Origin of the sequence: Psychroserpens mesophilus (assembly GCF_000826645.1) — a bacterium.
GTDB classification, from domain to species: Bacteria; Bacteroidota; Bacteroidia; order Flavobacteriales; family Flavobacteriaceae; genus Psychroserpens; species Psychroserpens mesophilus.
The window spans coordinates 57672-115342 of sequence record NZ_JXJP01000003.1 but is presented as its reverse complement, the minus strand read 5'-3'; the positions used below and the strand labels follow the sequence as shown (position 1 = coordinate 115342).

Here is a 57671-nt window from a genome sequence, read left to right as displayed (position 1 = left end):
ACTTTATTTGGCGGACAATTACTAGCATGGATTGATGAAGAAGTTGCGCTTTATACCGTTATTCAATTAGAAAACTCTAAAGTGGTCACAAAGTATATGTCTGAAATAAACTTTATGGCATCAGCAAAACAAGGCGATATAGTCGAGATTGGTATTGAAGTTCTAAAGTTTGGAAAATCATCATTAACCTTAAAATGTGAAGTCCGTAATAAAATGACAAGAGAGACCATTTTAACAGTTGACAGTATCATCATGGTTAACCTTGGAGACGACGGAAAGCCAAAACCTCATGGCAAAACAGAGATTGAGTTTGTTAAAGACCGATTAGAAGACAAGTAATTATTTAATTAACATCCATAAACTTGGTTGGATATTCAAAGACTTCTAAATCAAAATAAGTAACAGCTGCGAGCGCATGATCAAAAATATCGGCCATGATATATTCGTAGTTCTCCCAGCGTTTATCACTACTAAAACAGTAAATCTCTAAGGGCAAACCATGTGGTGTTGGTTCTAATTGCCTCACCATTATAGTCATGTCTTTGTTTACAGCAGAGTGGTTTTCAATATAAGTTTGCATATACTTTCTAAACACACCAACGTTAGTCATGTTACGACCGTTAATTAAAACAGATTTATCAATACTTTTTTCGGTATTGAAATTAGAAATATCTTTCTGACGCGACTCCAGATAACTTGATATTAGCTCAATGCCTTTTAGTTTTTTTATGTCATCATCAGTTAAATACTTAATACTTTTTGCTTTCAATATAATAGAGCGTTTGATACGACGACCTCCGGAAGATTGCATACCTCTCCAGTTTTTATAAGAATCAGAAATTAAGGCATACGTCGGAATATTGGTAATGGTCATATCAAAATTTTGAACCTGAACCGTAGATAAATTTATTTCAATCACGCTTCCATCTGCACCATACTTCTCCATAGTAATCCAATCTCCAATACGCACGCTATCATTGATTGCAACTTGAATACTGGCTACAAATCCCAGAATAGTATCTTTAAATATTAATAGCAATATGGCTGAAGCTGCACCAAGTGTGGTGAAAAATTTGAGAAATGATAAATTGATTAAAATGGCTAATATGGAAGCGATTGCAATAATCCAGATAAATAGCATAACTACCTGAATATAACTATCGATAGGTTTATCTTTTAATCTTGGCAAAGTTTTGAAATAGGATTCAAACGTGTTTAGAATACTTCTTATAATCCAAATCGTTAAAATGATTCCATAAATCTTTATCAGAATCAAAATATAGCCTTCAAATTGCGGAAAATCATGAAATACTAAAGGAAATAGTTTGATCGTAAGTACTAATGGCACTAAATGCGCAATACGTCTTGGCGCACGATGATTGACTAATAAATCGTCAAAATTTGTTTTTGTACGTTCTGAAATACGATTAAAAAAACCTATGATAATTCGCCTCGCTAATCTGTCGGCAATAAATAGAAAGATCGCTAATATGATAAATAAGGATATCATATTGAGATACTTTGCTACAATTTCAGAAAGTCCTAATAAAATAAAATAATCGTAAAAAAAATGACGTATGGCTTCCATTTATTTCGCTTTTTTCAAATACGTTCTATCCACATAAAAGGTTCCAAAAGGAATTACTGAAGCGGCTAGTACAATCAATAAGGTTTTACCATGCCATTTCAGTTGTGATGCCAGCAAAACTGCCAAAACAATGTAGGCCACAAATAGTAATCCGTGTGGCATTCCAAGAAGTTTCACATATTGCGGATCATTGGCAAGATATTTAATTGGAACTGCTACAAATAGCAATAAAATATAAGATATACCCTCTAATAAGGCTATAACTTTAAAGCTGTTAAATAACGAAAACATAAGCGTCAAATTTGAATACAAAAGTACCTTATGTTCTTTGTTTTATCTAGTTTTTAACAACTTTTTTAACGAATGCTGTATTGTTATTCGTATCGATGAATTTAGCAAAATATAAGCCTGTTCCTAGCGAAGATAACTCCAATTGTGTTTTATTTTGAAGCAAGTTCGATTTAAAAACGCGTTTACCGTCCAAGCTATACAATTCTACGTACAATGCATCATTTCCAGGATTTGAAATAGTCAGTTCATTTTGAAATGGAATAGGATAGAGGCGAATCGTTTCCTCAAGTGCTATTGATGGAGTACTCAAAGTACCTTCAAAATACTGTTGCGCTAAGTTAAAAGCTTCATTTCCAATTTTATCACCAATGATTCGTCCTCTGATATCATCAATAGGAGGATGAATTCCTCCCCAAATTCTCGATAAGCTGGTTTGATCTGACGCATCACGATAGGTTGCCCATTGTAAGGTCATATTTTCTGTTGGACCCACTTCAAAAACTAAAAAGTCATTTTGTGTTAAGTCGAAGGTTCCCATTCCTCCTGGAAAAAACGGATCTCCAGTTAAACGCGTCAACACTTCAGCAGCTGCTCTAGAAAAGGTAGAATGACCAGACAAATAACCAGCAAAAGGCGGTGTTACAAATGTACCTCTTTGATAAGGCCACCAATGTTCACCTAAAATCCAGTCAACACCCGCAACATCTGTTTCGGGATCATTAATAAAATCTGGACCTCTCCAAGCATATATTTTAATTTTACCCACATTTTCATCACCTGAACCAGCCAGTTCTTCACCAGATTGCACCAGTTCTATCAAACCTGGAATTAATGGCATTCCATGTGGATCATAATTAGGTAAAGAGGCATCACTACTTTGACCTTTTCCAGCCATATAACGAATAGCAGAAATCGGACGAATATAATCGTAGTAACCTTTAATTCCCCATGTATTTATGGCAACGTCATGCATAGCACCACCAAGTGCCATATAACATTTCACATCCCATTCTAAATTACTTACAGTAGGACCTTGACCACCTATTTTTTTAACCACATCAGGATGATCACTTACATAATTCATAAGCGTAAACCAGTGACCAGGAGGTGTTTCAGAATCTGGACCATCAGCCCAGAATTCGGCAAGAACTCTGGCATAGTCAGATCGTTTTACGATATTGGGAGCATAAGGCATTCCTGTAGCCGGATTAAGGGCATGACCTGTACTTGCATCACCACCATTGGTGAAGTCGTAAAAGGCTTTATATTCCTCAAAAGTTTGTGGTAAGTTATTCAAATCAAAATTCCCAATGGCTCCAGGTGAAATATCAATCATAGTAGGATCATTAGGATCTAAATGTGATGACCAAGAAGCCACAAGCGAGAAGTGCCATTTATACGGATCGTCAATGCCATCTTCATTAGAATTCTGAATATAAACTGGTGGTCCTGGATCGTTATATACATAACAATCAAATCCGTCGTTTAAAATCTCCAAATCTTCAGGAACCAGACAGAAAGGTTTGACGTTTCCCCATTCCGGACTTAAAAACGCTGGTGTATCATCAGGAAAAATATTTCCACTTTGATCTACAAAGGTTGAAAAAGCTAAGGGTTGCCATTTATTGGGATCGATTGCAGTGTTATCCTGATACATTTCTAAAATTAAAGGTGGATTATCAGGTATGTAAAACACGTTAGGATAATTGAACTGTTCATATGAAAAATCATCAAGACCAAAAGCAATCATTTGAGCAGCCAGATAATTTCCTAAAGCGGCATACGATCCAGTGCTATAATCTTCAGAAGTAAATGTATCATCGTAACCATAACTAGCAAATAAATTGTCTATCTCAGCAGTAATCTCATTGACGCCTGGAGAATTAGAGAATCTGTGCTTTAATAATCTCATGATGGCAAAACTCATCACTTCGTGCGTTGCTGCATCTGCATCTGTAGGAGTTGTTATGCCATTGAACACGCAGTTGTAACCACTAAAGTTTTTTCCGAGGAAAACAGTTTCCGCTTGCGCATCAAAAACTGCCCAGGCATCATACATTAAAACAGAACTATGAAATAAATTCCTGGCATGAACGGTAGGACGTGCAAAATCGGAACGCACAGCATCTAACAATACTTCATTCCATTCACGAGCAACAGATTGCTGCGCAGGTGATGTGTAGATAATAGAAAAACATACGACAAGTAATAGTGTAATTTTCTTCATGATAATCAGCAGGTTAAAATTTATCCTATAAAAGTATAAAAGTTTTCCAATTGACAAAATAATGACCAATTATCTTCGATGAAGTAACCTTAAGGATAGATAATGAGAGATACCATATAAAAAAAAGACTACTGTAATTTACAGTAGTCTTTCATGGATTAATTAACATTAAAGAGGTTAAGCTTTATTCATTTGACGACATCAGCGCAAAGAATTTATCAATATTTGGTAAAATGACAATTCGCGTTCTTCTGTTGGTCGCTCTGTTTTCTTTTGTATCATTTGGTACTAAAGGCTGGTAGAAGCTACGTCCTGCAGCAATGAGTTTTTCAGGTGCTACGTTATGATCTTTCTGAAGTTTTTTAACTACAGATGTTGCACGCAATACACTTAAATCCCAGTTATCTTTAACAGATGCTGTACTTTTTAAAGCTTTGTCATCTGTATGACCTTCAACCATAATGTCTAAACTTTCTTCAGAATTCACGACGTTTGCAATTTTTTGAAGGATTTCATTCGCTTTATCGCTAATTCTATAACTTCCAGAATCGAATAACATCTTATCTGATATAGAAATCATAACTACAGTTTCTTGAATATTGATAGAAATATCTTCATCTTCTTCAATGGTATCCATCGACTGTTTTAAATTAAATTGCACTGCAAGATTCATCGAGTCTTTAAGTGTTTTAGCTGTTGCCAAGTAAGCAGGAGGTACCTTTTTTAAAGATTCTCTCAAGGCTACTTTTTGATTTTCAGAAATCACAACACCATCAACATTTACAAGTTTAGCATTGTTATCTTTAGTTAAGGAATTTATTTTAGAATTGTAACTATCTACACGAGCTTCAATGGCTTGAAATTTAGCTTCAAGTTCTTCCTTTTCAACTTTAGTCTTTGTCAGCTCACTTTTTAATTCGCCATTATCTTGCTCTAGAGCAACATATTTTTTCTTTGACACACAGGCTGTTAAAAATAAAGCTGATAATACAATTAATGATAATCGTTTCATAATTTTGGTTTAAGAGTTAATAGTTATGTCTTATTTACGGTTCTAACACAGATATAGATGTTTTAAAACCAATTTTAAGATTTTTTTAGGATGAATTTGTTGAAAAACGTCTTTTAATACGTCTTCATTTTTTCTTTACGTTTTTGCAATTGTCGGGTCAATTCATTAATGGTTTCAACAACGGAAGCATGAAACTCATCATGCGAAGCTTCAGCAAATAGGCGAGGACCAGGAGCACTTAATCTGATGCCACAAATCATTCCTGTTTTATCACTTGATGTGTTTTCTGTCTTAAAGAAGACATCTGCACGAATGACAAATTCGAAACGGTTAAATACGGGTTCTAATTTTTCCTTAGTAAAAGCTTCTAAACTTTCACTTGGTGATACATCATGATATTCAAATATAACTTTCATAAATTGTGTTTTTAATTATAACACACTAACTCGTTTAGTGTTTGTTCATTAATGATAACAGAATTTACTGGTTATAGATGACGCATTTCTTAAGATTATTATCTCATATGAATTTCGCAGGTCATCATCCTACGTATTTGTATTGTCTGCCTTTTTATTTCTGAATAGTTCTGTTATATTTGAGAATAACTAGACAAACCTATGAAGTTATTTAATGCACAACGATTTCAACTTTTAAAAGGAAAGCGTTTTCAAAAGTATATTGCCTATGCTTTAGGTGAAATTATTTTAGTCGTTATAGGTATTTTGATTGCCTTGGCAGTTAATGATTGGAACAATCATAAGGCAGATGAAAAAGAATTACATCGCATAATAAACGTTATACACGCTGATTTAGAAGCCGATTTAAAACTGGCAACAGCCTTGATTGAACGATCTGAACAACCTCAAATACTGATAGAAAAGATTTTATACGATAGCACATTTAAAGATTCTATTAGAACATGTTTAGATTGTAGGTATTTAATGACTGCAGGTGACATCTCTGAGTTTAAATCAAAAGGATATGAACTCTTAGTTAACTTTAATAAGGAAGTAAAACAATCCAATATTTTTGTGGATTCATTAGTTAATTTTTATGGCGTTTATAATAAGGATCATATGACGTTTCAAAATAAAATAATTATTGAAGAAATTGTTAGCAACATGCAATATTTACGAGATAATTTTAGCTGGTTTGCTGCCTATTTTAAAGACACAGAATGTAATACTGAATGCCTTGATTATTTTGAAAGTAGTGACTATATAAACCGTTTGACCTATTATGAAGCGCTCTTTTTTGATAACTATCTGTATTACATTAATCAATATAGAGACGATTTAAAACATATGATTGCATTCTTAAATCAAAAACAGACATAAAGCTATTTAATAAACAACGTTATGCATTTATGAATGGAAAACAATTTCGAAAGTACATGGTCTATGCCATTGGAGAGATCATCCTGGTAATTATAGGAATTTTAATTGCTTTAGCTATTAATAATTGGAACCAGGAAAATCAACTAAAAAGTGCAAATAGGGCACTTCAAAAAAAGGTTTTGGCGCAACTGACGAAGGACATCGATTTTTTAAAAGAGTTTCAGGAAGATATCGAAAGTTTAAATCAGACTTACCTTAAAGTGTTAGGTCGAGACTACGATAAAGCGAAAGTTAATGAGCAAGGTATGATTAGCACAGTGTTGTTTTCAGTAAATACCTTGTCATTAGATAAACATTTAAATAATTTGATAGACAATGCTACATTAGATAATAGTCATGCTTCGGAAAAAATGATTGATATCAACAGTATGTATAAAATATATTTAAAAGATATTGATGATATTGAAGCGATTATATATGATAAAATGACCCATAATTTAGCTGTGATTGAAGAAACCCAATCCTGGTATTCCGAATTGATTACAGATTTTATATGCAGAAATGATTGCATCAATTACTTACTGAAAAATGAAGATCACAAATCAAGAATTGCGACGCTGCGCTTTTTGTATGTCAATGGCTATGGCAGTATTGTAGAAGGTTTTCATGAGGATTTGATTTCAGCAAAAGCAGAACTCGAAGGTCTTGTAGTAAATTAATTTTGAGGTTTTGGGTAGGCTTAAACTATTTACAATACCTATGATGAAACTACTGGTTTACGGTTTCTTTTTTACGACCAGTACCATGTACAGTCAGATTAATGAAAGTGCCACAGATTCGTTAAAGATTAAGGCCAATTTGTCGTTAACCGGATTTTGGCAATCTGGAAATGTGGAGACGTTTATTTTTAGAGCTAAATCTGATTTAAGTTTTAAACCTTGGAGTGATTGGGTATTTAAAACACAAAATTCTTATGTGTATCAAGAGTTTGGAAAAGAAAAAGCAGACGAGGATATTTTAAGTTTAAACTTTTTATATATCAATCCGAAACGCACTGTTTATCCGTTAATGCTGGGATTTTTCAGTACCAATTACAGAAGAGAAATTAATGCACGTTATTTATGTGGCGCAGGCGTTAGTTTTGAAATCATCAAGCATAAAACCAACTGGCTTAAGTTATCTGTGACCAGCGAATTTGAACGCACGCTATTTAAGCAAGCACATTTTAATCTTTCCAACTATAATGGAAACACGTCTATTAATACAATTCGTGGAACTTTATGGGTTAATGGAAAGTATTATGCTTTTAAAGATAAAATTATTTTAAGCCATGAAAGTTATGTACAGCCATCATTAGAGGCTTCAGACAATTATAGATGGCAGGCCGATTTAGGTGTAGAATTTCCATTAGTGAAGCATTTAAATTTTAAGATTAATTATCGTCACACATTTGAAAGCTTGGTGATTGCCAATCAAGAGCGTCAAGATCAATTTTTGACTTTTGGGTTTACCTTGAAGAATTACAAATAATATGTTGGTGTCGCTATAATTCTGTAGAGACTATTGAGATTGATTATCCTGTGGAGGTTTGATTCTGAATACACTATTTAAGATTGATCATCCAGTGGATGATTAATTTTAAATACAACTAAAGAGGAGATTGCTTCTGTATATGCAATTAAGGAAATGTATCTTTGATAACCTAAATATTTCTATTTTACATAATATAAATTATAATACAAATGTATTCATGTGAGTAAAATAGCGAATAGAACTTTTGGGTTCTATTTTACATAGTTGCAGATATGACGCCTTTAGGTTCATATCGTTAGACAAATCGACTTTAGGAGATTCACGAACTCCTATCAATTAAATTAAAATACGTGAGTAATTATGTAACAGCTAATTGTGACATTCTTCTCATGAGTATAATTATAATACAATTCACAACACCCAAGTGTTTTATATCTAATGTGATTATGTACAAGCTAATTGTGGCTAAACAATAAAATTATTAATAAAAAGCGTTTTTATAATTTGAGTATTCGGTACAATGATTAAGAAGTTATGTTTTAAACGATTTAACGAGGTTCATATAATTTAAATATTCTGGACAATCGTCCAGAAATTTTGAAATACACGATTCTCAGCGAATAAAAAATTCTAATAATTTTAATTTATGTAAATCGTCGGGCTCATAACCCGAAGGTCAATATGTAATTGTCTATTGAAAAAAAACCAATCGCTAAGAATCCCGTATTTCATACTTTTATGAGTCATGATCCATTTAAGAGATTTTTGTTTGCTTTTTATAATTAGTACAATTTACAATGTGAAATATTATGTAAAATAGAATTATAAATAAATCATCCAGTATAATTGCATTTGCAAAGCCTAAAATATGTACGCTCCACTCACCTATTGTTTTACCAAAATTTTATGAGGTCGAAAACTAATTCATTTTAATTAAGAAATGATAAACTTCACAAATGGTATTATCCCTTTGATGCATAGATTTAATAACCTTTAAACTGTCATTTTTACTTAATTCAATATTCTTACTATATGAAATAAGTTTAGCTCTTTCATCATATTCTTCTTTTAAAGGTAATTCTTTTATGTAATCAATATATTTATCTTGAAACTCCGAAAATTTCTCGGTCTCAGAATAGATAAGCATAAAATTTCTTGATAACCCATTTGTATCATAATCAATTAATAATTTATTCAAATGATTAATAATCGTTTTATTTCCAGAATTAAAAGAGCTTAATCTCATTGCTTCAACAATAGCTACTGGCATATTTCTTGAATTTCTAACCATTATATCTAACTCTCCACTAAATTTTTTAGCCTTACCGCTTCTTGTTTGGTCAGTAACAAAATACCCTTTTGACCGAAGATTATCAGTGAAGTTATCTGTAATTAAATCCTCAATTTTAACTATGCTTTTTCGTTCTAAAATCCTAGAAGATATTTCCCATATATCATAAGTCAAATCTTCTTTTGTAAAACCAAATTCAGTTTTATATTCACCTGACGACATATCATAAGGTCCAATTAATTTAGATAAATCTACATTTTTTAAATGCAATTGGCATTGAACTGTTTGAATTTTAGCAATTCTTGCTCTTTCAAGATATTCATAATCAAACATGAATGGAGAATCTTCAACAAGACACTTATCACAATTGCATTGAATATTAGTTTCGTGGTGTGGAAAATTTAATGTTTGGTTAATAATATCTAATTCTCTTTTAATAATACTTAATAATGTAGCCTTGCTATCGCCAGATACTTTGATTTTTATGGTTCTAGAAAATTGGTTACTTTCAATTATTCCAATAGAGTCATTGTGTTGAACATAAAGCCCATTTTTCCAGTAAAAGTTATCATAAATAGAATCTTTTAACCTCACTGTCAAACGAGATAAAATACCAGCTGGCATAAAGTCATATTTATAAACTAAACTAATTGGGTTAATAATCTGTATATCTAAATCAGGGGAACTTGGTTTTAATAATTCTGGTATAATAAATGTGCCTTTGTTTATTTCAAAACAAAGCTCAAATTTCTTCATTAGTTCAATAATGTAACTCATCTGTTGAGAATCATAATCAGATATATGTTTTTCAAGTAATTCATTATCAAACTCACCAAAATTTTTTATTACGTCATTTAAATCTAGTATTCTGTATACGCAATTCGTTGCCCATTCTGGTTTTAAGAAAACCACAGGTTTTAAGATTGGATTATCAATAAAATGCAAGAAAACACCCAAATCATGAAAATAATTACTCAAATGTTTTGATTCAGTTTTATTTAGCCCATAGCTATGACAAATATCAATATAGGCTTCATACGATATATAATTATCCGTTAGAGCCTCTAATTCTTCTCTAATATTACTCCAAACTTCAGGTAGTTTATCTCCAATATGCGGAAGAGTAATAATATTAGTTTTAATACAATTAATTAAATCTTCAATATTTGTACCTTCCTTTGCACTTACAGATTTAAAAGCTTTAATATTAGGAAATTTCTCTTTCAGAGATTTTTCATCTATTTCTTTTAGCCTTTCATCAATTTTATTTAGAACAATTATTACTGGTGAGGAATTACTAAGCATTTTTATTATATTCAACCAATAATCAAAATTGATTAGTGATTCATCTTTTCTAGCTTCCCATAAAAACAAATAAATGGATCTTTTGGTTAGAAAAAATTGATGGGTTGAATGATAAATTTCTTGCCCTCCAAAATCCCAAGCATTTAAGCGAATTCTCTGATTTCCTTCATTTTCCGTTTCGCAGCTAAGGTGCCATTTGAAAATATCAATTCCTTCTGTTGTATATGTTTCAGGACTACTGCCATTAATCATTTTATTAATTAGATAAGTTTTACCTACAGCTCCTTGACCAACAACCAATAATTTAGCTTCATTCAAACGTACTGAAGCTCCTAAATGCATATAATAGTTTAAAACACCCTTTAACCCTTGCTTAGAGATTTCAACTGGAACATCACCTATTGGGTTTCCACTTAAGTTCAAATCTTGTAACTTATTAAGCTTGGAAAACGATTTTGGCAATGTAATTATGTTATTACCAGTTAAATTTAAATAGCGAAGTTCTGTAAGCTCACATATTTCTTCAGGCAATTCAGTAATATTATTATAGCTTAAATCTAAATGTCTAATAGATTTTAGTTTGTTTATATCTTCCGGCAAATTATCTATAGAATTTGAAGATAAATTTAGATGCTTAAGTCTTTCTAGAAGTAAAGATTTTGGGAATTTACTTATTCCATTATTGCTTAAATCAGCTTCTTTTAATTTGTAGAAAGATGAAAAATCGACTCTTAATGTTTGTAAGTTATTAGATGATAAATCAATTTTTTCTAATGAATTAGATAGTTTTTGTAAGCCTATTAAATCAGTTACTCTATTATCTCTAAAGTTTAAAACCTTAAGGTTTTTACATAAAGTAATTACTTCTGGAAAAAGAATGAATTTATTATTACTTAAATTTAAGTTCTCTAGCAACACAAAATTTTCAAAAAATTCAGGTAATTCAGTCAAACTATTATTAAATAAATTCAAAAATTTTAATCTCTTAAAATCTATTAACTCGTTAGGAACTTCTTTTAATCTGCCATTTTCTAATCTTAAATCTTTAACTTTATTTGGATTTTTTGCATTAATTTTATTCTTAATATCTGGCTTCATAAAAAAATTTTGAAATTAAACTGTAAGCTATTCCAAATATAAGATAATTTGAAGTATTAATACCATTCCACACACATTCCACTACGCTCCTATCGTCGCTTCAACAAAAGCATATCCCAAAAAAAATCCTTAATCCACCTCATTTCCACTAACGCTACTTCGGGTCTCCTTCGGGTTTACTTCGGGTTTACTTCGGGTTTACTTCGGGTCTATTCGGGTACAAACACTTTTTTTTACTAGGATGCATTTTTATGATATTCTCATAAGGTAGTCGGCTACTAATGAAAATACTACAAACTAATAGACTATTTTCTATAATAATTTACCGTTTGTCTATTAATTTATGCATTTAACTGATTATCATTCAATTAAAATACGGTTTCATTTAAAATTGTTTTTATACATTTGAGTAAATAATCTATACGTATAGTATTCGCGGTGCTAATAGTCTAGAGTATTTAAAACCTAATTGCCTTATATAATCCCTGGGCATAAATAACCCAATAACAGGATCAGACCCAAGTCTATTTCCTTAATATGAACCTAAGTGACTGTAAAACATATTTGCCTTTTGCAGCAACTTGTAAAACCTTTTATTATGGCAAGAAACAATTCATTTGTAAAATTAGATGGTACCCTAGACGGACTAACATTTTACAGAAAAAACGGACAAAATTTTGTGAAAACCCAAAGCAGAATTAGTAAAAAACGCATCATGAACGATCCTGCGTTTAAACGTACACGCGAAAACATGATGGAGTTCTCTGGTGCTTCTAAAGCTGGAAAAGCCTTTAGAGATGCCTTCGCCAACATGGTAAAACTTATGGGAGATTCCTATATAAGTTCTCGCTTAAGCGGTATAATGAGACGAATAATCAGCGCTGGTGCAGGTAAACGTGGAGAACGTGACATGGATCTGGTTAGCATGAGAGACATCTTTAAAGGCTTCGAGTTTAATAATAAACTCCCGTTTAAAAGCATCTTCTATGCACCTTATGCACTTCCTAATATCAATGCGTCTCGTGATATCATAGACTGGTTAGTCACAGATTTCGATACAGATGCTTTTATTACAGCTCCAGAAGGTGCTACACATTTTAAACTGGTGTTAGCTACTGGCTATGTTAGCAATTATGAATACATTCCTGTGATGCGCAGCTATGAGCCAGATGAGGATACCGTTAATGGTAATGGTGGTACTGCCTATAGTGCACCAATCCCGCTTGGTGGTATGGTAGGTAGTGACATTGCATTAGAGGTAGATGTATCATCTCTTGGTGCCATACCTGCTAGCTCGGCTGTATTTGTTGGTATTGGTATTGTATTCTACCAAGATATTAATGGAGACTTATACGAGTTTGCACAAGGCAATACTATGATGGTATCTGTTACAGGATAAGTATCCTGTCTTAATCCAAAACTACCCTACTCTAGCAGCTCGATAAATCTTCTAGAGTAGGGTTTTTTATATGCACTATTCCATGCGAGTGTAACGATCGTTTTATTGTTATAAAGGAACATAGCAAGCGCATTCAAGCTATATGGTATCCTGCTAAAATGATCAACAGGATAGTGTTCTGTTATCCATCCAAATCAACTAACAGGTTATGCCTAAATTGGTTCTGAGAATTAGTAATTAAAACCTCGCCATAATTTTAGTCAAAAGTACGACCACCCATAAACCAAAAAATCAATACGTTAAACGAAAATAGTACCACAACACGAAATTATTAGTATCTTGTCTTTTAAATAATTATGCTTGACATTGATTTCAAGGATATAACATACAACTAAAACCAACTAACTATTACTAAAACTACGCACTAGAGTCTTCATTACTGCTTTCATTGTTACAACTATATGTTCTTTTTTGTTTAGGAATGACTAGCACATGATTTTTTTAAGGTCTGTTTTGTTAATTCCATAAAGACTATGGCTAAAAAGAAACTTATCACAGGTTTACTATTAACAATAGTAACGCTTGCCGTTCTATTTGTTATTGATTTACCAATTAATGCTTCACATTATTCAGACTATGAAGACATAGAACTTCCAGATAATAAAATGTTGGCCTTAGCTTCTTACGAGGTTGAAGATTTACTGGCAGAGCAAGCCAATAATGCCGCAGCGATTGCCAAATTTCTGAATTCAAATTTTCCCACAACGACGCCTTCAGGCAATACTGGAGTGCCACTTTTACTTTCGCAAACAGGTGCTTTTTCTAATTTGAACACCTTGACGCCAAGCCCAGGACTCATTCCTTATGATATGATTGAACCGTTTTGGTCTGATGGCGCTGACAAAACAAGATGGATGGCTGTACCAAATGATGGTACTTACGATACTGCTGACGAGCAAATTACATTTTCAAATGATGAGGCTTGGGACTTTCCAAGAGGTTCTGTTCTTATCAAACATTTTGAGATTGATGGACAACGACTGGAAACACGATTTGAAGTGAAAGGAGACGATGATGTCTATTACTATCTAACCTATAAATGGAATGCTGCTCAAACAGATGCCGACCTATTAGATGCTGCCGTTGATGAAGATGTCGTAGTAAACGGCGTTACACAATCCTGGCATTACCCAAGTCGAACCGAGTGTGTGTCGTGCCACTTTCCTCAAAATGGAAGTGTTCTTGGTCCAAAAACAAGAAATTTGAATAAGGCTATCTTTTACCCGAGTACAGGGATTACGATGAACCAACTGGTTAATTTAAGTCAGCTCGGACTTATCACGGAAACCATTACCACAGGCAATGTTGCTAGTTATCCAGCCGTTGCAGCAAAAGACGATTTAAGTAAGTCACTTGAAGATAGAGCCAGATCGTATATTGATGTCAACTGTTCAAGTTGTCATAACCCAACAGTGGATAATATTGCTATGTTTGATGCGCGTTATACCACACCCTTAGGAAATCAGAACATGGTTTATGGTGATGTCATCTATGACGAAGGTTTGAATGATCCTAAGGTGATTATTCCTCAAGATGTCGCCAATTCAATGGCACATTTTAGAATGAATTCTACACAAACTGGCATTGAAATGCCACCTATAGCAAAAGATGTTGTTGACGCAGCAGGTGTGCAATTAATTGAAGACTGGATTAATAGCTTGACACCTACCACCTCTTCTCCACCAGTAGCTTTGTTTTCTGCTTCTACAGTTAATGGAATAGCACCATTGAGTGTTGATTTTGATGCGTCGGCTTCAACAGATCCTGATAATGATCCGTTAACATACTCATGGGATTTTGGTGATGGCACTACAGCTTCAGGTGTTACGACCAGTCATGTCTATACGACTTCAGCTGAATATACAGCAATGTTAATTGTTAGTGATGGACTTCAATCTGACCAAGCCACAACGACCATTGCAGTCAATACGACGAATCCTGGAGGAAATGCAGTAGCCTTTACCGACGGAACAGCGCTTCTGGGTCAAGACAATTTTAGTGGTTTACCGATGGGAGTTATCGATATGAATGGCGACGGAAAAGATGATATCGTTCAGTTTAATAATGCCAGAAGTCTTCGTATTCAATATCAAAATGGACCTGGACAACCATTTACAAGTTTCGATCATGGTAATGTGAGTAACCAAAATCAATGGGGAACAGTCATTGCAGATTTTGATCATAATGGCTATAATGATATTATGGCAGGTGGTGCCTATGATAACTTAAAAATTATCAAGAATAATAATGGGAATAACTCCTACTCGCAGTCAAATCTATTTAACTCAAACATCTTCTTGCAAGGTGCAAATTTTGCGGACATCAATAATGATGGCTGGGCTGATATCTTTGCTTGTCATGATGATGCAGAATCACGAGCTTTTCAAAATAATCAAGATGGAACACTCTCCTACAATCAAGATTTAATACGGACGTTTACCACACCAACCAGTGATAATTCTGGAAATTATGCAAGTATGTGGATTGATTATGATAATGATGGTGATCTTGATCTTTATATTTCCAAATGTAGAGGTGGTGTCACCAGTGATACTGATCCGCGTCGTTTAAACATGTTATGGCAAAATGATGGTGATAACAATTATACTGAGGTTGCTGAACAAGCAAATCTTAAAATAGGAGCGCAAACCTGGTTATCAGATTTCGGTGATATTGATAATGATGGTGATTTAGATGCTATAATAATAAACCACTTTGAAGGTCCAAATTTAATGCGAAACAATGGTGATGGCACTTTTACTGAAATTACTGCAGGAAGTGGACTTATGCCAACATTAGATTCGCAAAATATTACAGGGATACAAGGATTCTTTAAAGATTTCAATAATGATGGATTTATAGATTTAATGGTTTCAGGAACTAATAGCCACTTCCTCTTTTATAATAATGGAAATGGCACGTTTCAGAATGCAACAAATCCGTTTAACTCCGATCAAATTCATTCGTTCTCTGTAGGAGATATTAATCACGATGGTTTCTTAGATATTTACGCTGGATATGCTAACGGATTTAATTCTCCAACGACCATAAAAGATAGAATCTGGTTAAATGAAGGAAACGCCAACAACTTTCTTAACATTCAATGTGAAGGAACGGTAAGTAATATCAATGGTATTGGTGCTCGAGTAGAATTACATGGTAGTTGGGGAATTCAGATAAGAGATGTGAAATCAGGTGAAGGCTATGGTTTGGTAAATTCGTTTACGCAACATTTCGGTCTTGGAGTCAGTACGCAAGTTGATAAAGTGGTCGTTAAATGGCCTTCAGGAATTGTGGATGAAATCCTTAATCCGGCAATAAATCAATTTTTACATATTCTAGAAACTGAACCAACACCAACATGCTTTGATGGTATTCAAAATGGTGATGAAACTGGAATTGATTGCGGTGGCTCTTGTCCAGATGCTTGTCCTGGTCCGCCTCCTTGTACAGACGTCACGGTTTCTATTATACTTGACAATTACCCAGAAGAAACAAGCTGGGCCATCTTAAACAGTTCAGGAGAGACTGTTGCTTCAGGAGGGACTTATAATAGTGAACCCGATGGTTCAACAGTTACTATTGTAGAATGCCTCGAAGATGGCTGCTATGACTTTATCATCTATGATACTTACGGAGATGGTATTTGCTGTGGATATGGCAACGGATCCTATAGTGTCACTGCTAACGGATTAACAGTTGCTTCTGGTGGAAGCTTTACAAACTCTGAGACCACGAATTTCTGTTTGGATGAATACCCATCAGTGTATACCTATAATAACGATGTTTGGTCGCCTAGTGATCCTAATAATGTCTCGAATAATACCGACACTATTGTCGTTATGGATGGTAATGCTGTGATTTCTATGGATACTGCAATTGACCTTATAACAGTTGAAGCTGGTGCCGCTTTAACAATAAATCCAGGCGTAACTTTAACGGCAAATACAACAACTTTAAAATCAACATCTCAGATGTATTCCAGTTTAATCCTGGATGGTTCTTTAACTGGAACCATAAATTACGAACGCCATGTGAATGTAAATGGATCAGGAGAAACTGGAAGTAACGACTTAATTTCGGCGCCATTAACCGGTCAGACATTTAATGATTTTGCATTAGCAAATCCTAATATTTTAAACAATGGCACCTTATATCTATTTGGTCATTTTGATAACAGCACAGCTGAATATGCCACTTATGCTGGCACGTCTTCAGTAACATTAGATCCAGGAATAGGTTATAGAGCAGCATCAAGTGACAATGACACCTTTACGTTTACAGGAACAGCTAATACTGGCGTTGTGACTTATAACATCACTAATTTTGAACCACAATCAGATACAGGAGAATGGAATCTTGTCGGAAACCCATACCCTTCCTATCTAAATGTCCAAGCATTTTTGACTCATGAATTAGGTCCAGAAGTGAGTAATATGACTTTATTGCAGGCCAGTACTGCAGCCATATATGGCTATGATGGTGATGCACTAGATGGCTGGACTATTTATAATTTAGCAACTACAACCCCTTCAACACTTATAGCTCCTGGTCAAGGATTCTTTGTAAGTGCTAATATTCCTTACGAATCTTTATATGATTTAGAGTTTACTCCAGCTATGAGAGCTACTGGAACTAGTGATGATTTTATATTAGGACGATCGCAAAATGATGCCAATTCAGTATTAAGCACATTAGTATTATCAAATGCTACTGAATCTTACAGTTCACGACTATATTTTATAGAAGGAACTACCAGAGGCTTAGATATTGGATATGATGCTTGTGCTTTTGGAGGTGCCTCAGATGATTTTTCAATCTTTACGCACCTTGTTGAAGATAATCAAGGTTTAGAATTTGCAATTCAATCGTTACCATATTATGATTTCAATGATGTTGTTATTCCGTTGGGCGTAAAAGCACCATCTGGAACACCTTTAACAATTAGTTTAGGAGATAACGCTACCTTACCAAATTCTGTAAATGTATATCTTGATGATACCTTATTAAATACTTTAACGCTTTTAAATGATTCTGACTATGTTTTTACACCAGATACAGCTTTAGCAGGTGCAGGTCGTTTCTTTTTAAGATATTCTAGTGACACCTTATCACTACAAACTCTGGCATTAAATGATATTTTAATTTATTCGGATAACTCCAGTCGTGAAATTATTATTAAAGGTCAGTTATCAGAAATGAGCAAAGTGAATATTTATGATATCCAAGGGCGTTTGGTAAGACACAAAAATCTTGATAATTCAATCCTGACAAATGCTGTCGATGTTACTACATTAAGTAGTGGCGTTTATATCGTGCAATTGTCAAATGGTAGCACTAAAAAAATAAAAAAACTGATCATTAATTAAAATTAATAGATATCGTTTAAATTGAAAAAAGCAAGCTTATTAAAGCTTGCTTTTTTTATGGATTGGTGAGGTTTATATTATACATACTAATTACATGTTAAAATATACCGGAAACCGTAATGAAATATTTCTCAAGAAAAAAACAAAGACAATAAGGTATTGTACTTTCATACTATTCTATAGGTTTCACTACTTGTAATAATTCAATCGGCACTCCTAGATTGAGATAGGCTTTCATGACCTTGTCTTGTGCTTCAGTGTTTGACATTGGCATCAACACATAATAATCAACATATTTACTTAAGGCCTTTACATCAAAAGCATTTGGATACGTATTGGGCAAGCTCAAAACGACATACTTCCCTTGTTTATGGGTGTGTGTCGCGAGCATAGTAACGAAATTTGTTAATTTGTGACGATCTGCGAGAGCTACTGCGTCTAATTGGAGGTGAATCCCTTCAGCATTTTGTATTGCCAGTTTACTTGAAGAGTTAACGATAAAGGTGGCCATAGCCTTCGTATTATTTAAAAACTGCCGATTCGCTGTTGAGTCAGTAATTGTAGCCAATAGTATACAGTCAACACCTATATACTGTAAGGAATCAACTACAGGTGACAACTCCCAATTATTTGTATGCATAGCGTCTCCTGTGAAGGGATCTATGGCATAGCCAGCATAAGACAAGACATCAAAATCTTTATAAGTATTGGCATTAAAATCGTTCTTGGTAGTTGTTGGGTATATTCCAAATTTTAGAGATGTTTTAGAACTATCTAAGTTAACGTGTGATATTGCATTAGAGCTCTCTCCTGCTTCACTATTACTGGCATCATGTTTGTATGATTGTTTACAAGCCACAAAACAAATTATACAACCGATGAGTGTTATTGTTTTTTTGAACATCTGGATATAGAGTTATGAACCTTTAAAAAGCTACCAAAAAAGGAAACGCCTCTTACTGTTCTTTCATTAATTACCATTTTCAATCACCTCTGGCCCAATTCGTTTTTTATCTAAATGATCGACTCCTTTGGTCATCCAAAGTGGTGCTGGTGCATCCTTGAGATAGTGATCAAAATATTGCTTCATGCGAATCTGAAAATCTTTCTGATTATCTTCGTTTTGTAAATGATGTGGTTCATCAGGATATGACAGGAGGATCACTTCTTTCCCAAGTCGTCTAGCCGCAGAATAGAACTCTAACCCTTGATTCCAATCTACAGCACCATCAGCTGTACCATGAAGTATTAGAAAAGGTGTTTTGATGTTAGGCGCATGATGCAAAGGTGATTGGCTGTAATACAGCTCCATATTTTCCCAAGGGCTCACTCCCATTCTACCTTGAGACCACTCAAGAATAGGTCCGTTAAAATTACCCGAACGCTTGTAAGTGATATTGTACATACTTATTAAGTTGGTCAGAGGAGCACCAGTCACCACAGTCGCAAACATATCGGTTTGAGTCACGATAAAAGACGTTTCATAACCTCCCCAACTATGCCCTTGTAAACCAATTCTTGCTGGATCTGCATAGCCTTGTTTAATGACTTCCTTAACAGCACTAGTGACATCATCTAAAGCAGAAGATCCTGGCAAGCCTGTATCATAAACGATATCTGGCATTAACACCAAATAACCATTACTTGCGTAGGTTGACATGTGAGGCCTATCGTCATAGCTAGGCATAGAATACACGTGATGTCTTTGCGACAGTTTTTCATAGAAATACACAATCATTGGGTATTTTTTAGAGGCATCATAATCTGCAGGTAACGCTAAGGTTGCCTGTAATTTATGGCCACGTGCATCGGTATAATCAATCAACACACGTTTTCCCCATTTATAATTTGATTGTTGCGGATTAGCATTGGTTATTTTTTTTGGTTTATTGAACGACAAGTCAGACATCCAATAATCAGGAAACTCTACAAATGACTGTTGGGTAAATATGACTTTATCTGCATACTTAGCTTTAGTGATACCTCGTATAAATTTATCTTCGTAGCGCAACACTTTAGGAGCTTTGCCCAGTTCTACTTCATAATATCCTAATTTCTTTGTTTTATCGCCATATGCAGACAGTAATAAAGGCTTAGTAAGATCGAAAGCTTTCGCTTCTGGATCTAATTGTACCAGTCTGAAACGAATTTCTTCCTTTGTACCCATACCTTGAGTTATATTTGCTGTCATGTCTGAATTGAGAGCAATAGTCCATAAATCATATTGATGATTGAGGATTAGGGTATTACCATCTTTAGACCATCCAGCCACACCATAGGTTGGTTTTTCTACTGGTTTATCATAGTCCACATCACTAAAATTTAGTCCGGTTTTAGCAGATAAATTCTTCAGGTTTGCCTTTTGGAAATTATAACCCATAACTTCACCATCTTTAGAAAAGAGTGTCCATTCACCATTTGGAGACATGCCCAAAAATCTATATACATTTTTAGCGATAAGCTGTTTTGCTCCTGTAATTGTATTAATGCTGTATAAATCTTCGAAGCCACCAGGAATTTTTAGGTTTTTACGATACAATGTATCTACGCCACCAACAGCCCATATATTTCTTTCTGAAACCAGTATTGAAGGCATGTCCTCATTTTCTAATTGTAGAAACTTTTTGTTTTCGAGATTTAATACCGATTTAAACGTTGACCTTTGATCTCTTTTTGCCTGAACGATTTGACGAGATTGAATGCGTTCATCTTTCCAGTGCCAAACATCGACGTTGGCTTTAAGCTCATCTTCCTCTTTTATTTCGGTTTGTTGTTCTTTAACCCCAAGATATAGTTGGGTTCCAGCTTCATTCCAGCTTAAATTACGATGCTCACTGATGACCATGTTTTTAGGAAAATTAGCATCTTCATGTGGATTATAAGTTTCTTCCAAACCAGCAGTAGTCATGCCAGGCGCGAGATTAGAGGTCCAATAAATTGTGTTCTGAAATTCTGTGTTTTCCTCGTCTTTAGTTCCGAATAAAACAGCGATTTGGTTACGCTTATCATTCCAAGAGATCTCAGAATAAGTATACGCACCAGTATGCAAAGGCCACGTACGTAAGTTACTAAGATCAATTAGATATAACCCATTTCCATTATCACCATCGGCATCAACTGTATATGAAAACAATGTGCCTTCTTCATTAAACGCATAGTCTGACACATTACCAATATTGATCGTTTTATCTGCAGTTAAATCTTTCAGTAATAGATCGCTGCCTTTATGATCGGCTTTTTTGTCGGCAGGATTTTTAAGAATAGCTATAAACTTTGCTGTTTTAGAAAAGCTAAAGTCTTTTACACTTTTAATATCTGTAACTACATTGGTTTCGAGGTTTACAAGTTTCACATCACTTAAGACAGGTTCTTTGGCTTTTTTAAGTTTTTCAGCAGCCTCTTTTGTAGGGTCTGTTAAAAAAGCTAACCATTTGCTGTCTTCTGAAAAATCGGCTTGTTTTCCGTTGATTGCAGTACGTAATGTATCAGCATCTACTTTTCGAATATGTAGTGTAGCATCACCTTCGTTTGGTTCGTAGGCATACGTCATATAATTTCCATCAGGCGATAGATTTACATTGTTTATTCTATTCCATTGGGCATAATCTTCCAGCGTTAGCGGCTTTTTCGTTTGACCGAAACTAAATTGACTACAAATAAAAAAGACTAAAATTACTTTAAAAAAACGTTGGTTTTGGAAGCTTCTCATAATGGATTGGTAAGATAATTTGATGATTACTGAAATGAATTAGACAAATATAAGAAACTAAATCATGGTTTTAGGTTGATCAAGGCATAGTAATCGCTAAGTATATGTATTCTAATTTTTTATTATTAATGAGAAAGCGACTAAGTATTTGAATTTTATACTTTTTGGCTTTAGAAATGATATATATTTTTAGTTTATTTGTTTTTATAATCCATGAGCATGAGGACTACAACTACCAGCCACTATCTATTTATTATCATTTGTTTTTTTAGTTTTAGCATTTATCAGGCTCAAATTAAAATTAGTGAAACTCCACAATGGGTTGTTCAACAAACCTATGAAAAAGAACCAGATATAGATTTGAAAGAAATTTCCTATGGCTTACTTACCTTATTGAGTGATGAGCAGATTCACATTCCTAAAAAGGAGCGTTACATAAGATATGTTCAAAAAATTACAGACAATGTTGGTGTTCAAGATGGCTCAGCTGTATCAATTAATTTCGATCCTACGTATCAAGAGCTTTATTTACATAAGATTACTGTTTTTAGAGAGGGTAAAATCATAAACAAACTTAACGTCAACGATTTTCAGACCATTCGTCAAGAATCAAACGCAGAGAGCTATATTTATGACGGAAGTCTCAACGCTATCGCCAACCTAGCCGATATTCGTAATGGTGATATTATGGATGTAAGCTATACCATCAAAGGATTTAATCCTATCCATGGTTCACATTTTTCAGTTGCTACTTCGCTAAACGATTTTCAACCTGTAGGTAAAATTAACTTCTATCTCATTTCTAAAAATACGCTGCAATACAAAACCATAAATTCAGATATACAACCCCAAAAAGGGACTTATAATGGGTACCTCACATATCATTGGCAAACGACCTTAACTGAAAAGCCAACTTTTGAAGATAATATGCCGAGTTGGTATTTACCTTATCAAAATGTATTTGTTACCGATTATAAATCTTGGAATGATGTTGTGAATTGGGCTCTAACCGTTTATGAAGATGAATTAAAACCATCTCATGCACTAAAGACTAAAATTGATCAGATAAAACACAGTTATGATAATGAAGGCGGACGTATTAGTGCTACATTAAAATTTGTGCAAGATGATATTAGGTATCTTGGTCTGGAATCTGGTATTGGAGCTTATAAACCATTTTCACCAAATAAAGTATTAGAGCAGCGATTTGGTGATTGCAAAGATAAAAGCTGGCTTATGGTAACCATGCTAAGACATATGGATATTGAAGCCTATCCTGTACTCATTAACTCTGTTTATGGCGAATCACTTCATCAATTTTTACCATCGCCAAAGGTCTTTGATCACGTTGTTGTAAAGGTTGTCGATAGTACTGATAACAATTTTTTTTACGACCCAACCATCAGCAATCAATTTGGGAGTTATAAGTCGGTCGCATTTCCAAATTATAGTAAAGCTTTAGTGATAAAAAAAGGCAATACTTCATTAGAACAAATTACGTCTAAAAGTGAAGATTTAGTCGAGGTATTTGATACATTTGATTTGCCTTCTGTAGGCGGATTTGGGACGCTCAATATTATGACGGTTTATCGCGATGCCGAAGCTGATGCCATGCGATCATATTATAAATCGAGTAGTTTATCTTCTATGCGTAAAGATTTTAAAAACTATTACGATAAACTTTACGATGGCGTAGAAGTCTTGAAAGACCCTATTTTTGATGATGATAGTTTAGCAAACAAAATTCTCGTTGAAGAGTCCTACAAAATCAATGATATTTGGACACAGATGCTTGCCGACGATAAAAATATTACTGTAGAATTTTCTCCTTACAGCATTTCTGATGTTTTTATCTCACCTAATGACAAAGAACGAAAAACGCCATTTGCGTTATATTATCCAACACATAAAAAGCATCAAATTACGGTTAAACTTCCTCAGCGATGGAGTCTTGCTAAAGATGATATTAGTGTGAATTCTAAAAGTTTTGATTTTTCAATGAAGGCTAAAATGAATCCTTCAAGAGACATTTTGTATCTCAATTATGAATACAGAAATAAACATAGTTTCGTTAACCCTGAAGATTTTGATGATTACTACACAAAAATCAAAGAAGTTGAACAAATAATTGCCTACTATATTTATATCCCAAAAAGCGAGTCTAAAAATCGAAGTTTTCAGAAACCTCTTTTAAGTGATGAAATGGCTTCAACAGTAACGACCATTATTTTTTTAATTATAGGTGTGGTCGCTTTGATTGTTATTGGTTTGGTTATTTTTGTTATTCGAAGTAACAATAACTAACAGCTACTATTATTTAAACAGAATTTTCATGGCTTCCCATTTCTTCTATAATTAGATATCTGTTTTTTCAAGCCGTTAGCGATACGTCTTAATTTAATTATAGAGCTGCTTTTCTTACAATCGTTTCCAGTTCGTCAAAGGCTTTTTGTTGCGAACCAGCAAGCATGGTCTGCTTTAATTTTTCAGCTATGAATTCAATTATATTCTGTCGGATTCGCTTGCTTTTACCAAAATATGAGTTCATCATTTTGTTAGGAATGATGTAAGACAATTTGGCTGTATTCCCTTCTGTAAAATAGACTTTGATGGCATGCATGCTGCTTTTTTTGAGTACCAGACATTCTTCCAATTGACCGTTGGTGTCTAATCTAAAGTCCCAAATATCAAAATCAATATAACATCCATTAGTGGCTTCATTTTTAAGACGATTATAAAGTGTTTCTAAGGAGTTATATTCATTTTTAATAGTCATTGTTTTTGTCATATTATTTAGTCGTTTGAAATTCAATAAGAAAAGGTTTTAGCGGTATACCTTTTTCCGTTCTGAAATTATTTGAAATTAAAATCTGATAGTGTTTGTTAGGTTCTAAACTAACAACTAAGGTCCATGCCTGATTACCTGGCTCCCAAAATCGATCTGTGACCTTCGGAAAACTTTCTGCACCTAATTCACCAAAATCCACACTCGTATTGAGTCCGTTGAGAGGCTCTGAAAACTCAACAGTGATTTCTTTAGTTTCTGGATTAACCATTGTACTGTTATTTTCAAATTGTTTTATTTTTAATACTGTTGGTCTTGATTTATCAAAATCTTCATACATGACTTCTAAAGGTTTAGAAAAGAAATGCGTTCTATCAACAAAATCTTCAACCTGTGATTCGTTGGTATAGTCTAATTCTATCATTTCTTTAATTGCAGCTTGTTTGTCTTCAGCTTTGTTATAGTTTATTTCGGCAATTTGATAGCCAATATAGTAGCCTAAATCTCTCACATTAAACTCGTTTTTATAATCACTCCATAGCCATTCATGTCGGTTATACCCAAAGAATAGTTCGTTTTCAAATTTAGTTTTTACGGCTTCATTTTGTTTGCCATATTCTATAGCTGGAGCAGATGAAGGCACTCCGAGTGCAGTTACCGAAACAAATTCAGCTATGCCTTCGTGTAAAACGTATGACAGAAGGTTATTCACAACTGGTTTTTGTTGTGTATGGACGTATTCATGAACATTCAACAGTACTAAATTATCAATTGGGTTACTGTCAAAATAAATACGTCTTCCTCTTTGAATATCTCCTTGAAATTCTGAAGACACTGTGTTTCCATCTGTCATTGCCAATTCACTACCAATAAGAACCAAGCTATCGATTGTAGTTCCTGGAGTACGTAACGCTCCAATGGTGAAATAGATTTTAGCAGGTTTTAATTCTGGATAGACCTTTTTAATTCTTTCTATACCAGAATTTAGTTCGGAAACATAAGCATCAGTTTTAAGTGTGTTTTCCCGAATAGATTTCCAGAATTTGGGATACGAGTTAATAGCATCAATGTAATCCTGTTGTGAATAATTTCTAGCCTTCATAATTCCCTTTAAGCCCAAAGTTCCTTTCTGGATATACAAACTATCAAGGTATTTGTATTGCATTATAGAATCATTAGTAGCCACAATCAGGTCATAAGCATTCCAAAAGTTAGCAATATCGGACGAGATAATGTTTTGATTTGAATTTTTCGCTTTGTGATCACATCCTAAAATTGATAGTATAAAAATGAATAGAGGAACTGTATTTTTCATTGGTTAGAGTTTCATTTAAGGATGATGTTTTTCAGAATTTGTTACACTTTTAACACGGTCTGATGTTAACTGGAAATAATTTCCTCTTCGTTGTCAATAAAATAACAATGTTCCCATTGTTTCATTCCAATTTTGGGATAATAGGCTATTGCTTTTGGTGCTGCTAATAAGATTAGTTTTGCTTTAGATGTTTCTAATTTAGTAAGTCTAATTAATTTTTTACCAATTCCTTGATGTTGATACGCTAGATCAACTGCTAAATCTGATAAATACGTGCAGTATGTAAAATCGGTCAATGATCTTGCGACTCCAATGAGCCTATTATGATCTCTAGCAGTAATTATTAAATTACCATGTTCCAGCATTTGCAATATCCTTTCAGGCTCTTTAACTGGTCTTCTTTCACCTAAAGTTGATCTATTGAGCACACTAATAAACTCTTCTGCTGCTAAGTTTTTTTCTATTTGATACGTAATCATATTTATAAATGCAAAATGTATAACCAATATTGTTTTCCTAGTCTAGGTTCAATTTCAAGTAAGACTTTAAAACCCAAACTCTCATACAGGTGTATGGCTTCTTTCATCATAACTGACGTATGCAACGCAATACTTTTTTCATTGTTATGCTTTGCAATTTCTATACAATGTTCTGTTAATTTCCTGCCTATACCTTGACCAGCAAATTCTGGATGTACTGTCACAAATCTTATATATGACCAAGTTTCATCAAAAATTTCTGTTGGATTTCCACTTGGAACTATAAATGCCATACCTATAATTTTTTCATCATCTGTCTCACATATCATAGAATCAGAATCTTCTAAAAGAGTTAAATACGTATTATCATTAGTTAAACTTACTGATAGTTTTTTCCAGTTGCTTGGTGACAATTCTTTCTCGTAACGGTTCCAAGACAACATTGCTAATTGTTTTAAGCGTACTAAATCATTGAGTTGCCCTTTCCTATACCTCAAATTCATATTTGATTATATAAGATGATTTACATAAAACACAGTATCGACTGGATTCCTTATAAAATTTGTAGGTAGTTCATCACTATTTACACTCATAAATCCACTTTTTTCGTAGAATTTATGAGCTGCTTTAAACTGGCTCATTGTCCCTAAATACAAAAAGTTAATACCTTCATTGTTACACCAATCGTATACTGTTTTTAGTAAGGCTTGAGCAATACCATAATCCCTTCCTCGATAGTCTTTTTTAACGAACATATTTTTAAGAACTGAATAGGTATTATCAATTTTCAAAATTCCAATTGTACCAACCAGTTCTTTGTTATAAATGGCTACCCAGTATGCATCAAGCTTTATAGTTGTCGTTTTATCCTTATTAGAAATTGGCAACTCAAATTCATTAGTAATGGCATTCATCATAATATCGATTTCACTTTGATAGGTGTTGTTATAAGGATGAATGCCTAACATATTAATTAACTATAACTTTTTTAGTGAGTGTTCCTTTATTAAAGGTAAGTTTTAAAATATAAACACCCTCAGCTAAAAATGATTTAGATATCACACGTTCAGTACCTGAAGCAACTTTAGCTCCAGAGATATTGTAAATAGCATAGTTATTAAGTTTAGCTCCTTCATTTGAAACAATTTTTATTTCATCAGGAGTTGTTAAGACTTTTACAGTATTAGCTAGTCCATAATCAGAAACACTTAATACTGCTTCAGTAACCGAATTAAAGCCTGTCCACCCATTTGCCAAATAATCATTGGTTGTTCCCGTAGGAATTATTAAATCAATTCCACCACGATTGGCAGCAAAAGTATCTTCAGAACCCGTAACAACACCTGGAGGTGTCGTGTTTTCAGATGTAACACTCGTTAATGGATTGCCAATAAACGCATTTCCTTGAATGACAGTCACATTTGATGGTATAACAATATTAGTCAGTAAGTTGTTTTCAAATGCACCATCTTGAATAGTAGTGACACTATCAGACATAGCAATATTGGTTAATTGATTATTTTGAAAACAAAGCTCGCCAATGCTAGCAATTCCATTTCCTAATACAACACTTGTTAATACATTGTTTTTAAATGCACTGTTTCCCATATTGGTTACAGAATCTGGAATGTCTAAGCTCACTAACTGATTAATCATAAAAGCAGAATCTCCTATACTAATAACACCGTTTGGTATCGTAATATTTGTTATTTGATTATCCTTAAAGGCTTGATTACCAATACTAATTAGACTACTCGGTAAAGTCACAGAGGTTATTAGATTTTCTTCAAATGCAACGTCACCAATACTTGTTATACCTTCAGGTATAACAACATTGGTAAACGGGTTTTCATAAAAACATCCTTCAGGAATATCAGTCGTTCCCAAAGGGAATATAACATTTGACAAATCGGTAAAACTATTTTGCCAGAAGAGATATCCTTCAATAGTTGTTACACTATCGGCAATATCAGCGCTCGTTAATAGATTTTGCGCAAAAGCATGCGACCCTAGAAATATCACACCATTAGGAATAATAACACTAGTCAATTGGTTACTTCTAAATGCTCTTTCACCAATGCTTGTAACTGTATTTGGAATGATCGTAAGTGAGCTTATTTGATTAAGTCTAAACGCATCATCACCAATACTCACTAAACTATTAGGTAAATTGATGGCACTTAAATTTTTGTTATAAAAAGCAGAATTTCCAATACCTACAACATTGTAAGGTATAGCACTATTAGTAACTGTGCTAGGTATATTAACAACAGTACCTCCAGCCATATCATAATCTATTGCCTCAACCGTATCAGGTGTTAAAGACGTAATTTCATAAGTTATAAAATTGTCAACAAAAGTATCTCCAACCTGTGCTGATCCTGTTTCTGTAACCGAATTAAAGCCTGTCCATTGCGCAGAAACATAAGCTGCAGATGTTCCAGTTGGTATTGTTAAATCGATACCACTTCTGTCGCTATTAAAAGTATCTCCTCCACCTCCAGTAGTTATAGTAGGTGGAGTCATTGCTAATGAATTAATAGTAATTAATGGGTTATTTTTAAAAGCAGATTCAGCAATATTGGTCACACTACTCGGAATTACAAGATCTGTTATTTGATTATTTTGAAAGCTTGAGATCCCAATAGAAATAACACTATTTGGAATAGTAATGCTAGTTAAATTATTAGTGGTAAAAGCTGCTGTTTCTATAGTAGTTATAGTATTAGGTATAGTTACACTGGTTAATCCTTTATTGAAAAAACTAGTTTGATCAATTGTAGTGACACTATAAGTTGTACCCATATTTGTGACATTGGCTGGGATATTTACAATCGCACCTCCATTAGCATCATAGTTATCAATTTTAACCTCATAAGGAGTAATAGAAGACACTTGATAGTCTATAAAATTCTCAGTAAAGAGATCTCCAACCGATTGTGAATAGCCTATTGAAGCTATTATTAATGTTGTAATAATAAGTAGTTGTTTTTTCATGATATTGGGTTTTTAAATTAGAATTAATTGTTTTGAATTATTTTTTTAATAGTCCATTTTAATAAGTTCACCATTTAGCTTATAATAGAATCTAAAGGTTGTACCTCCATTTTCTGGTTTAAGATTTATAGCATATTCTGCTTTGGAAAACTCTCCATTCTTAGGAAATTTCACATGAGCGATACTTAGTGTTGGATTTTCAATGTTTTTTTCAGACTTCAATTGATCGCAGGAATTTGCTACCAACGCTCCCAATTGAGACAAACTTATAGCATCATTTAACTGAAACATAAAATCTGCTGCTTTGCTACCTTGTGGGACTTCAAGAGTGATTTCAGAGGTCTGTTCCCACGAATCTTGAGAATTGATCCATTGTTCCATTTTTAAGGATTCAGGATCTTCGGTAACCGTTACAGAAATCATATTACCAATAGTTGCATCGTAAGAAATACTTAAATCTGTGTAATAGGCATTTTTACCAAATTTGCTATTTAGCTCTTGCTCTATATTTGTAAATCCTTCAGCATTTGCTGATTGTTTACTTGTGCCTGTTCCGCAAGAGCATACTAATGTGAGCGTTAAAGCTATTAGTATAAGTTGTGTGTAGTTTTGTTTTAAGTAGGTTAATTTCATAATGTTTGTAGATTTACTGATAAAAGTATATCCAACAAATGAAGTACGAAATAGAGAACCTATTTATGATAGGAATAAATAAATAAGCGTGATACCTTATGACATATTTGTAAACTAAAGATGTCGATATAATGAGTTATATAAGGTTTAGTTCGACTTCCGTTTTAATAAAGACGATACGAACTGTTCCTTTTTACGTGAAGATACTGGTATTTTTTTTCCATTTTTTAAATGAATCACTCCTGATTTGTCATATTTGTCGATGAATTTCAGATTCACCATATATGATTGATGTGGACGCGTAAAATTAGCTAATGTCAGCTGCGCTTCAAATTCCTTTAAGGTTTTTGAAACGACATGTTTTTTACCATCACTACAATAAAACGACGTATAGCCTTTATCAGATTCACAAAACATAAGTTCACTTAAATCAATGACTTGAAAGCTGTCATGAAGTGATAATATGAGTTTCGCGTTTTCATTATCCCAGGCCGACTTCACCGCGTTTATTTGTTGCTTTTGTTCTGTTAGTGGTAACTTAGACACTTTGTGCAGTGCTACTTCGAGATCCTTGATATCTACAGGTTTTAAAAGATAATCTACTGCTCCAATTTTTAATGCTTTAAGCGCAAATTCTTCATAAGCTGTAATAAATATAACTTTAAAATTAAGATGCTGGGTTTGCTCCAAAAAATCAAAAGCATTGCCATCAGTAAGATTAATATCTAGAAAAATTAGGTCTGGCAGACAAGCATTAGCAACAATAACAGCATCTTTTACCGATTCACATTCTCCTATAACTTGTACATCACTTTCTACTAGTTGTAATAAATTAAGTAGGCCTTTTCTAATGTAAGCTTTATCTTCTACCAGTAATGTCTTCATCATCCTAATACTAATTTATGAGGAATCACTAAGGTTACTCGTGTTCCCGTTTCATTAAATTTTTGTCGATCTTCAATAGTTACAGAACCTTCCATTTTAAAGTCTTTTGAGAGCACTTTTAATCGTTCTGATGTAATGGTCGTTGCCAACGATTTTTTACCGTTATTTTTGTGTTCACATTTGTAATTAATTCCAATACCATTATCTGTAATTGTACACACCAGCTTTTTATCTAAATAGGTTAATCTAATATCTATTTTTCGATCATCCGATTGATTAACAAAGGCATGTTCTATAGCATTTTCAACAAAGGGCTGAATAAGCATTGGTGGCACTTCAAACAATTCGACATCAATGCTATCTTCTACTAAGATAGTACATTTGTAGGCTTCATTTTCTAAATTCTGAAGGGTAAGATAGTCTTGAACTGCTGCTAATTCCTGAGATAATGAAACCGTCTTATCCCTTGAATTTTCAAGAGTAATACGCAAAAGTTTTGAGAATTTTGAAAGGTAGTGTACTGATTTTTTTTCTTCCTTGTTCAGAATCATCCCTTGTAACACAGATAACGAATTAAAGATAAAATGCGGTGTCATTTGTGAGCGTAATAATTTTTGCTCCATAATGATGTTTTGTGTCTTTGCTTTGACATGTCTTAGTTTTTGATAAAAAATGATAGCACCTAAGAGTATTGAAACTAGAAGCACTCCAATAATAGCCCACAAATAATTTCGTTGAGATTTTTGTAAATCCTGCGACGTTGCTTGAACCGTTTTTGTGAGTTTTAATTCTCGAATACTAGCTGAATCGAGTGCTTGTTTGTATTTGTGCTCATATTCTAATTGTGTGAATTTTTCTGTATTTTCTGTATTAAAAAGACTATCGTTTATTATTTTGAATTGCTTATGGTTTTTATAGGCGTTTTTATAATCACCATTGTTTTCATAAATGATTGAAAGAAACTTATAAGCATCTTTTTGATGGTCTAATAAATCAAGTTTTTTAGAAATTTCAAAGCTCCTCAATATATGAGGCAATGCTTTATCATATTTCTTTTGTTCCATATAGCAATCTGCAATCCCTAAATTAGACAAACTTATCCCTTCTTGGTTATCTATTTCTATATTGATGTTTTTTGCTTCATTATAGTAGTTATAAGCATCTTCATATTTTTTGAGCGTTACATAAATATAACCAAGATTATTTAGGCTCTCAGCTTGTTGCGATTTATCGGAAATTTCTCTGTTTATTTCCAAAGCTTCATTTAAATATTTTATGGCAGTTGTATTGTCCTCTTTTTCTATATAAATAGAACCAATATTAGTTTTTATTCCAGCAACTCTGCTTCTATTTTTAAGACGTTCTTGGATGGTTAGCGATTTTTCTAACAACTCTAAAGATTTGTCATAGTGGCCTTGGATTTTGTATAAAATACTTATATTATTTAAAGAATTTGAGATGCCTGTAGAGTCTTGTATTTTCTCAGCTAAGACAAGTGCTTTATTATTATATTCTAGCGACAAGGGATAGTTTCCTTGCGTCTTATAAATTAAGGCCATGTTTTTTAAGCTGTTTGCTATTCCCAATGTATGATTGAGATCAGTATACAATTCTAAGCTTTTTTCAAAACTAGTAAGTGCTTCAGCATATTGACCTGTTTTCATTTGATTTGATCCAATGTTGATGATATAGTTCGGAATATTTCGTTTTACACCAACCTCCTCCTCTAACTGAAGCGCTTTTTCGTAATACATTGTTGATTGCTCATAGTCACTTAAGTGAGAATAAATTATGCCTAAACCATTATAACAACCTGTCATGCTCTTTATTAAGTTATTCTCCTCATAGATTTTAGCAGCTTCTTCAAAGTATTCAATTGACAAATCAAAATTTGATTGCACCATTTCTACTACAGCTCTCATATAAGTAGCATTACCTATTCCTTTGGCATAATTCAATTCTTTTGCAAGTTCATCTGCTCGTTCAATGTATTCTTTTGCTTTATCAATATCTTTTCTGTAGTACAAAAAAGACAAATGATCCAAATTATTAACTCTAGTTGTGTCTTTTTCCTTATGAATAATTAAGGCATTTTCTAGACTATCAATCGCTCTATTCTGTGATTCGATAGTTGTCGTTAAACAGATAAAACAAATTAGAGAAACAAGACAAGATTTAATGATTTTCATGAATTTAACAACAAATTTATTGCGAAACTATCAATTGCATTTTTATTAAACGACAGTTAATTTAGGCTAAATAACGATTAAATTATGAACATAAAGAAAAATTCATATTTAATAATAAAACAAGGTAGTGCTATAAAACGCATAAATACATAGCTAATTCTTTTTTGTAGGCTTTCAAGCAATAAGCGAAGGGTTTGAGTCAATATGCGTTATGAAACTTAATTTAGCTAGATATGACTTAATCTTTCCAGCCCCAAGGAGCTTCGGGAGTCGCAATAGGTTTTGTTAAATCCATGACGACTCTAAAAACACGATCAGTACCTAAGCGTCGTAAATTATAAGTAAACGTTGTGTCATCAATAGTAATCCACCATACGTTTGTTGCTGCATCTGGTATGCTTTTTTGTGTATGTACGTCTGCTGGAAAAAACTGAATATCTGATTTCCCTTGATTGGTTGAAGTTCCACCATAAAAGTTTACAGTTTCCATAGTACCATCTTTATGGCGATGGTCATGTTTTAAGGTGATAATACCATCATTCATAGTTAAAATCCATGTTCGCGATTTATCATCTCCTACATAAAATGGAATCTTTATTTCATTCTCAGAGCAAGACTTTACATGCATCATTAATGTTTTACCTCCGAAAGCCTCATCTTCTTTCGGGATTTCAAGTGTACCAGCATAAGCATTTCCACAATGAGATTTCAGTGTGTTCCAAAACGTGAGAGAAGTTTCATTATTCTGGCCCATACTTTGCAAAGAAAAAAATAGAGCAGTTAAAAGCAATGAACGTATTAATAGCATAATAATATGTTTTATTGTAAGGTGAGTTAGTACCAAATATAGTAAGTCATTGTAAGTAAATAAAATATTATGGATGGTTTAAACCTTCACTACCAACAAATACACATGCTTAGCCTTCTCGCCTTAAGACTTCTAATGGTGAACTTCGTAATACGGTTTGTATATTACTCAATCCTATACCTAAAACCAATAACGTAATACCTGGCAAAAAAACCAAAAAAGGTATGGCTGATGGCACAAATGGCTCTTTGAATACCAACAGCGCCAAGCAAAAGCTGCTTATTAAAGCAAGTAAAATACCGACCAGACTTCCGAGGAGTCCTAAAAAGATGTATTCAAGAGCAGAAATCTTTAATATCTGTTTATTAGTTGCACCAAGTGTTCGTAGTAATACACTTTCTTTAATGCGCTGGTATTTACTTGTTCTCACTGAACCAATTAATACAATTATTCCTGTAAGAATACTAAAGAACGCCATAAAATTGATTATCCATGATACTTTGTCTAAGATATCTTCAATAATGGTATATACCTGTCTCAAATCTATGACTGTAACATTAGGGAATTTAACTACTAAATCATGCTGTAGATTAGCTGAAGTCACTTCATCTGGTACAGCTGTAGTGATCACATTAAACTGAGGTGCATCTTCTAAAACGCCTTTTGGAAATAGTATGGAAAAATTAAGTTGCAATTGTGTCCAATCGACTTTGCGTATGCTACCAACTGTAGTCTGCATAAGTACGCCTTGAACATTAAAGACCATAGCATCTCCTACATTAAGTTTCGCATCTGCAGCAAGATTGTCTGAAATAGAAATAACAACAGAATCTTCAGATTTTAACTCTGGTATCCATGAACCTTCTATCACTTCTTCAGAATCAATAAGCGTATTGCGATAGGTTGTTCTAAACTCATGATTTAAAAGCCAACCTCTCACCTGTCGTGTGCTATCTTGACGTAATTCATTAACCAGTTTACCTTTTAAACTATGAATACGCATGGTTACTAAGGGAATATTATCAAGTACTGGTAATCCTTTCGCTTTAATGGTCTGCTCGATAGTGGCACGCTGTTCACTTTGCACATCCAAAATAATCATATTAGCATTGGTATTTGATTGACCAACTTCTGTTTTTGCCAGCAAAATATCCTTAGTAAAATATAAAGTGCTAATTAAAAATGTTCCTAAACCTATGGCTACAACCAAAACAACAGTTTGATTGTTAGGTCTGAATAAATTTAATAAACTTTGACGGCTAGTAAATCCAAATCGCTTTGGAAAAAACTTACGTATGACCTTCATAAAAAGCAATGCAATACCAGCTAATACAGCAAATGTAATAAGTGTTGCCACTACAAAACCGAAGGTATAAATAAAACTACCTAATAACCAGAACGAAAACAAAAACAAAAATATTAATATTAAAGAAAATACTATTATACGTGCTTTTTTTGGGCCTTTTGAAGCAGTCTCATCAACTCTAAGCACTTCTAATGGAGATACATACCAGGTGCTAAGAAGTGGTAATGAGGCAAATAAAACAGACATGAATAAACCAAGAAAAACACCCATAACAATAGGTTGAGCTGTAATGCTAACTTCAACAGTAAAAGGTAAAAATCCTTTTAAGATATATGGAAACAACTCCTGTAAAGCCACACCAATCATAGAACCTATAAAACCACCAATAATACCAATTCCTGCAATTTGAATTAAGAAAATCATAAAACTTTGTCGTCTTGAAGCTCCTATACACTTTAAAACAGCAATAGATTTAAGTTTTTCTTTAATGTAAATATGAACAGAACTTGCAATACCAATACAGCCTAACAGCAAAGCAATAAAAGCTGCCAGATTTAAAAATTTACCTACATTTTCATACCGTTGTCCTAAACGTTTACTAGTACTTGTGTGCGTGTCTAGATCGGCATTTTCTTTATCCAGCATAGGACCAATCTTTTCTTCAAAGCGATTTAAATCCAGCGTATCTGAAGCTTTGTAAAAAAACTGATATTCCTTTCGACTCCCAAATTGTAATAATTCTGTGGCATTGATAAAACGATGTGGAATGACTATTGGTGGTGCCACAGATGTTCCGATTGCTGTGCTTCCTGGAATTGATTTTAAAGCACCAATAACAGGCATTGTCAATTCTCCTACTTTAATAGAATCACCTGGTTGAATATTAAATTGAAGCAATAACGTCGCATCAACTAACGCTCCACCTAATTCTTGATACGTTGTAGCAGCAGAAACGGGTTCAGTGTTCATTGAGCCATAAAACGGAAAGTCACCATCAATACCACGTACTTTAACTAATTTAGTGCCTCCATTCTTCGGAAAGGCTATCATAGAAACGAAATTAACTTCTAAAGCATCAGGCTTTAAGGAATCAATAATCGTTTGAGCCCGATCTGTAGGTTGCTGTCTGGCATCAATAATGTAATCTGCTCCCATTAAGGATTTAGATTGACGTTGTATATTATCTTTAAGATTAGTACTAAACAACTGTATTGATACAACAGCAGCAATACCCAAAATAATTGATGCCATAAACAAAAGTAAACGTACTCTACTTGCTTTAGCATCTCGCCAAGCCATCTTAAAAAGCCATGTTGTATGTTGATTCATTGTGCTTATTAATTGAGAATTACAGTACTTTTTCTGTACATTCGTTTGCTACTATTTGTCCGCCTTTAAGTCGTAAAATTTGTTGCGTTCGGTTAGCTAAATCTAAATCATGAGAAATGATTACTAAAGTTGTTCCAGCTTCTTTGTTAAGATCAAATAATAACTGAATTACTTTTTCACCAGTGTCCTCATCTAAATTCCCTGTTGGTTCATCTGCAAACAAAATTGATGGTGCATTTGCAAAGGCTCTGGCTAAGGCAACACGTTGTTGCTCACCTCCAGATAATTGTGAAGGATAGTGATGAAAGCGGTTTCCTAAACCCACTTTTTCTAACAAGGTCTTACTTTTTATAGTAGCATCTTTATCCCCTTGCAGTTCAAGTGGTACACTTACATTTTCAAGAGCTGTTAATGTCGGTAACAATTGAAAATTTTGAAAAATAAATCCAACTTCCTTATTTCGCAATTGTGCACGTTGATCTTCATTTAGAGCACTTAAATCTTGTCCACATAATTCTACAGTTCCTGCGTTAGGTTGATCTAAACCTGCACACAACCCTAATAAGGTTGTTTTTCCACTTCCCGAAGGTCCGACAATTGAAAATGTTTGTCCTTTTTCAACGTCAAACGTGATATTTTGTAAAACCGTTAATTGTTTGTTACCACTAGAATATGTCTTTTCTAGCCCATTAATCTTTAATATCTTTGACATATTAATTTTAATTTAGATGATAGCTTATGCCGAAGGCTCAAAATAAACAAATGAATTCAAACTCACTAAAATCAATTGCCCATAAACTCTTAAAGTTTTGTTATATTATTTCACTGCCATTTTTGTTGATGACCTGTGGTGAGACTAAGACCAAAGCGCAAACTGAAGAATCACAATCAGATCAAAAAACTGAAGAAGTTACAACGACTTCAACCAAAACCATTTTATGCTTTGGAGATAGTATTACAGCAGGCTATGGACTAGATGATAATAATGATGCTTATCCAGCTTTATTACAACAAAAGATAGATTCTTTAGGTTTAAATTATACCGTTGTCAATTCAGGATTAAGCGGTGAAACTTCAGCAGGTGGGAAAAGTCGCATCAATTGGATTTTAAATCAAGATATTTCTATTTTCTTGTTAGAACTTGGAGCCAACGATGGTTTGCGTGGTGTACCACTTACCGAAACACGTTCAAATTTACAAGCTATTATAGATAGTGTAAAAAAGAAAAGTCCAGATACAACCATTATACTGGCTGGTATGGAGTTGCCGCCTAATATGGGACAAGATTACACAAGTCAATTTAGAGAAATCTACGCAGAATTAGCTAAAGAAAATAATCTGGCATTTATTCCCTTTATTCTGAAAGACGTTGGAGGTATTAAAGCACTCAATCAAAGTGATGGCATACATCCAAATGTTGAAGGTCATAAAATACTTGCAAATACGGTTTGGGAAATTTTAAGACCTTTACTCAAAAAGCAATAAAAGCATTAAAATTTGTGAAACAAATAAAAGCCTACTTAGAGCAAATAGCTAGTATTTCAGAAACCGATTGGGATTTTTTTACTTCTAAATTGCATCGTCGCGTCATTCCGAAGAAGACTGTCTTTTTAAAACACAATGAGGTGGAAAATCATATTTCTTTTATTGAATCTGGTGTCGTACGATTATATATTCCAAAAGATGATCCTGAAAAAGAAATCACATTTGGTTTTAGTTTCAAAAATCAATTTGTTAGTGCTTATGATTCTTTCTTAACTCAAAAGCCTTCAGCATATCAGCTTCAAGCCCTTGCTGAAACAACTATTTTAAGCATCTCCTATAACGATTTACAAGAGGTTTATAAAACTACCCAAATAGGCAATCTTATTGGTAGATTAACGGCTGAACGTCTTTTTTTATTGAAATCAAAACGCGAACAATACTTATTAAATCTTACTGCAGAAGAACGTTATTTAAAATTATTTAAAGAGCGTCCTGAGCTTTTAAACATAATTCCTCTCAAATATATTAGCTCTTATATTGGAGTGACAGCACAAGCTTTAAGCAGAATTAGAAAACGCATATAATTTAAGTTACGCTATAATTTATTTCCTAATTAATTGATTCAGGTTCATTGTTTCGCATAAAACACCAGTCTATCTTTGCGAAAAAATGAATATGATCATTGTTGTTTTCGTTATTGTACTTTGGTATGGAGGTCTATTTTTTCAGTCGTTCTTTTTGCATCGATATGCAGCACATCAGGTATTCACCATGTCTAAACCTATGGAACGGTTAACTTTTATTCTAACCTGGATTTTTCAAGGATCCAGTTATTTAAGTGCTTATGGTTATGGTATTATGCATCGTATGCATCATGCTTATACAGATACAGAAAAGGATCCTCATTCACCATCTCACGATGCAAATCTATTTGCCATGATGTGGAAAACAAAAACCATATATCAAGACATCAATAAACAACGTATAACCATTGACGAACGTTTTACTAAAAATGTGCCACAATGGAAAAGCTTTGATTCGTTTGCAAGTTCTCGTTTTTCTAGATTGTTATGGATTTCTATTTACGTCTTAATTTTTGTATTCTTTGCAACTGCGTGGTGGCAATGGTTATTATTACCAATCACATTTTTAATGGCACCAATTCATGGTGTGATTATTAACTGGTTTGGTCATATTTATGGCTATGTTAATTACCAAATGAAAAATACGAGTAAAAACTTATTTCGTTTTGATTTTTTAATGATGGGAGAAGGTTATCATAATAATCATCATAAACATGCCAGCAGAGCAAATTTTGGTGTGAAATGGTATGAAATTGATATCACCTATGTAATTATAAAAGTGTTACATGCCATTGGACTTATTCAGTTGAAGCCTATTAGGGTAAAAGATTAAATTATGAACATTCAAAAGGATTCATATGTTATCATAGATTAAAGTAGCGTAATAAAACACATAAAAAATAGTGAATGTGTTTTGAAGACTTTCAAGTAAATAGGTGAACATCTTAAATTAAAGATTTGTAAAAATCTAAATATTAATTATTAACGTCAGGATAGTACTCTTTGCATCACAAAGGTACAATGTCCCTTTAAAGTTTCTGTCCGGTCGATTGTGATTAAAATTTTATCCATTTTAGGTGTCAATCTATTTTTTTGACAATTCTTTGACAATTATTTGAAAGTTTAGTTGTCGTATTACATTAGTTTTACTAAAACTAAATACAAATTAAATGAAGCTTTTAAAATCAATAATTATCTCACTGTTTTTAATTGCAACATTAATAACCAATGCTCAGGAGACAGATCAATTGCACATAATCTTAGTAGATAGTTCTTGGGGAAAAGAAATTATTAAATTTCCCATCGATTGGGCTCCAAAACTGACATTAGAAGGTTTTGAGGAATTGCACTTTGCTCCACAATGGTCTAATGAAGAACATGAAGAGTTTTGGTCGTTGGTAATGGCTTGGAAGGTAAAAACCATCTCAGAAATACCTCTTTATGAACTTGAGTTTAACTTAATACACTATTTTGACGGATTAATGAAACCAAACCATTGGGCTAATGAATTCCCAATACCATTAGCAGAATTTTCACATCCTGTGACTACAACAAACGGTTTTAGATTTGCAGGAAAGCTAACTTTTTTTGACGGTTTTCATACAGGAAAAATTATCAAAATCAACTTTTTAGGTCATCTGATATCATGTAAACAAACAAAGGAGTCAGTTATTGTATTTAAGTTTTCGCCTAAGAATTACAATGAACCTATTTGGGATAAACTAAACAAGATTAGTGTAATAAAAGAAATCTGTCCAAATTAAATTGCCTTGAAATTCATGAGCATAAAAGTCAAATTCAGTCATATTCTGTAAACTTTTCACACTATTTTGACAGTTGTTTGACAATTTTAAAGTTTCATTCTAATAGTTTTACGTCATCATCAAAAAACTTTACAGATATGAAAAAACAAACTTTAATTGCATTCGCATTAGTGATTACATTAGCTGCTTTAGGATTCGGACTAATAAATCGGGATTCACCAAAAGAAGACCTCTTAGCCAAGTCTACTAATAGTATACCTGAAACTGACCAAAACATGGTAACTAAAGAATTTAAAATCTTTAGTGATTTTATATATGATATTGGTCCACGATTTGGTCCTATTACAAAATCTGAAATCGGTAAGATAACATCTATTGAAGCTTTTCTTGAGGATGAGGTTATTCAAAACATGGCAAACATCAAATCTACCAGCGTTATTCTAGTAGTAGATGACGAAGAATCGCATATCAGAGCTTATGGAAACAGTAGGGATTTTACTGAAGCACAATTAGATATATTACGAAACTTTGATTATTCCTCAAGTTTTGTAATGCGTGTTGATTTCACTGAAAAAGATAAGGCGTCAGGTCAATTGATTAACAATTACAGGTCGCCTTATCATACTATCGTTCCTGAAGAACAAGCACGATATTCTGAAGGAAAAGAATCACTCAAATTATTTCTTAAAGATCAAATCCAATCAGAATTGATTGGTGTTAATCCTGAAAAATTAAAATCTGCTAAACTCTATTTTACTATTTCTGAAAATGGAATTCTAAAAAACATCAGATTAGATAGAGATTCGGGTTATCCTGAAGTCGATAAAAAGATGATTGAATTAATGAGCGAATTACCAGGCACATGGTCACCAGCAAAAAATAGTGATGGAGAACCAGTTATTCAAGAGCTTGTTGTGTCTTTTGGTTTAATGGGTTGCTAAAGTAAAATCAATAATTTTTTGAAGGTCATGCGATACGTCGTATGACCTTTTATATATTTAAACATATAGTATAAATTCTACACTTTAATAGCCTATTTTCTATATAGTTACAAAATACCGAATATAATATCAGATTAGCCTTTAATTTTATAAAAACAGATAACTAATGCATATATTTGAAGGTTAATTTATTTTACACTTTGAATAAGTTTATCATTCTATTTTTAATTTGTTGTCAACTATCATTTGCTCAGGTAGGAATAGGTACAACAGATCCAGATCCTTCAGCAGCTTTAGATATTAGTTCTACCAGTGGTGGATTATTACTTCCAAGAATGAATTTAGTCGAACGGAATGCTATTACCTCTCCTGCAATAGGATTGCTCATTTATCTAATTGATGGTACACAACAATGCTTGCAAGTGTACAATGGTACAGGATGGGAAAACATTTATTGTCCAACAACCAATACAGTTCCTTATGCAACGAATGTTGGATTTAGTGGAACCTTAAGTATAGGAAATACCTTGTCTGGAAATTACAATTATTTAGATAATGAAGCAGATTTAGAAGCTACATCACTCTATCAATGGTATCGAGCCGATGATGCTTCAGGAACAAATGAAGTTGCTATTCCTTCAGAAAATGCTATCAATTATACGGTTCTTGTCACTGACAATGGACAGTATTTTGCCTTCGGAATAACTCCAATTGCTCAAACTGGTGCTTTGGTAGGTGTGGAAGCAAAAAGTAGTTATCAAGGTCCTATTTCCATAACGTCAAACGTAGGAAGAATTAATGAGTTTCATTATGACAATTCAGGCACTGATATTAATGAATTTGTAGAAATTAGAATTACTGAAAACCTTTCTAATCAACCAAGTGATTTGTCTCAGTATACAATTGTTTTATACAATGGTTCTGACCAATCTACTTATGCTGCTGAAACATTAAATAATCTTACTCAAACTTGTGATGCATCTAATTGCTATTATGTATGGGATGCTGCTTTACAAAATGGAGCTCCAGATGGAATCGCTTTAAGTGGACCTTCAGGACTTATTGAATTTATAAGTTATGAAGGCAGTTTAACAGCCATTGATGGTGCAGCTAGTGGAGTAACAAGTACAGATATTGGTTTGTCTGAAACAGCATCAACCACAGGAAATGGTTCTATTGAACGTACAAATAGTGGTGCTTGGACGTCAAACGGCAACGCAAATACCAAAGGAACAGCCAATAGCCAATGATGTCATTTCGCCAATTCATATTAGTATATGTGTTACTATTTAGCCTCTGTTCATGGTCACAAGTTGGAATTCAAACGAACACACCCGAAACGTCATCCGCATTAGATATTAGTAGTACTACTAAAGGGATGTTGCCTCCAAGAATGACAAGTGAGCAAAGAGATAACATTTTAGTTTCGAGTACGTCTGCCGGACTTATTATTTATAATACCGATACAAATGTTTTAAATATTTTTGATGGTACAAGATGGCATGCCATTACCACAGATTCAAATGAGCTCGTTTGTTTGTCTTCAACTACATTTAATGAGTTTCTAATCTGTATTCAAACTAATTATACGCCTAATCAAACACTTGGATATGGTCCAGCAAGAGATGTTCTCTATGGAAATATAGACGTAAATTCAAGTACTCAAGAATTATCTTGTGTATATTCAAATTTTACTATTTTAATGGATTACAGTACTGATCCAGACCCAAGTAATCATGCATTTAATCTAGGCATCAATACTGAACATGCATTTCCTCAAAGTATGGGTGCAGCTGATGAGCCAGCACGAAGCGATATGTTTAATATATTTCCTAGTAGAATTGAGGTAAATTCTTCCAGAAGTAATTGTCCGTATAATGATATTGTAGATCCAGACACAGAATCTTGGTTTTATCTAAATCAGGAATTTAATACGATTCCAACGGCCAATATAAATTTGTATTCTGAAAAAGATAACGATGCCATCTATGCCACCTTACAAGCCAGTCAACAATGCGATTTTGAGCCTAGAGAGGATAAAAAGGGAGATATTGCTCGCGCTATTTTTTATTTCTATGCGATTTATAATAGCAATAACCAAAATTCATATCTATCTTATGCTAATGACGCTTTTTTTGATGTAATGAAATCCACGCTGTTACAATGGCATGAAAATGACCCTGTAGATCAAGATGAAATAGATAGAAATAATGCCATAAAAGTTCAACAAGGAAATGACAATCCTTTTATAATTGATGCAACTTTAGCTTCTAGGGTTTATAATTAAAAAAAGCTCACCAATACTGGTGAGCTTTTTTTTTAACTAGAAGTATATGTTTTAAATAACTTTTACGTTCACTGCGTTTAATCCTTTGTTTCCTTCTTTAAGATCAAATTCAACCAAATCGCCTTCACGAATCTCATCTATTAATCCTGAAATGTGCACAAAGTGATCTTTGTTTACGCCTTCTTCTGTGATAAATCCAAATCCTTTGGCATCATTGAAAAACTTTACTGTTCCTTTACTCATTGTAATGTAATTAAATTTATATTACTTACTGAATTACAAAGATGATGCCAGTAATCAAACTTAAGCAATTATAAGTTAAATTCTTATATTACCAGATCTTAATGCGTTGCTCCTCTTTTCTATAATTTGCTTCGCCTTCCTGAACATTAAACGCTTCATAAAACGGTGTAAAGTTCATAAGTGGTCCGTTAACTCGCCAGATTGGTGGCGAATGCGGATCAGTAGCGACATAATTTCTTAAATATTCATCACGCATTTTTACTTTCCAAATATTTGCAACAGATAAAAAGAATCGTTGATTTGGCGTATAACCTCCAATTTTTGTAGTGTCTTGACCTTGCTTTGTCATTTTAAAAGCATCAAAGGCAATAGCAATGCCTCCATTATCTGCTGTATTTTCACCAACAGTTAGTGCGCCTTTTAAATGTACACTGTCTAAAACCGTAAATGCATCATACTGCTCTATAATCTGTTGCGTTTTAGCTTTAAATTTTGTGTAATCATCGTCAGTCCACCAGTTTGTCACATTTCCATTTTTGTCGTATTGTGCACCTTGATCATCAAAAGCATGGGTAAACTCGTGACCAATAACCATTCCTATTCCTCCATAATTTAAAGCATCATCGGCATACAAATCAAAATATGGAGATTGTAAAATACCAGCTGGAAATACGATTTCATTTAATGACGGATTATAATACGCTGTAACCGTTGAAGGAGTTGTATGCCATTCATCTCTGTTAGGCGCTTGATTTAATTGTTTTAATTCATACTCATAAGCATCTCTGCGTAAAGCTACTACGTTTTCAAAAAACGTATTTCTATCAATGGACACATTGTAAGTTCTCCAAACGTCTGGATAGCCGATTTTTTTATTGATAGCATAAAGTTTGTCTTTCGCTTTTACTTTGGTACTATCACTCATCCAATCGAGATTATCGATTCGTTTTTCTAAGACCTTCTGGAAATTATTAACCAAATCTAGTGCACGCTTTTTAGCATCTTCGTTAAAATAGCGCTTTACATATAATTGCCCCAAAGCAAATCCAATTTGACCATCCACACGACGCACCATTTGTTTTGCACGTGATTGTTGCTCAGACTGACCAGATAATACTTTAGAATATTCAAAGGATGCATCCTGAAAGGGCTTGCTTAGAATATTATCGTGAGAACCAATAGAATTCGCTTTAAGAAATAACTTCCAATCTTTTAAAGGAACCGAAACCAGCATGTTATTCAATCTGTCGTAATACTCTGGCTGAGCAATATCAATTGAATCCACCTCTGCTCCCAAAATAGTAAGCATGTTTACCCAATCAATATTTGCGTGCTTTACTTGTAAATCTGAAACTGCCATTTTATGATAGTTCTCCTTTATAATTCTACGTTGCACTCTTGTTTTATGAGATTCTGCAAGTTGCTTTTCAATGTTATAAACTATGTCTGACTTGGCATAAACATTAGCATCTCCAACCAGTTCAAAAAGTTTTGCCAAATAGGTTTTATAGGCCTTCTGAATTTGGTCTACTGAAGGGTCTTCTACAAAATAGTAATCCCGATCTGGCAAACCCAATCCCGTTTGAGCAAAATGCAACATATTTACAGAGCTATCTTCTTGATCAGGAGAAATATATGGATTAATGAATGAATAATCTCCTGTTTGCATCTGAGTTGCTACAAACTCGAGCATTGAATCGATATTATCAATAGCGTCAATTCTATCTAATATTGACTGAATTGGTTTCATGCCACGATTATCAATGCTTACAGTATCCATTCCTGAAGCGTAAAAATCGCCTACCTTCTGCTCTATGCTACCTTCTGGATGACTCTCCTTAGAAACCTCTTCCAATATATTTTTAAGTAATTCTTCTTGTGGAATGTTTAAAAATCGATAAGCACCAACACCTACCTGATCATCTGCAATAACAGCATCATCCATCCAAGTTTTATTCACATGATTAAAGAAATCATCACCTGGTTGTATCAATGGATCAATACCTTCAAAAACGATTGGTTTGATGTCTTGTCTTGTTTCAGAAAGATCAACCGTTTTGTCATTTTTACAAGATACTACTACTAGAAAAATTATGGAGAAGCAAAAAATATTTTTCATGATACATTAAATTTTGTTTCTCAAAGATATGTATTTCTCACTATGTAACTATGGTTTCTGTTCAAATTAAGGATCTCATTCGTTTTAACTAAAATCACAATGCATATGATATGGGTTAACATCATTTACAAAACAGCAAAGCTCTTCTTATTTGTACAGTTATATTGAAGTTCAATAAGTTTAACCCAAAAAAAAAAAATATGAATTTAGAAAACAGAACCTTTATTATCACTGGAGCATCAAGCGGAATTGGCGAAGCCACTGCAAAAAAATTATCAAATCATGGTGCAAATGTGGTATTGATGTCAAGAAGTACTGAAAAATTGAACAAGCTCAAAACAAGTATCGAAAAAGCAGGAGGAAAAGCTTTGGTAACACCAGGCGATGTGACTAAGAAAGGTGATTTTGATGAAGCTGTTGCCAAATCTGTGGCGACTTTTGGAAAAGTAGACGGACTAATTAATAATGCTGGTTTGATGCCATTGTCATTTGTTGAGAAACTAAAAACAGAGGAATGGGACCAAATGGTAGATGTTAACATAAAAGGTGTTTTAAACGGTGTGTCTTCAGTTTTACCACAACTCATTGAAAATAATGGTGGTGATATCATAAATATTTCATCCATGGCCGCTCATCGCTATTTTCCTGGAGGTGCAGTGTATTGTGCAACAAAATCTGCTGTAAAAATGTTCTCGGAAGGTTTGCGCCAGGAGTTAGCACCAAAGTATAATATAAATGTAACTTCTATCGAGCCTGGTGCTGTTGACACAAATCTTACAAGTACCATAACCGATGAGGATATAAAAGATAAATTGTCTGAGATGCAAAAAATGACCACACTGGAATCAGAGGACATTGCCAATGCCATTTATTATGCACTATCGCAACCCAAACGTGTGAATATAAACGACATATATATTGTTCCTAGTGAGCAGAAATAATAAAACTAAAACCAAACAAATGCAAACTCAAACAAAAACAGATACCTTTAGTACTATAAATCCTTCCAATGGAACGACCTTGGAAACGTATTCTTATATGACAGATGATGTCGTAGAATTAATAATTCAGCAATCACATCAGGCATTTTTAAAATGGCGCTTAACGTCGTTTGAAGAACGTGCAGAAATTATTAAATCCATTGGTAATGAACTTCAGAATTACAAGTCGGAACTTGCTGAGTTAATGACTGATGAAATGGGAAAACTGCTTTCACAAAGTAATCAGGAAGTTGACCTTTGTGAAGCCATTTGTAATTATTGCGCTGAACATGCAGCGGAAACTCTAAAAAATGAAGAACGCCAATTATCTAATGGTGGAAAAGGAATTATTACCTATGCGCCTATCGGAATTATATACGGTATTCAACCATGGAATTATCCTTCATATCAGGTGATTCGTTATGCTATAGCTAATCTCATGGCGGGAAATAGTGTGCTTTTAAAACATGCAGGTAATGTTACGGGAACTGCGAAGCTATTAGAATCCATTTTTAAAGCCGCTGGCTTACCTGACGGATTGTTTAGCGTTTTGGTTATTAATCACGACCAATCTGATGCAATCATCAAACATAAATTAATTAGAGGTGTCACCTTAACTGGAAGTCCGAGTGCTGGAAAAGTCATTGGTAAAAAAGCAGGAGAACAACTTAAAAAAACAGTATTGGAACTAGGTAGCAATGATGCCTATTTAATTCTTCATGATGCTGATATTGAAGAGGCTGTTGAAAAGTCGGTAAAGGGAAGAATCTACAACAATGGAGAAACATGTATTGCTGCAAAACGATTTATAGCTGTAGCATCAGTCTATGAGGAATTCAAACAAGCTTTTGTTAAGGCGATGTCTGAATTAAATTTAGGAAATCCTAAAAATGAAGACACAGATCTCGGACCAATGGCCAGAGAAGATTTAAGAGACAAATTGCATGATCAGGTAACAGAAAGTGTTAAAAACGGTGCGACTATACTTTGTGGAGGTACACCTTTGGAAGGTGAAGGTTATTATTATCCTGCAACAGTTTTAAAAGATGTAAAACCTGGACAACCAGCATATGATGATGAACTTTTTGGTCCAGTTGCATCCTTAATCATGGCTAAAGATGATGATGATGCGATGAGAATAGCAAATGATAGCCGTTTTGGATTAGGAGGTGGTATTTTTTCAAAAGATATACAACGAGCTACTAAACTTGCTGAAACCTATTTTGATACTGGTATGATATTTATCAATTCGTTTGGATTAGCTGAACCTAACATGCCTTTTGGAGGCGTAAAAGATTCAGGTTATGGACGAGAACATGGTGGTTTCGGAATGAAAGAATTCGTGAATGTTAAATCCATTATGATTAGTGAAGACTAATTCACAAATAAGAAAACACCCAAATGTAATAATTTGGGTGTTTTTTTTTATTGCTTATTTAAGTTTTAATTCTTAGGCGTTTTCTAAAGCTTTACCTATAAGTGTATCCCCTTTCAAAATTTCAAATGTTGTTAGATTTGGTGCGTCATCATGAAGTGATCTAACTAAAGTTTGCGCTACATCGTCACGAGAAATCTCTCCAAACTCATTAAGTGATTTTGACAATTTAATTTTACCAGTCCCTTTTTCGTTAGTCAAACTACCAGGTCTAACTATGGTGTATTTTAAATTTGACGACTTTAAATATTCATCAGCATTATGTTTAGCCTTTAAATATTCAAAAAGGTCATTGCTTTCTTCGGGATTATCTGCTCCCATAGAACTTAACATTACAAATTTCTTGATATTAGAATCTTCAGATGCCCTAATCATTTTTTTGGCGCCTTCTTGGTCAACTTCTACTACCTTCTTTCCTCCAGATCCAGCGGCAAAAACAACTTTATCTATATTCTGTAAAGTATGTGAAACCTCCTTTTCAAGATCACCAAATACCGTCTTGATGTGTTGTGCTTCAAATTGTGCCTTTTGATTTTCATTACGAATCATTGCAATAGGCTCAAAATATTGTGAGGATTTTAATAATTGTATTACTTTTTTTCCTGTTGTGCCTGTGGCACCTGCTACTAATATGTTTTCCATGTTTGTGTTATTGTTTAACTATTACTTTCACAGGTAATATGCTACTTATCGTTAAATGTGATTGATTTTAAGCATCAAATCTTTAACTCAAATGGAAATTAATTAGGTGATTACACTAACAACATAAAAGACACCCTTAAGAAAACCAACGTGTTTCAGTTAATTTTATGTAATTAAAACAATATGTGATGAAGTCTTCATGTGATTTATAAAAAATTTTAACATTTTTTAAATATTTAATTTTTTATATTCGGCAATCGAAAAAATTAGCATTTTTATTATTATTTATGAAGTTACTTTCCACCTGCCTTATAACTCTATTATCTTTAAGTGTTTACAGTCAAAAAAAATTAGATTTAAAAGTTGTTGATAAGTTAGATTTCGAAGTTATTAAAAAAATTGACTCTACCGATCTAGTTGTCAAACAGGATACAATAATACACAAGGATATAAAAGCTGAATATTGGGATCATACCGTTTATAATCCTTATAAAGATGAAGTGGTCATATTTCCTCTACAACTTGAGTTTAATGATTCAACTTATGCATCTCCTATATCTAAAAATAAAGTCGTTACGTCTCGATATGGCTGGCGACGAGGAAGAGCTCATAAAGGTATTGATATCGATTTAATAACTGGTGACAGTTTGTATGCAATGTTTGATGGCATTGTAAGAATGTCACGTTACTCAAAAGGTCATGGTAAAACTGTAGTCGTTAGACACTATAATGGCTTAGAAACTGTCTATGCACATTTATCGGAATATGGTGTAAAAGAAAACGACTCTGTATTCAAAGGACAATATTTAGGTAAAGGTGGTGTATCAGGAAATGCCAGAGGTAGTCATTTACATTTGGTTATAAATTATAAAGGTATCGCTATAAATCCTGAATATTTATTTGAGTTTGATGAATCCAATGCGATCAGGTCTAATGAAATTTGGGTTACTCAACAGTGGACGCGACCTTATGTACACAACTCCTTACGCCAAAGTAAAATATCTCCTATACTTACTGAAGAAGATGCCTTTACGAGTCTGAAAAAACAAAAAAGAATTTATATCGTAAAACGTGGTGATACATTGTCTAGAATTTCCAGAACAAATAATGTATCAATCGCTGCTTTGTGCAAAACTAATGCCATAAGTAAGACTTCAGTTATAAAACCAGGTCAAAAATTAGTGATTGAAAATTAATCACTTACCTCCTATTTTGTAGAATTTTCTGCTGTTTTGAGAATAATATCCTTTTCAACCACATGTAATCCATCTACAATTTTAGGAGTCAGTATTCGACTAGGATCTCCTTTTTTAGTTAATCTTTTGCGACATGTTTTCGTTAGAAACGGGTCGTCATTAAAAAGAAATGAAGCAATCTCATAGGCGTCTTTAGAAGGCTCTTTTACAATAGGAAATAGTTGTTGCATTTGATTGTAGCGTCTATCGTTTCCAGGTATGTACGTGTAAAATGTATACGTTCCATCAGCATCAGTTTTTATCCAGCCTCTGTTATATACATAACGCTTCTCATTAGTATAACGCAAATCAAAATCGCCATTCTCATCGGCCTGATCAATATATAATATTACATCTTTTGCTGGAGTAACACCATCACTTTCATAGATAGTTCCTGTAATCTTGAGTTTATTCAATTTAGATTCAAATCCAGGAATCGTATCTGTGTTATTTAATTGCGCTTCAGTGTAATCATATACTGGGCTACGTTCTATAAAATCTTTAGAATTATCAATAGATGCTTGAGCATTCACGAACGTGGTACTACTAATAAAAAAAGTAAGGCAAATCGAAGTAAATAGGTATTTCATTGTCAATAAGTATTTTGGGATACATCAAATTTCTATGATTTTCATTCAATAACTCAATAAAATCGAATTAGCGTAACATTAGTACGACGAAATGAATCAATCTGCAAAATCTATCGATTAAATACGTGCATTTTTCAATTTAAAACGATAGAATTATGGTTTTATAAATGACTAAAATTTATATTGATTATTAAGAAGAAAATTTCATTAAAGTAGAAAAAACTGAAGTTAAAATATTCAAAATTGAACATTTCAAGAGAATATAAACCACTTAAATCACAATAGTATTTCATCGTAAATATTTGCATTTTATCTAGTAAAAATGCAGTTTAACCAAGAAATATGCATTTCATATGGAAAAATAATTTGCAAAAAAATCTGAAATATTGTTGTTTTTTTTAATAAAATGTATAGATTTGTTTCACCCAGATTAACTAAAAACTCGAAAAATGAGAACAAAATCTACTTTATTAATCCTATCTTTTTTTCTGATTGCTAGCATCAGTTTCGCTCAGGATAAAAAAGCCTCAACTAAGAAAAAAGATGCTTCAATGAACATCATAAGTGGTAAAGTGAACATTTCTAAATACCATAGTCATGATGAATTAGACAGAATGTCAAAAGGCGAATTACTCACTTTATATACCGAACGTATTAAAGTTATCGTAAATATTTTACCAAATATTGCTTTTGCCACAAAACCTGGTATCACGATGTCCGATTTAGGGATTCCTGATACTAAGGAAAACAAAAAAGCACTTGAAAACAATGTTGAAGCTTCTGTAAGTTATTTTGATAGTACAATTGAATTTCAGAAAACTATATTACCATATTCAGACACAAGAGATTTAATTGCTGCTATTCTTTTTTACGAAGAAACACTAAAATCCTTACACACCTATAACGATTATAAAGCTGATTAGTATTAGCCATATTAATTTCCGTTTTTGAAAAGCCTCAACCCAAAATGTTGAGGCTTTTTTAATGCACCATAGTTTCAATTTTAAAACAATTGATTATCTGAGCATTAGCTTATCACTACACTTTAACATTAAAATTCTTATATTTTGTAAGAAAAATACTATTCAAGTATCAAAAAAGTGTATTTCATCGATATTATTTGCATTTCATAAGTATAAAGCCTATGTTTGATACTTATATTTAAGAGCCCACTTATCTAAACTAAATGAATTTAACCACTATGAAAAAAATTACTCAATTTGCACTTTTGTTCTTACTAGTGTATGGCAACGTTTTTGCCCAGCAAGAAAAGGGAATAACTGGCTATGATAATTGGCTAAATCCTTGGACTGAATTTAAACCTAATAAAGTTGATTACGGTAAGCCTACTCAAATCTTAAGTGGAAACATTACCAGAGACACCAAATTGTACAAAGGAGATGTTTACATGTTATTAGGAGATGTCTTTGTAACAGACAGCACGACACTTACTATCGAACCTGGCACAATCATCATAGGTGATTTTAAAACCAAAGGTTCTTTAACTATAAGTAACGGATCTAAAATTGTTGCTAATGGAACGCATACCGATCCAATAATATTTACCTCTGGAAGAAGTTTAAAAAAACCAGGAGATTGGGGCGGATTATTCATTCTTGGTGATGCGCCAACAAATACAATTAGTAAAGAAAATGTGTTAAACTTTGGATTAAATTCTTCATCTGCTAAAGATATAAGCTATGGTGGAACTAACTCAGATAGCTATTCAGGAATTTTAAAATATGTTAGAATTGAGTTTGCCGGAAAGCGAACTAAAGATTATGGATACTTCAACGGATTAACACTGGCTGGTGTTGGTCAACAAACTATTATAGAAAATGTTATGGTAAGTTACTGTGAAGGTAATTCCTTTAACGTTATTGGTGGTGAAGTTAACCTTGAAAAATTAGTGTCTTATAAGTCAAGTATTAATGATTACGAGTTTAATTATGGTGCTCAAGTTAACATATCTAATTCTTTAGCAGTGAGATCTCCTTATGCTTCTGGTGCAGAAGTTTCGAGATGTATTAATGCCATTTCTTATGATAAAAAAGAAGATGCCGATTTCGCTAAAAGTCAAACTAATATTGAAGCACAAAACTTAACCTTAGTCAATATTAGCGACAATCTTGATAACGATATTAAAATAGGATTAGTCAATGAAGCTATTTTCATTGGAGAACATGTGTCTTTTACAATTGATAACAGTGTCATATCTGGTTTTAATCCTGCTGTGATTTTTGATAATAAGATTACAATCAATAGTCAAAACTTAGACAGAATCGGATTTACAAGAACGTATTTCAACAACTGTAAAGGCAACATCTTCATTAAATACAATCCTAATAATGAGGATTTAGAAAACTGGTATGGAAACAGAGCATTTAACAATGTCTATTCTAAAGGTCCAGATGCTGAAACATTTATCGATTTAAAAAATTCAAGTAAACCCGATTTCAGATTAAGAATAAATAGAATCTTTGCTGCCAATGATGACATTGACGACAACGATTAAAAAAATAAATTGCTTATAGAATAGAAAATTACAGCCCCAAATGTACACTACTAAAATTGCATACAAATTATATTTTGGATTATGCTTTTTTGTCCTATTTACTCAGGAACAATTAAATGCACAACTAGTTATTGGAACTCCAAATCTGGGGTTTAGTCAGGCATGTGCCAGTGAGTCATTTAATACGTATAGCACAACTTTTGTGTTTTCTCCTGCAAGTGCATTAAGCGCTTCAAATCAGTTTACAATTGAAATGTCTAATGCTGATGGCGATTTTTCTAGTCCAACTGTAATTTTCACCTCTAGTCCAGGAAGTGTAACCTCCTCTCCTGCTACACTAAATTTTTCATTACCAGAAACAACAGCTGGTGAAAACTATAAAATAAGAATTAAAAGTTCTGCTCCTGCTGCAACGAGTTCAAATTCATCGTCGTTTGCGGCTTACTATAAAATTCAAGATTCGCCTTTCACCATCAATAATTTAGTTGCAACTGCAGCTTACTGTTCTGGTGGAAACTATCTTTTAACGATCGATAATCCAGGTTCTGAAACAAATGATTCTCCTTTAAATTATCCATCACTTACATTTAACTGGTTTAAAGTTACTGGTCCTACAACTTCTGTTTTTGTTGCTGAAGGATCTTCTTTAACGGTAAGTGAAGAAGGCACTTATTTTGTTGAAACCAATTACGGAACTTGTACTTCTAATTCTTTTTCAAATCGTGTAACCGTTTCTGCAGTGTCTTCAGGTGAAGCAAATGCTGAAATTGTTTCCAGTTTAGGAAACCCATATTGTCCTGGTTCTGGTGTTACAACCTTAACCACTTTATCTGGAAACAGTTACCAGTGGTTCAAAAATGGTGTTGTTATTCCAGAGGCTACAAATCAAATGTATGAAACCAATGAATCTGGAACCTATGCCGTTCAGGTTGATTTAGGAAGTTGTTCTGCTACTGGAGCTATTGAATTAGTGAGCGAATTGTTTGATGCTTCGATTAATGTTTCCGAAGAAAATACGATTGAAAACGATGAAAGTCTTTACATTTTTATTACTACTGATGCTAACAATCCGGTATTTGAATGGTATTTAAATGATGTTTTAATCGCTGATGCAGCCACAGATAATTATGATGCTACCGAAGCTGGTCTATATAAAGTTATTGTTACTGAAACTTCTGGTTGTATTGCTTCTAAGGAATTCACATTTGAGATTAATGAAGCTTTAGATCCCTTCCCAGATGTGGAAAATATTCCAAATATTGTGAGTCCGAATGGTGACGGATTCAATGACACATGGATCATTCCAACGAAATATGTCAACGGAACTGATACCAATGTTTTGATCATGACCAATCGTGGCGAAGTTGTTTTGCAAACCGATAACTATCTCAATAACTGGCCAGATACCAATTTAAATTTAACTAATATAAATCAAGTGTTTTATTATGTGATTACTACATCAGATAATGACACTAAAAAAGGCTCAATAACCGTCGTAAGATAATATGAAAACGCATCTATTGGTTTTAATATTATGTTTCTGTTCTATACAGATGTTCCACTCTCAAGAAGATGATGGCGTGGTTGCGCTTAGCCTGCCTGTAAGAAACTCTTTAACCTTTAATAGATTCGTAATCAATCCAACCTTTAGTTTTGTACGTGAGCAACACAAATACATTAGTTTTTTTAATAAGAGAGAATGGGTTCAGTTCGATGACGCTCCTCTTACCTATATGGCAAGTTATTCAGGACGTTTTGGCGAAAATATTGGTGCCGGACTTGGACTGTTTCAACAAAATTATGGTGTTTTAACAACTTTTGGTGCAACTACAAACTTTGCCTATAACGTAAGAATGAATAGGGATAGTAATCTCACTTTCGGACTTAATATTGGTGCCTATAAAAGCGGACTTAACTCCGGAAGTGTGGTTTCTAACATTGATGATCCTGCATTGCAAAATATTCCAGATAACTTTTTACTTACTATTAATCCAGGAATTAATTACGGACTGGCATTTATAGATATCGGACTTTCAATTAACAATTTAGTGGTTTACAATTTTGAATCATCTCAAATGCTGAAAGACAATCCGGAACAAGGCATTCAGGCACATTTAATGTACACTGGCTATATGAATAGCAGAGGTTTTTTTGATGAAGCTAAATTTTCAGGTTTATTACGTTCTGAATTTAAAACAGATGAAACTATTATTTCTGCACAAGCAATGCTTACAATACCAAAAGGAATTTGGGCTCAAGTTGGTTATAATTCGGTATTTGGAATGTCAGGCGGTTTAGGATTAAATATAACGCCACAAATTGCTGTTGAATACAACTACGAAAAAGCCATTGGTGATTTAACAACCTTTGGTCCTTCTCACGATATTACGCTTGCGTATAGATTTAAAAACAGAGATCGCTACGATTATAGTAGTGGTGATGACGTTTCTGGTTTGATTTCAGGAAACAAAAGAAAACCAGTCATTTCAAAAATTGCAAAAGCTAAAGCTGAAGCTAATAGAAAATTGGCTGCTGAGAAAAAAGCTGAAGAAGAAGCACAAAAAGAAGCTGAAGCACAAGCCATTTTATTAGCAGAACAAAAAGCACAACAGAAAGCTGATGCACAAGCCAAATTATTAGCAGAACAAAAAGCGCAACAGGAAGCCGAAGCGCAAGCCAAATTATTAGCTGAACAAAAAGCACAACAGGAAGCCGAAGCGCAAGCCAAATTGTTAGCTGAACAAAAAGCACAACAGGAAGCTGAAGCGCAAACAAAACTATTAGCTGAACGAAAAGCACAACAGGAAGCTGAAGCGCAAGCCAAATTATTAGCAGAGCAAAAAGCGCAACACGAAGCTGATGCACAAGCCAAATTGTTAGCTGAACAAAAAGCACAACAGGAAGCTGAAGCACAAGCCAAATTATTAGCAGAGCAACAAGCGCAACAAGAAGCTGATGCACAAGCCAAATTGTTAGCAGAGCAAAAAGCTGAAGCACAAGCCAAATTATTAGAAGAACAACAAGCACAACAAGAAGCTGAAGCGCAAGCCAAATTATTAGCAGAACAACAAGCAGAAGAAAATGCTAAAAACGAAATCATTAATAATCCTAAGGATGAGCTTGGAAAATCATTGCTAGAATTAACGAAACAAACCGAGGAAGCTAAAAAATCGCAAAATGATTTATTACAGCAATTCGATGATATTGTTGGTATTAAGAATCAAGATCTTAAAGATTTAAAAGAAGAAAATGATTTAAGCGAACAAGGTATTGCTGTACAACCAAAACCTTTTAAAAGTATCACTGCTGAGAACAATGCTTTAAATGCTATTAAATCTAATTTAGATAATATCATTACTGAGAGAAATAAAAAGATTGAGGAGTTACAAGAGTTATATAACGATAATTTTGAAGCGGATACGCTTTACAATGACGAAGTGTATTTACACTACAGAAAAACATTAAAACGGTTAAAAACAGAGCAGGCTGAAGCTGTAGCGACTAAATCACAATTAGAAGTAAAACTTCAAGACATTAAGGTTAAAACCGAATTTGAAAGAAGACGACGAATCAAACGTGCTGCTTTTGATAATGAAGAAGAACGTTATTCTCAAGATAGAGCTGCTCTAAAAAATATTAAACAGACAACAGCTTTAACTAATACAGTATTAACAGAAGACGATTTCGATTTTGGAGAAGAACAAACCAGTAACATCCAGATTCTTAAGAATGTTAATAATGTTGAAGATGGCTATTATTTAGTTATTGCTGTTCATACAGATAAGGAAAAGAGAGATGATTTTGTTAGAAAAGTTGTAGCCTCTGGCAGAACAAATGTAGATTTCTTCTACGATGTTAGCAGCAGTAAATACTATATCTATTATGACAAATTTGGTAGTATTGAAGA

General features: G+C 33.5%; 45 protein-coding genes (2 of these 45 cut by a window edge). 21 read left to right on the top strand and 24 right to left on the bottom strand.

The window, feature by feature from the left end; all coding sequences use genetic code 11:
* Positions 1–339, top strand: the 3' portion of a protein-coding gene (locus tag TD18_RS04340; RefSeq protein WP_040248994.1) for an acyl-CoA thioesterase. The gene continues 54 nt to the left of window position 1, outside the view; only the last 339 of its 393 coding nucleotides appear in the window; the start codon falls outside the window, past its left edge; its stop codon occupies positions 337–339.
* Positions 340–343: 4 nt separating this feature from the next.
* On the opposite strand, the gene TD18_RS04335 is transcribed toward TD18_RS04340, so the two are convergent.
* The 5 genes from TD18_RS04335 to hpf all read right to left on the bottom strand — a co-directional run bounded on the left by TD18_RS04335 (position 344) and on the right by hpf (position 5534).
* Complete coding sequence (locus TD18_RS04335; RefSeq protein WP_040248991.1) at positions 344–1588, bottom strand: mechanosensitive ion channel family protein; 1245 nt, start codon at positions 1586–1588, stop codon at positions 344–346.
* Positions 1589–1879 (bottom strand): DUF3817 domain-containing protein, encoded by a 291-nt coding sequence (locus TD18_RS04330; protein WP_040248987.1) that lies wholly within the window; start codon positions 1877–1879, stop codon positions 1589–1591.
* Between the two features lie 46 nt (positions 1880–1925).
* The gene (locus tag TD18_RS04325; RefSeq protein ID WP_040248985.1) at positions 1926–4106 is read right to left on the bottom strand and encodes a T9SS type A sorting domain-containing protein; all 2181 of its coding nucleotides are present in this window, start codon (positions 4104–4106) and stop codon (positions 1926–1928) included.
* A gap of 184 nt (positions 4107–4290) precedes the next feature.
* Positions 4291–5118: an OmpA/MotB family protein gene (locus TD18_RS04320; protein WP_040248983.1), complete on the bottom strand. Its 828-nt coding sequence runs from the start codon at positions 5116–5118 to the stop codon at positions 4291–4293.
* A 113-nt stretch (positions 5119–5231) separates the two neighbouring features.
* Positions 5232–5534 carry a ribosome hibernation-promoting factor, HPF/YfiA family gene (hpf, locus tag TD18_RS04315; RefSeq protein ID WP_040248981.1) on the bottom strand — a complete coding sequence of 101 codons (303 nt, stop codon included), beginning with the start codon at positions 5532–5534 and terminating at the stop codon, positions 5232–5234.
* A gap of 201 nt (positions 5535–5735) precedes the next feature.
* Here hpf and TD18_RS16585 point away from each other — a divergent pair, with 201 nt between their 5' ends.
* The 3 genes from TD18_RS16585 to TD18_RS04300 are packed head-to-tail and all read left to right on the top strand — an operon-like array spanning position 5736 to position 7985.
* Entirely contained in the window at positions 5736–6455 is a 720-nt protein-coding gene (locus TD18_RS16585) for a DUF6090 family protein (protein WP_052461043.1), read from the top strand.
* Between the two features lie 29 nt (positions 6456–6484).
* Positions 6485–7174, top strand: a complete 690-nt coding sequence (locus TD18_RS16580) for a hypothetical protein (RefSeq protein WP_052461042.1) — start codon at positions 6485–6487, stop codon at positions 7172–7174.
* 40 nt (positions 7175–7214) lie between these two features.
* Positions 7215–7985 (top strand): DUF481 domain-containing protein, encoded by a 771-nt coding sequence (locus tag TD18_RS04300; RefSeq protein WP_040248979.1) that lies wholly within the window; start codon positions 7215–7217, stop codon positions 7983–7985.
* A gap of 922 nt (positions 7986–8907) precedes the next feature.
* Here the strand turns inward: TD18_RS04300 and TD18_RS04295 are convergent.
* Positions 8908–11682 carry a COR domain-containing protein gene (locus tag TD18_RS04295; RefSeq protein ID WP_040248977.1) on the bottom strand — a complete coding sequence of 925 codons (2775 nt, stop codon included), beginning with the start codon at positions 11680–11682 and terminating at the stop codon, positions 8908–8910.
* A gap of 598 nt (positions 11683–12280) precedes the next feature.
* On the opposite strand from TD18_RS04295, the gene TD18_RS16575 reads away from it, so the two are divergent.
* Together TD18_RS16575 and TD18_RS16570 are read left to right on the top strand one after the other, a co-directional pair.
* Positions 12281–13081, top strand: a complete 801-nt coding sequence (locus TD18_RS16575) for a hypothetical protein (protein ID WP_052461041.1) — start codon at positions 12281–12283, stop codon at positions 13079–13081.
* Positions 13082–13614: 533 nt separating this feature from the next.
* Positions 13615–18510: an FG-GAP-like repeat-containing protein gene (locus TD18_RS16570; protein ID WP_052461040.1), complete on the top strand. Its 4896-nt coding sequence runs from the start codon at positions 13615–13617 to the stop codon at positions 18508–18510.
* Between the two features lie 172 nt (positions 18511–18682).
* Here TD18_RS16570 and TD18_RS04280 read toward each other — a convergent pair whose 3' ends face one another.
* Together TD18_RS04280 and TD18_RS04275 are read right to left on the bottom strand one after the other, a co-directional pair.
* Positions 18683–19369, bottom strand: coding sequence for a glycoside hydrolase family 18 protein (locus TD18_RS04280; RefSeq protein WP_152611308.1), 687 nt, complete (start codon positions 19367–19369; stop codon positions 18683–18685).
* A gap of 111 nt (positions 19370–19480) precedes the next feature.
* Positions 19481–22219, bottom strand: coding sequence for an alpha/beta hydrolase family protein (locus tag TD18_RS04275; protein WP_052461039.1), 2739 nt, complete (start codon positions 22217–22219; stop codon positions 19481–19483).
* 219 nt (positions 22220–22438) lie between these two features.
* On the opposite strand from TD18_RS04275, the gene TD18_RS04270 reads away from it, so the two are divergent.
* Entirely contained in the window at positions 22439–24523 is a 2085-nt protein-coding gene (locus tag TD18_RS04270; protein WP_040248973.1) for a DUF3857 domain-containing transglutaminase family protein, read from the top strand.
* Between the two features lie 97 nt (positions 24524–24620).
* On the opposite strand, the gene TD18_RS04265 is transcribed toward TD18_RS04270, so the two are convergent.
* From TD18_RS04265 to TD18_RS04210, 12 genes are all read right to left on the bottom strand, one after another.
* Positions 24621–24995 (bottom strand): hypothetical protein, encoded by a 375-nt coding sequence (locus TD18_RS04265; RefSeq protein WP_241480639.1) that lies wholly within the window; start codon positions 24993–24995, stop codon positions 24621–24623.
* A 13-nt stretch (positions 24996–25008) separates the two neighbouring features.
* Positions 25009–26319: a hypothetical protein gene (locus tag TD18_RS04260; RefSeq protein WP_052461038.1), complete on the bottom strand. Its 1311-nt coding sequence runs from the start codon at positions 26317–26319 to the stop codon at positions 25009–25011.
* Positions 26320–26384: 65 nt separating this feature from the next.
* Entirely contained in the window at positions 26385–26798 is a 414-nt protein-coding gene (locus TD18_RS04255) for a GNAT family N-acetyltransferase (protein WP_040248969.1), read from the bottom strand.
* A gap of 2 nt (positions 26799–26800) precedes the next feature.
* Positions 26801–27295, bottom strand: a complete 495-nt coding sequence (locus TD18_RS04250; protein WP_160289451.1) for a GNAT family N-acetyltransferase — start codon at positions 27293–27295, stop codon at positions 26801–26803.
* Positions 27296–27307: 12 nt separating this feature from the next.
* A complete protein-coding gene (locus TD18_RS04245) occupies positions 27308–27766 on the bottom strand; it encodes a GNAT family N-acetyltransferase (protein ID WP_040248963.1) in 459 nt (152 codons plus the stop codon).
* A 1-nt stretch (position 27767) separates the two neighbouring features.
* Entirely contained in the window at positions 27768–29795 is a 2028-nt protein-coding gene (locus tag TD18_RS16565) for a leucine-rich repeat domain-containing protein (protein ID WP_052461037.1), read from the bottom strand.
* Positions 29796–29840: 45 nt separating this feature from the next.
* Positions 29841–30428 (bottom strand): hypothetical protein, encoded by a 588-nt coding sequence (locus tag TD18_RS04235; RefSeq protein ID WP_040248960.1) that lies wholly within the window; start codon positions 30426–30428, stop codon positions 29841–29843.
* A gap of 147 nt (positions 30429–30575) precedes the next feature.
* A complete protein-coding gene (locus TD18_RS04230) occupies positions 30576–31316 on the bottom strand; it encodes a LytR/AlgR family response regulator transcription factor (RefSeq protein WP_040248958.1) in 741 nt (246 codons plus the stop codon).
* The gene (locus tag TD18_RS04225; protein ID WP_040248955.1) at positions 31313–33502 is read right to left on the bottom strand and encodes a tetratricopeptide repeat-containing sensor histidine kinase; all 2190 of its coding nucleotides are present in this window, start codon (positions 33500–33502) and stop codon (positions 31313–31315) included. Before TD18_RS04225 ends, TD18_RS04230 begins: the two co-directional genes overlap by 4 nt.
* 238 nt (positions 33503–33740) lie before the next feature.
* Positions 33741–34310 carry a hypothetical protein gene (locus TD18_RS04220; protein ID WP_040248952.1) on the bottom strand — a complete coding sequence of 190 codons (570 nt, stop codon included), beginning with the start codon at positions 34308–34310 and terminating at the stop codon, positions 33741–33743.
* Between the two features lie 109 nt (positions 34311–34419).
* Positions 34420–36915 carry an ABC transporter permease gene (locus TD18_RS04215; RefSeq protein WP_040248950.1) on the bottom strand — a complete coding sequence of 832 codons (2496 nt, stop codon included), beginning with the start codon at positions 36913–36915 and terminating at the stop codon, positions 34420–34422.
* Positions 36916–36964: 49 nt separating this feature from the next.
* Complete coding sequence (locus TD18_RS04210) at positions 36965–37657, bottom strand: ABC transporter ATP-binding protein (RefSeq protein WP_040248947.1); 693 nt, start codon at positions 37655–37657, stop codon at positions 36965–36967.
* 26 nt (positions 37658–37683) lie between these two features.
* On the opposite strand from TD18_RS04210, the gene TD18_RS04205 reads away from it, so the two are divergent.
* From TD18_RS04205 to TD18_RS04175, 7 genes are all read left to right on the top strand, one after another.
* A complete protein-coding gene (locus TD18_RS04205) occupies positions 37684–38430 on the top strand; it encodes an arylesterase (RefSeq protein WP_040248944.1) in 747 nt (248 codons plus the stop codon).
* A gap of 14 nt (positions 38431–38444) precedes the next feature.
* Positions 38445–39014: a Crp/Fnr family transcriptional regulator gene (locus TD18_RS04200; protein ID WP_040249738.1), complete on the top strand. Its 570-nt coding sequence runs from the start codon at positions 38445–38447 to the stop codon at positions 39012–39014.
* A 91-nt stretch (positions 39015–39105) separates the two neighbouring features.
* Entirely contained in the window at positions 39106–39846 is a 741-nt protein-coding gene (locus tag TD18_RS04195) for an acyl-CoA desaturase (RefSeq protein ID WP_040248941.1), read from the top strand.
* A gap of 337 nt (positions 39847–40183) precedes the next feature.
* Positions 40184–40777 carry a hypothetical protein gene (locus TD18_RS04190; protein ID WP_040248938.1) on the top strand — a complete coding sequence of 198 codons (594 nt, stop codon included), beginning with the start codon at positions 40184–40186 and terminating at the stop codon, positions 40775–40777.
* Between the two features lie 137 nt (positions 40778–40914).
* On the top strand, positions 40915–41718 hold the full coding sequence (locus tag TD18_RS04185; RefSeq protein WP_040248935.1) for an energy transducer TonB: 804 nt from the start codon (positions 40915–40917) through the stop codon (positions 41716–41718).
* A 200-nt stretch (positions 41719–41918) separates the two neighbouring features.
* A complete protein-coding gene (locus TD18_RS04180; protein WP_040248932.1) occupies positions 41919–42968 on the top strand; it encodes a hypothetical protein in 1050 nt (349 codons plus the stop codon).
* Positions 42965–44005 carry an endonuclease gene (locus tag TD18_RS04175; RefSeq protein WP_084205840.1) on the top strand — a complete coding sequence of 347 codons (1041 nt, stop codon included), beginning with the start codon at positions 42965–42967 and terminating at the stop codon, positions 44003–44005. Before TD18_RS04180 ends, TD18_RS04175 begins: the two co-directional genes overlap by 4 nt.
* 51 nt (positions 44006–44056) lie before the next feature.
* On the opposite strand, the gene TD18_RS04170 is transcribed toward TD18_RS04175, so the two are convergent.
* Together TD18_RS04170 and TD18_RS04165 are read right to left on the bottom strand one after the other, a co-directional pair.
* On the bottom strand, positions 44057–44248 hold the full coding sequence (locus TD18_RS04170) for a cold-shock protein (protein WP_040248930.1): 192 nt from the start codon (positions 44246–44248) through the stop codon (positions 44057–44059).
* A gap of 88 nt (positions 44249–44336) precedes the next feature.
* Positions 44337–46367 carry a M13 family metallopeptidase gene (locus TD18_RS04165; RefSeq protein ID WP_040248927.1) on the bottom strand — a complete coding sequence of 677 codons (2031 nt, stop codon included), beginning with the start codon at positions 46365–46367 and terminating at the stop codon, positions 44337–44339.
* A gap of 200 nt (positions 46368–46567) precedes the next feature.
* Between TD18_RS04165 and TD18_RS04160 the strand changes: the two genes are divergently transcribed.
* Together TD18_RS04160 and TD18_RS04155 are read left to right on the top strand one after the other, a co-directional pair.
* On the top strand, positions 46568–47308 hold the full coding sequence (locus tag TD18_RS04160) for an SDR family oxidoreductase (RefSeq protein WP_040249734.1): 741 nt from the start codon (positions 46568–46570) through the stop codon (positions 47306–47308).
* A gap of 19 nt (positions 47309–47327) precedes the next feature.
* The gene (locus TD18_RS04155; protein ID WP_040249731.1) at positions 47328–48725 is read left to right on the top strand and encodes an NAD-dependent succinate-semialdehyde dehydrogenase; all 1398 of its coding nucleotides are present in this window, start codon (positions 47328–47330) and stop codon (positions 48723–48725) included.
* A 72-nt stretch (positions 48726–48797) separates the two neighbouring features.
* Here the strand turns inward: TD18_RS04155 and TD18_RS04150 are convergent, their stop codons facing one another.
* The gene (locus tag TD18_RS04150) at positions 48798–49424 is read right to left on the bottom strand and encodes an SDR family oxidoreductase (protein WP_040248924.1); all 627 of its coding nucleotides are present in this window, start codon (positions 49422–49424) and stop codon (positions 48798–48800) included.
* A 287-nt stretch (positions 49425–49711) separates the two neighbouring features.
* On the opposite strand from TD18_RS04150, the gene TD18_RS04145 reads away from it, so the two are divergent.
* Complete coding sequence (locus tag TD18_RS04145; RefSeq protein ID WP_040248923.1) at positions 49712–50620, top strand: M23 family metallopeptidase; 909 nt, start codon at positions 49712–49714, stop codon at positions 50618–50620.
* A gap of 11 nt (positions 50621–50631) precedes the next feature.
* Here the strand turns inward: TD18_RS04145 and TD18_RS04140 are convergent, their stop codons facing one another.
* Positions 50632–51249 (bottom strand): peptidase associated/transthyretin-like domain-containing protein, encoded by a 618-nt coding sequence (locus tag TD18_RS04140; protein WP_040248920.1) that lies wholly within the window; start codon positions 51247–51249, stop codon positions 50632–50634.
* Positions 51250–51698: 449 nt separating this feature from the next.
* Here TD18_RS04140 and TD18_RS04135 point away from each other — a divergent pair, with 449 nt between their 5' ends.
* From TD18_RS04135 to TD18_RS04120, 4 genes are all read left to right on the top strand, one after another.
* A complete protein-coding gene (locus tag TD18_RS04135; RefSeq protein ID WP_040248918.1) occupies positions 51699–52172 on the top strand; it encodes a hypothetical protein in 474 nt (157 codons plus the stop codon).
* Between the two features lie 278 nt (positions 52173–52450).
* On the top strand, positions 52451–53764 hold the full coding sequence (locus TD18_RS04130; RefSeq protein ID WP_040249728.1) for a hypothetical protein: 1314 nt from the start codon (positions 52451–52453) through the stop codon (positions 53762–53764).
* Positions 53765–53804: 40 nt separating this feature from the next.
* The gene (locus TD18_RS04125) at positions 53805–55268 is read left to right on the top strand and encodes a T9SS type B sorting domain-containing protein (RefSeq protein WP_040248915.1); all 1464 of its coding nucleotides are present in this window, start codon (positions 53805–53807) and stop codon (positions 55266–55268) included.
* A 1-nt stretch (position 55269) separates the two neighbouring features.
* On the top strand, positions 55270–57671 hold the 5' portion of the coding sequence (locus tag TD18_RS04120; protein WP_040248912.1) for a PorP/SprF family type IX secretion system membrane protein. Its footprint extends 76 nt past the window's final position; the window shows 2402 of its 2478 coding nt (coding positions 1–2402); it begins with the start codon at positions 55270–55272; its stop codon lies beyond the right edge, outside the window.

Bases quoted from the DNA above. Each gene is read 5' to 3' on its own strand.
- TD18_RS04330 (WP_040248987.1), bottom strand. From the start codon at position 1,879: ATGTTTTCGTTATTTAACAGCTTTAAAGTTATAGCCTTATTAGAGGGT.
- TD18_RS16580 (WP_052461042.1), top strand. From the start codon at position 6,485: ATGAATGGAAAACAATTTCGAAAGTACATGGTCTATGCCATTGGAGAG.
- TD18_RS04135 (WP_040248918.1), top strand. From the start codon at position 51,699: ATGAGAACAAAATCTACTTTATTAATCCTATCTTTTTTTCTGATTGCT.
- TD18_RS04170 (WP_040248930.1), bottom strand. From the start codon at position 44,248: ATGAGTAAAGGAACAGTAAAGTTTTTCAATGATGCCAAAGGATTTGGA.
- TD18_RS16585 (WP_052461043.1), top strand. From the start codon at position 5,736: ATGAAGTTATTTAATGCACAACGATTTCAACTTTTAAAAGGAAAGCGT.
- TD18_RS04260 (WP_052461038.1), bottom strand. From the start codon at position 26,319: ATGAAAAATACAGTTCCTCTATTCATTTTTATACTATCAATTTTAGGA.
- TD18_RS04155 (WP_040249731.1), top strand. From the start codon at position 47,328: ATGCAAACTCAAACAAAAACAGATACCTTTAGTACTATAAATCCTTCC.
- TD18_RS04205 (WP_040248944.1), top strand. From the start codon at position 37,684: ATGCCGAAGGCTCAAAATAAACAAATGAATTCAAACTCACTAAAATCA.
- TD18_RS04145 (WP_040248923.1), top strand. From the start codon at position 49,712: ATGAAGTTACTTTCCACCTGCCTTATAACTCTATTATCTTTAAGTGTT.
- TD18_RS04275 (WP_052461039.1), bottom strand. From the start codon at position 22,219: ATGAGAAGCTTCCAAAACCAACGTTTTTTTAAAGTAATTTTAGTCTTT.
- TD18_RS16565 (WP_052461037.1), bottom strand. From the start codon at position 29,795: ATGAAAAAACAACTACTTATTATTACAACATTAATAATAGCTTCAATA.
- TD18_RS04270 (WP_040248973.1), top strand. From the start codon at position 22,439: ATGAGGACTACAACTACCAGCCACTATCTATTTATTATCATTTGTTTT.
- TD18_RS04265 (WP_241480639.1), bottom strand. From the start codon at position 24,995: ATGACTATTAAAAATGAATATAACTCCTTAGAAACACTTTATAATCGT.
- TD18_RS04295 (WP_040248977.1), bottom strand. From the start codon at position 11,682: ATGAAGCCAGATATTAAGAATAAAATTAATGCAAAAAATCCAAATAAA.
- TD18_RS04220 (WP_040248952.1), bottom strand. From the start codon at position 34,310: ATGCTATTAATACGTTCATTGCTTTTAACTGCTCTATTTTTTTCTTTG.
- hpf (WP_040248981.1), bottom strand. From the start codon at position 5,534: ATGAAAGTTATATTTGAATATCATGATGTATCACCAAGTGAAAGTTTA.
- TD18_RS16575 (WP_052461041.1), top strand. From the start codon at position 12,281: ATGGCAAGAAACAATTCATTTGTAAAATTAGATGGTACCCTAGACGGA.
- TD18_RS04125 (WP_040248915.1), top strand. From the start codon at position 53,805: ATGTACACTACTAAAATTGCATACAAATTATATTTTGGATTATGCTTT.
- TD18_RS04175 (WP_084205840.1), top strand. From the start codon at position 42,965: ATGATGTCATTTCGCCAATTCATATTAGTATATGTGTTACTATTTAGC.
- TD18_RS04210 (WP_040248947.1), bottom strand. From the start codon at position 37,657: ATGTCAAAGATATTAAAGATTAATGGGCTAGAAAAGACATATTCTAGT.
- TD18_RS04140 (WP_040248920.1), bottom strand. From the start codon at position 51,249: ATGAAATACCTATTTACTTCGATTTGCCTTACTTTTTTTATTAGTAGT.
- TD18_RS04185 (WP_040248935.1), top strand. From the start codon at position 40,915: ATGAAAAAACAAACTTTAATTGCATTCGCATTAGTGATTACATTAGCT.
- TD18_RS04190 (WP_040248938.1), top strand. From the start codon at position 40,184: ATGAAGCTTTTAAAATCAATAATTATCTCACTGTTTTTAATTGCAACA.
- TD18_RS04195 (WP_040248941.1), top strand. From the start codon at position 39,106: ATGATCATTGTTGTTTTCGTTATTGTACTTTGGTATGGAGGTCTATTT.
- TD18_RS04215 (WP_040248950.1), bottom strand. From the start codon at position 36,915: ATGGCTTGGCGAGATGCTAAAGCAAGTAGAGTACGTTTACTTTTGTTT.
- TD18_RS04255 (WP_040248969.1), bottom strand. From the start codon at position 26,798: ATGATTACGTATCAAATAGAAAAAAACTTAGCAGCAGAAGAGTTTATT.
- TD18_RS04325 (WP_040248985.1), bottom strand. From the start codon at position 4,106: ATGAAGAAAATTACACTATTACTTGTCGTATGTTTTTCTATTATCTAC.
- TD18_RS04335 (WP_040248991.1), bottom strand. From the start codon at position 1,588: ATGGAAGCCATACGTCATTTTTTTTACGATTATTTTATTTTATTAGGA.
- TD18_RS04225 (WP_040248955.1), bottom strand. From the start codon at position 33,502: ATGAAAATCATTAAATCTTGTCTTGTTTCTCTAATTTGTTTTATCTGT.
- TD18_RS04150 (WP_040248924.1), bottom strand. From the start codon at position 49,424: ATGGAAAACATATTAGTAGCAGGTGCCACAGGCACAACAGGAAAAAAA.
- TD18_RS04130 (WP_040249728.1), top strand. From the start codon at position 52,451: ATGAAAAAAATTACTCAATTTGCACTTTTGTTCTTACTAGTGTATGGC.
- TD18_RS04320 (WP_040248983.1), bottom strand. From the start codon at position 5,118: ATGAAACGATTATCATTAATTGTATTATCAGCTTTATTTTTAACAGCC.
- TD18_RS04230 (WP_040248958.1), bottom strand. From the start codon at position 31,316: ATGATGAAGACATTACTGGTAGAAGATAAAGCTTACATTAGAAAAGGC.
- TD18_RS16570 (WP_052461040.1), top strand. From the start codon at position 13,615: ATGGCTAAAAAGAAACTTATCACAGGTTTACTATTAACAATAGTAACG.
- TD18_RS04235 (WP_040248960.1), bottom strand. From the start codon at position 30,428: ATGAAATTAACCTACTTAAAACAAAACTACACACAACTTATACTAATA.
- TD18_RS04165 (WP_040248927.1), bottom strand. From the start codon at position 46,367: ATGAAAAATATTTTTTGCTTCTCCATAATTTTTCTAGTAGTAGTATCT.
- TD18_RS04160 (WP_040249734.1), top strand. From the start codon at position 46,568: ATGAATTTAGAAAACAGAACCTTTATTATCACTGGAGCATCAAGCGGA.
- TD18_RS04300 (WP_040248979.1), top strand. From the start codon at position 7,215: ATGATGAAACTACTGGTTTACGGTTTCTTTTTTACGACCAGTACCATG.
- TD18_RS04245 (WP_040248963.1), bottom strand. From the start codon at position 27,766: ATGTTAGGCATTCATCCTTATAACAACACCTATCAAAGTGAAATCGAT.